The organism is Mycobacterium appelbergii (assembly GCF_032883035.1).
Classification (GTDB): Bacteria; Actinomycetota; Actinomycetes; order Mycobacteriales; family Mycobacteriaceae; genus Mycobacterium; species Mycobacterium appelbergii.
Genome location: NZ_JAMQTH010000001.1, coordinates 1 through 57,552, shown reverse-complemented (window position 1 = coordinate 57,552; position 57,552 = coordinate 1). Strand labels below are relative to the sequence as shown.

Here is a 57,552-nt window from a genome sequence, read left to right as displayed (position 1 = left end):
CACCCGTGGATAGCATGGGCGCCATGACCCTGGCATTGACCGCCGATGACGTTCGCAGTGCTGAATTTCCGAAGCCGCCGTTGGGGAAGCGCGGTTATGACAAGAAATCGGTCGACGATTTTCTGCAATTGGTGGCGCGCCGGCTCGAAGGCCGCGGCCATCTCAGTGCCGAGGACGTTCGCAACATCGTGTTCCCGAAGCCCGCGATGCTTCAGCGTGGCTACAACGAGGACGAGGTGGACAGCTTGCTCGACGCGGTCGTGGCCACGCTCGAGCAGTAGCGGGAAATTTGGGGGACGGTGCCGTCAGTGCGCCTCGCGGCGAGTGGTCGCTCGAAGCAACGGTTCTGAAGTGGGGCCCGGGGCATTGGCCGGCACCGTCGAAATGTTTCAACCGCACGCCCCGGGCTCCTATTCCCCCCGCATGGAACGCTGTCCCCGCGCCGCCGTCCCCTCGAATGCGGCGGCGAGAGGGCAGGCCAGCTAAGCGACGTCCGGAAAGACCCGGCGCGTCTCGCGAACGGGGTAACCGTTGCGTTCCGCCAGCGCACGGAGCTGCTTGAGCGCGAAGGCGCGACCACGCCCGCCTTCGGGCACCATGATGCCCGCCCACAGGCCCTCGGCCCGCGGCAGTTCGCACGCTTCCCGTGCGCACAGCCACCGACGGGGGCATTCCCGGCAGACCGTCTTGGCCTGAGCGTCCGGGGTGGAGGTCCACCGCTCCGGGTCGCTGGTGCACACGCCGAGCGGGATTCCGTTGGCCATGAGTGCGTTCATGCTGTTGCTCCTCTTAGGGATCTGTTGCGGTGTGAACCGCGCTGGCGAGAACGCTATAGCAAGAACCGTAGCAATGCAACGGTTTGGACTCTGCCATTGCGCAACGGCGCTACGGAAGTTTGCAAAAGTAACGACAGGTGATCACCAGCGGAAAGATCAGACGAATGGAAAACTGCACGTCACAAGGTGCTGGCGTGCGACGGGGATCCCGTAGCGCCGCCGCGGTTGGAGTCGGCTGAAAGCCGTAGCGCTGATTCGGTTTGCTGGCGTCCAACGGTCAATCAAGGCGTAGCGGTGCTGCGGTACCGGGTTAGGATTGCAGTGTCCGTGCGGCCAGATTGAGCACTCCAGCCCAGCAGCACCGTCAGCAAGGAACCGATCCGGGATGACCGACGCCGAGTACGATCTCGCGACCGGCGAGATCGATATTGGGTTGGTGCGTGCCGGCTCGGCGACCGCGGCGCGGCGCCGCGAACTCGACATCAGTCAGCGCAGCCTGGCCGCCGACGGAATCATCAATGCCGGGGCGTTGATCGCCTTCGAGAAGGGCCGCAGCTGGCCCCGTGAGCGCACGCGCCTGAAGCTCGAAGAGGTGCTGCGTTGGCCACCCGGGACCATCGCCCGGCTACGCCAGGGCGCGGCGGTCCCCGGCCTCGCAGCAAGCACGCTCCCACCGCCGGCCGCGCCGCCACGGGCCCCGGCAGCGCCGGGCGTCGCACCGCCGGCCAGTGACGAAGTGCCGCTGATCGCACAGGCCGTTCTCACCGCGGTGAACACCTTCGACTCGACCATTGCCATGCTCCCCGCGGTCAACGATCCGGGATTCACCTCGCGGGCGACGGCGATCCTCGGCGATCTGCGTCAGCTCGAGGCGGTCGCCACGCGGGCGGCGCGCATCAGCCAGGTGACCCCGCCGCTGATCAAGGCACTCGGCGCGGTGCGTCGCCAGATCGATGAGCTGACCATGCACGCCGCGTCCGCCCCGGGCGCCACGTTGGGCCAGCGGTTGTATGCCGCGCGGCGCCGCGCGAACCTCACGATCGGCGAAACCGCCCAGGCGGCGGGGGTTTCCGAGGACGCGATCGCCGGATCCGAAGCGGAGTATCCGGTGGACGCGTCCGCGGTCCACGCCATCGAAGCACTGATCAACGCACTGCGCTGATCACCGGCTCAGTTCCGGTCCCGGTTGCGGTCGTCGTGGGACGGGAAGTGATCGGCCAGAATCGCGGCGATCTCCAGGAAGCGCCGGCGGACCATCGGCGTCATCTGCGAAGTCCCGTCGATGACGCCACCCGGACGCAGGTGCCCGTCGAAGGGCACCTCGACCACCATCTGACCTTGTCCGGCGAACTGCCCGGCCAGGATCGACCTGGTGCGTTTGTCGGCGTGCCCGTCGGAGTCGTTGAGCACGACGACCGTGCGCTGCAGCAAGTTGTTCATGCCGCGGTTGGCGAGCCAGTCCAGGGTCTGACCGGCTGCGGCCGCGCCGTCCACCCAGGGTGAGGACACCACGATCAAGGCATCCAGATCCCGCAGCACCTCCTGGGTCACCGGGGAATCCATCGTCGAGCTGCAGTCGACCACCGAGATCGAGAAGTGCCGGTCCAGTCGCGTGGTCGCTTCCCGGTAGATCGCGGCGTCGAGGACCCGGCGGCGCGCCGGTGTGCCCTCGCCGGCCAGCACGAACAGGCCTGCGGCGTTGTTACCGACCCTGCTGCGGACATCGGCGAAGGACTCCAGGTGCTTGTCGGAGGCCAGCTCCCAGTACGAGCCCTGGGCCCGCGGATCGACCCGGCTGCCCAACTTGCCGAACGCGGTGTCGGCGTCGATGGCCACCACCCGGTCGTCCTGCCGCAGCTCGGCGAACACCGAGCCGATGCTGGCGGACACGGTGGTCTTGCCGACACCGCCCTTGCCCATCACCCCGACCTTGTAGTGGCCGCGCAGCACGCCCTTGATCTTGGCTTCCAGCTCGGCCTGACGAACGTCCTCGGCCGAGGGGCCGGGATTGATCAGGCCGAAGGTGGCCCGGTACACGAGGCGCCGCCAACCGCCGGCAGGTGGCTGTCGGCGCGGCGGGACCAGGTCGTTGACCCGGATCCGGTCCGCGTAGGACCCGTGCGGGACGGTCGGTCCGGGGTGCCCGGGATGGCCCGCTTCCGGCGCGAAACCCTCAGCGGGCCAAGGCTGCCCGGGCGGGGCGAACTGCTGCTGTTGCTGCTGCTGTGGGTGTTGCGGTGGAGGACCGTGTGGCGCCTGCGGCGCCTGCGGTCGATGCGGTCGGACCGGCCAGCCCGGCTGCTGTTCCCACTGGTTCTCCGGCCGGTTGGGGGCAGGTGGAACCTGGCGCGGATCGGGCTGCTGCGGCTGCTGTGGCGGTTGCTGTTGCTGAGGTTCGCGGAACGTGGCGCGGTCCCGGTCGGCCGGCTCCTGCGGACGTTCCTCGGTGTCCGGGTCGCCAATTGACTTCGGCGGCAGGTAGTCGACCGGCGGGCGGCCGGGCATGGACGGCGGCGCAGGCGGTTCGGGGACCTTGCGTCTGGTAGGCCCGGTGTCCGGCTCAAAATTGGTTTCCTCAGGACCCGTCCAGCCAAGATCTCGGCGCAAGGTGTCGTCGGGGTCGGTCACGACTAAATCTCCTCCGGAAGTCAGACGGCGAGGATCTCGACCGCACTCCAGTATCAACTACAACACCACACGATCGCAGTGCCCATGCGGGAGTCGGTGTTCAGCAAATGATTCTGCGGGGTGCTGCAGCGGCGCGCGGATTGTTCGAAACGATGCTTTCCACGAACCGGGAAAGCTCGCTGGACGGGTGGGCGGCCGGTGGGTCCGATCCTGCAGCGGGGACCCCTTCAGCCTCGGTTATATCCGTATAACACCTTTTTAAAAGCATGATGCCCGTTGTGGAAGAAGTGTTGTGGCGCCGCGAAATTGGTGCGCTGACGGTAGCCGCGACGCTGGTAATCTCTGATGCGGCGAAGGGGAATCCAAGCATGGGCTTACTGGGCGACATTGCCGATCTGGGCAAAGATGTGGTCGAGGATCGGGACAAGTGGGCGGACCGATTCAAGAAGGTCGGCGACCTGATCGAACGCAACGCCAAAGGGGACAAGCTCGCGCAGGTCGCCAAGGTCGGCAGAAAGCTCGCCGACTTCGGCAAGAAGTTCACCGATTTCTTCGAGTCCGGGCTGGGCAAGCGGCTGATCAAATCCGCGAAGTCGCCCATCTTGGCTGCCGGCCAACACGTCATCGACGGGATGAAACTGAGCACCGGCGTCGGTGACCCGGACAACGGCGAGCGGTTCGGCCAGGGCGCGGATCGGTTGGGGGAGGCCGGGACGACGCTGACTGCGGCGTTCCCGACGGGCGATTGGGACAGCAGCGGCGCAGGCGCGTACACCGGTCGTAACAACGAGCAGGTAGGCCGGACCCAGACGCTGGCCGATGCAGACCAGTTGGTGGCGTCGGTCCTGTCCCGCGAAGCGGGGCAGATTGCCACGACGCGGGAGAACCTCGACAGCCAGTCCGACTGGCTGGGCGACATGAGCCTTGTCACCATGGCGACCGGACTCATCCCCTATGTCGGCAAGGCGGCCCAGGTCGCGGCGGAGATCGCGATGGTGGCCAAGGCGGTCGGCGAATCCGGCGACCAGTTGATGACGATGCAGCAGAACGCCGGCGCCAACGCCGCCGAACTGCAGGGTGCGGTCAGCCGGTATGCGGCCGTCGCGCAGACCGCCGAACCCACCGGCTCCGACGGGGAGTTCGCCGCCCCGCCGGGCTCGGACGAGGAACCGGATGACGCACCCGGTGTGGCCGGCGCGCCCGGCGAGGACGAAGCGCCGGTGACCGGCGGGCCGAGTGCACCGTCATCGGGCGCACCATCCGGCGGCGGTGGATCCGGCCCCTCCGGCGGCGGCGCCCCATCCGGGGGCGCAATGCCGTCCGCACCCATGCCCGCGACGCCTGCCGCGGCGGCGGGCATGTCGACGCCCCCGCAACCGGCGGGGACAGGCTCCGGCGCGGAGATGGCCGGTGTTCTGGCGGGCGCGATGGGTTCTGTTCTCGGTTCCCTCGGCGGGCTCGTGGGTGGCGTCGTGCAGGCCGCCGCCCAGGCCGCACAGGTGGCCACCCAGACCGCCACGCAGGCCGCACAAGGCTCCGGGGGCTCGGCGGATCCGGCCGCTGCCGATCTGGCCGCCGACCGCACCGACAAGCCTGATGAACTGGACAAACAGTCGACCGAAGACCAGGACGACCCCACCGAGAGAGACGCTGCGGGCGCCGACCGGAAGGCGGGGGACGACGCCGCGGGCGACGAGAAACCGCCACCGGTGTCCGACGATGAAAGCGACGCAGGCCCGGCGAAGACGCTGCCGCCGGATCTGCAGGCCGCGGCGGCGGGCGGAGGCGGCGCCGGGAACGCGCCGGTGTTTGTCGGGGCAAATTTTGAACAGCGCCAGCTACACGCACCGGAGACCGTTAAGTTAGACGCTGGTATTCCCGGTTCAGCGGCCGTGGCCAGGGCGTGAGAATCTAGGAACTAGGGATCGAGGGGATTCATGTCTGGTGATTTGCGGGTAACGACCGCCCATTTACGCGAACTGTCGGCCAAACAGGGCCAGGCCGCTGCTGAGCTGACGACGGCGGTCGAGGCCGTGACGGGCGTAGACACCTCGGTGCGCTGGACCCACGGCCCGATTTCCTGGTCGACGGCAGCCGCGGTCGAAGCGGTGCAGCAGGCCCGCCGGGCGGCTGCTTCAGCGATGGCGAGCGTGTCGACGGACCTGGGACAGAAACTCACCACGGCGGCATCCCATTACGACCGGTCCGATTCGACGGCGGCCGGTGCCCTCGACGCAACAGTTCAGTCGAGGTAGAACATGACCACTCCATTTGGTGTGCACACCGAAGAAGCACACATCGACGACGTAGTCGGTGTCGAGGTGACCATCGACGGCATGCTCGTGATCGCCGACAAGCTGGGCCTGAGTGACTTCCCTCCGTCGATGGGCATCCGGCTGAACATTCCGCAGCCGGATCTGCGGGACCGCGTGTGGGAGCAGGTGCAGCGGGACCTCACCGCGCAGGGTGTGCTGGACGTCTTCGGAAATCCGCACCCCGAGGTGGCCGCGATGCTGGACACCCTCAGCCGCGCCGACCGCACCCTGGAGGGCCGCTGGTGGCGGCGCGATGCCGGTGGGAAGATGATCCGGTTCGTGGTGTGTCGGAAGGGGGGTCGGCATGTCGTTGCCGCTCGTGACAACGAGATGCTCGTGCTGCAGCGGGTGGCCTCGCAGGTCGGTACGGCGGGCATGGTGATGACGGTGCTCGGAAACGGCACGCCTGCCAACGTCGAACCCCTGACCGGTATCGCCGCCCGGTTGGCCGAATGCCGCACTGCCAACGAGCTTTCCGGATACGGCATCCCTCCGACATCAGCCCGGGTGTATGCCGGGATCATCTCCGAACCGGAGAGCTGGGTGGAGATCACCGCCAACGAGCGGCATCCGGGTGGCACCACCACCCAGGCGGACGTCGCGGCCGGCGTGCTGGACTCCAACCAGGGTCGTATCGTGTCGATTCCGCGGCGCGTCAACGGTGAGCTGTACGGCAGCTTCCTTTCCGGCACGCAGGAGAACCTGCAGCGTGCCCTCGACGGTCTGGTGGAGTTCCTGCCATCGAAGGCCTGGTTTGAGAAGACTGATTCGGACAGCTCCTATCTGGACTGAGAGAGGCCGCCACGGTGGGTGAGATTCCGCCACATGAGCCGGACGACGATGACTACGACGGCCTCGCAGCTCTGGACTTCTCCTACGTCGACTCCTACGACGGGGACCAATCGGCCGACTCCGGCCTGGACGCGTTCGTCGCCTACGACGCCGCGGGTGAATCGGGGGAGGACGAGCTTCCCGTTCCGCTGTTCACCGTCACCAATCCACCCGGGACCGTCACGGTGACCGCCTATCTGGACGGCCGGGTTCATCAGATCGAACTATCGCCGAAAGTGACCCGAATGACCGAAGCAGATCTCGCGGACGAGATTCTGGTGATCGCGGAGTTGGCCGGGCAAGAGGCCCGCTCCGCCCAGCACGCGTTCATGCTCGAAGGGATGCGCGAGTACGGGCACGACGACGTCGCGACCCGCGACTTCCTGACCCGCGACCTGAACCTGCCGACACCTGAACAGGCCGATCTGGCCCGCGCTCAGGTCTTCTCGACCCGCTACGGAGGCGACCATGGTTGATCACCTTGCCGGCATGTTCGGCAGCGCAGTCGGCATGCTGCCCAGCTCGCCCGCCCGCTCGCTCGAGCTGTTCACCGAAATCACCAATTACGACGAAACGGCCTGCGACGCCTGGGTAGGACGGATCCGGTGCGGTGACACCGACCGCGTGACGTTGTTCCGCGCCTGGTACTCGCGATCCAACTTCGGGCAGTTGGCCGGTTCGGCGGAGATCTCGATGAACGGTCTCAACGCCCGCATCCCGATCGGCGGCCTGTTCAGTCGCGACATCACCTATCCCATCAACTCACCGCTGGCGATCACGATGGGTTTCGCGGTTCAGGAAGCCGCCGAAGGCAATTACGCCGATGCGCTCGAGGCACTCGAGGATGCCCCGTCGGGCGGTTCGGACCATCTGGTGTCGTGGGTGAAGGCGGTGATCTACGCGGCGGCCGAGCGGTGGACCGACGTCATCGATGAGATCCGCGGCGCCGAACGGTGGCCGGACAAGTTCCTCTCCGCGGCTGCCGGCATGGCGCACGGGGTGGCGGCGGCCAACCTGGGATTGTTCACCGAGGCCGACCGGCGTCTGACCGAGGCCAACGGCACCCCCGCCGGTGAGGCGTGCGCGCCCGCCATCGCCTGGTACCTCGCGATGGCCCGCCGCAGCCAGGGCAACGAAGAGTCCGCGGTGGTCCTGCTGGAATGGTTGCAGGCGAACTTCCCGGAGCCGAAAGTGACTGCGGCGCTCAAGGATCCGGCTTACCGGTTGGAAACCACCACCGCGGAGAAGATCGCGGCCCGCAAGGATCCGTGGGACCCGAAGAGCGTGGTCGCCGATACCTCGGGCCGGGAGAAGCTGCTGGCCGAGGCGCAGGCAGAACTCGACCGGCAGATCGGCCTGAGCCGGGTCAAGGAACAGATCGAGGCGTACCGCGCGGCGACCCAGATGGCCAGGATCCGGGCCGCCCGCGGCATGAAGGTGGCGCAGGCCTCCAAGCACATGATCTTCGCCGGCCCACCGGGCACCGGTAAGACGACGATCGCCCGGGTGGTGGCCAACATTCTGGCCGGGCTCGGGGTGATCGCCGAGCCGAAGCTGATCGAGACCTCGCGTAAGGATTTCGTCGCGGAGTACGAGGGGCAGTCGGCGGTCAAGACGGCCAAGGCGATCGACCGCGCGCTGGGCGGGGTGCTGTTCATCGACGAGGCCTACACCCTGGTGCAGGAACGCGACGGCCGCGCCGACCCGTTCGGCACCGAGGCCCTCGACACCCTGCTGGCCCGGATGGAGAACGACCGCGACCGGCTGGTGGTGATCATCGCCGGCTACAGCAACGACATCGACCGGCTGCTGGAGGCCAACGACGGTCTGCGGTCCCGCTTCGCCACCCGGATCGAGTTCGATTCGTATACGCCCGACGATATCGTCGAGATCGCGAAAGTCATTGCCAAGGCGAATGATTCACAGCTCGACGACAGTGCAGGCAAGCGGGTGCACGAGGCCGCGATGCTGCTGAGCCAACGCCGGTTGAACGGCAAGCCCGCGCTGGACATCGCAGGCAACGGCCGCTACGCCCGCCAACTGGTGGAGGCCGGCGAGCAGAACCGCGATATGCGGCTGGCCCGCTCACTCGACTTCGAGAGCCTGGGCGTGGAGCAACTGAGCGAGATCAACGGTGACGACATGGCTGCGGCGATCGCGGCGGTCCACAGCCGCCTGAGTATCGGCGAATAGCCATGGCGGGATTCCGGCTCACCACCAAGGTCCAGGTCAGCGGTTGGCGATTCCTGCTCCGCCGCGTCGAACATGCGATCGTCCGTCGGGACACGCGGATGTTCGACGATCCACTGCAGTTCTACAGCCGCGCAGTGTTCGCCGGAATCCTCATCTCGGTGCTCGTCTGTCTGGGTGCGGCGCTGATGGCGTACTTCAAGCCGCTCGGGAAGCAGGGCAGCGACACCCTGCTGGTGGACCGAACCACCAACCAGCTCTATGTGATGTTGCCGGGCACCAATCAGCTTCGCCCCGTGTACAACCTGACCTCGGCGCGGTTGGCGCTGGGCAGCGCCGCCGAGCCCGTCGCGGTGAAGTCCGACGAGCTCAACCGGCTGGCCAAGGGGCAGGCCATCGGCATTCCCGGTGCGCCCTACGCCACTCCGACGGGCGCACCCGCCTCGCGCTGGTCGTTGTGCGACACGGTGGCCAAGCCAGACAGTGCCGCCCCCCAAGTCGAATCCTCCATCCTCATCAGGTCTCTGTCGACGGACATGTCGGTCGGGCCCATGCGTGCAGACCAGGGCATGCTGGTGTCCTTCAACGGCGCCAACTGGCTGATCACCGAGGACGGCAGGCACGTGATCGACCTGGCCGACCGCGCGGTGACCTCGGCGGTAGGGATTCCGGTCACGGCAAGGGCGACACCGGTTTCGGAGGGTATGTTCAACGCGCTGCCCAACCGGGGACCGTGGCAGCTGCCGCAGATCCCGGCGGCAGGTGCGCCGAATACTGTTGGCCTGCCGGCGAACCTGGTGATCGGCTCGGTGTTCCAGACCGCGACGGAATCCGAACCGCAGCACTATGTGGTGCTGCCGGACGGAGTGGCGCGCGTCAACGACACCACCGCCGCGGCGTTGCGGGCGACCAACTCCTACGGGCTGCTCCAGCCGCCGTCGGTGGAGGCCAGTGTGGTCGCCAAGATCACCGAGCAGGTGTACGTCTCGCCACTGCCGGAGAAGCCGCTGCAGATGATGCTGCGTCAGGATGCCCCGGTGTTGTGCTGGTCCTGGCAGCGTGAGCCCGGCGATCAATCACCGAAGACGACGGTCATCGCCGGTCGTCGACTGCCGCTGCCGCCGACCGCGATCGGCACCGGTGTCAAGCAGATCGACGGGGATGTAACGGTTTACATCGAGGGTGGCCAGTTCATCCGGCTGCAGTCACCTGACCCCCGGGTGGGGGAGAGCCTGTACTACGTCGACCCGCAGGGTGTGCGCTACGGCATCGCCAACGACGACACCGCCAAGAATCTCGGGCTCAGCGGTGCGGTGAACGCGCCGTGGCAGGTGGTGGGGCTGCTGGTCGAGGGCCCGGTGCTGTCGAAAGAGGCGGCGTTGTTGGAGCACGACACCCTGCCTGCCGATCCGAATCCGCGCAAAGTCGAAAGCGGGCAGGGCTGATGACGACCAAGAAGTTCACCCCCACCATCAAGCGTGGCCCGCGACTGACACCGGGTGAGATCAACGTCGCCCCACCGGATGACCTCGGGATCGAGATTCCGCCGTCGGGCATCCAGAAGGCGCTGCCCTGGGTGATGGGCGGCTGCATGCTCGGGATGATCTCGATCATGATCTTCACCGGTGTGCGCCAGCTGTCCCCGTACATGCTGATGATGCCGTTGATGATGATCATGGGGTCGGTCGGTTTCATGGCCGGTGGCGGTCCCGGCGGCAAGAAGGTTCCCGAAATCAACGCCGACCGTAAGGAATACCTGCGGTATCTGGCCGGCCTGCGGACCCGGGTGACCTCGTCGGCGTCGGCGCAGGTGGCGTTCTTCAGCTACAACGCACCCAATCCCGATGATCTGCTGTCCATCATCGGAACCCACCGGCAGTGGTCGCGGCAGGCCAACTCCGACTTCTTCGCCGCCGCCCGGATCGGGATCGGTGCCGAGGTCGCCGTGGACCGGCTGCTCAAGCCGAACACCAGCGGCGAGCTGTCGGGGCCGCAGGGCGCACCGCAGGCGCACCTGGAGCCGGTCAGCCACATGTGGGTGACAAAGTTCCTGCGCACCCATGGCCTGATCCACGACTGCCCGAAACTTGTTCAATTGCGGACCTTTCCGACGATCGCCGTCGGCGGTGACGAGGCGGGGGCAGCCGGGTTGCTGACCGCGATGATCTGCCACCTGGCGGTGTTCCATCCGCCGGATCTGGTGCAGATCCGGGTGCTCACCGACAATCCCGAGGACCCGAACTGGTCGTGGCTGAAGTGGCTGCCGCACGTGCAGCACCAGACCGATGCCGACGCCGCAGGCCCCACCCGGCTGGTGTTCACCCGCCCCGACGGGTTGAGCGATCTGACCGCACGCGGCCCGCACACCGCCGACGCCGCACCGGGCGGCCCGTACGTGATCGTGGTCGATCTGACCGGAGGCAAGGCCGGATTCCCGGTCGACGGCCGCGCCGGGGTCACCGTGCTGACCCTCGGCAACCACCGTGGCTCGGCCTACCGGTTGCGGGTCGACGCCGACGGTACGGCCGACGACAAGTTGCCCAACCAGAACTACCGCGAGGTCACCCGGGTCGCCGACCGCATGACGTCGGGGCAGGCCAACCGCGTCGCGCGCAAGCTCGCCGGCTGGTCGATCACCGGCACCATCATCGACAAGAACGTGCGGGTGCAGAAAAAGGTCTCCAACGAGTGGCACCACCTGGTCGGAGCCCAGACCCTCGAAGAGGTCACCCCGAACCGCTGGCGGATGTACACCGACACCGACCGGGACCGGCTGAAGATCCCGTTCGGCCACGAGCTGAAAACCGGCGAGATCATGTATCTCGACATCAAGGAAGGTGCCGAGTTCGGTGCAGGCCCGCACGGCATGCTCATCGGCACCACCGGCTCCGGCAAGTCGGAGTTTCTCCGCACCCTGATCCTGTCGCTGGTGGCCACCCACCATCCCGACCAGATCAACCTGCTGCTCACCGATTTCAAAGGCGGCTCGACATTCCTGGGCATGGAGAAACTGCCGCACACCGCGGCGGTCGTCACCAACATGGAAGAGGAAGCCGAACTCGTCAGTCGTATGGGTGAGGTGCTCACCGGCGAACTCGACCGGCGCCAGTCGATCCTGCGTCAGGCCGGCATCCAGGTCGGTGCGGCCGGTGCGCTCTCGGGTGTGGCCGAATACGAGAAGCACCGGGAACGCGGGGCGGATCTGCCACCGCTGCCGACACTGTTCGTCGTCGTCGACGAGTTCGCCGAACTGCTGCAGAACCACCCGGACTTCATCAACCTGTTCGACCGCATCTGCCGTGTCGGCCGGTCGCTGCGGGTGCACCTGCTCCTTGCGACGCAGTCGCTCAACACCGGCGGTGTGCGCATCGACAAGCTTGAGCCCAACCTGACGTACCGACTTGCCTTGCGCACCACCAGCTCTGCGGAATCCAAGGCGGTGATCGGCACGCCTGAGGCGCAATACATCACCAACAAGGAGAGCGGCGTCGGCTTCCTGCGGGTCGGTATGGAGGATCCGGTCAAGTTCCGCAGCGTCTACACCGGCACCAACTACGTGCCCACCGCGGACGAGATCGTCGACGGCGAGGTCAAACCCCGCGCACAGAAGCAGGCCCGGGTGCGGATCCATCAGTTCACCACGACCCCGATCTTCGATACGGCGGTGACGCAATGAGTACAGAGGCCGAACCGAGAGTGCTGCGCGAGGTGGTGCTGGGGCAGCTGGGCACGGGCGAGATCCGTGCCTACCGGATGTGGCTGCCCCCGCTGACCGACCCCACCCCCGTCAACGAACTCATCGAGCGCGACTACCAACGTCAGCCGCTGCGGTTCGGGCTCGGGGTCATGGACGAGCCGCGCAGGCACCGCCAGGAAGTGTGGGGCGTCGACGTGTCCGCGGCCGGTGGCAACATCGCGATCGGCGGGGCGCCGCAGACCGGCAAGTCCACCTTTCTGCAGACCCTGATGCTGTCCGCAGGCGCCACCCACTCGCCGCGCCAGGTGCAGTTCTACTGCGTGGATCTCGGCGGCGGCGGTCTCATGTACCTGGAGGACCTGCCGCACGTCGGTGGGGTGGCCACGCGTGCCGAGCCGGACCGGGTCAACCGGGTCGTGGCAGAGGTGAAAGCCGTGCTGCGCGCGCGTGAGCAGGTGTTCAAGCAGTACCGCGTCGGCTCGATCGCGGCGTACCGGGAGATGCGGGAGGATCCGAAACACCCCGCGTTCCAGGACCCGTTCGGTGACGTATTCCTCGTGATCGACGGCTGGCCCGCGTTCGTCGCGGAATTCCCGGATCTGGAACCGGTGGTGCAGGACCTCGCCGGTCAGGGGCTGGCCTACGGCGTGCACATCATCATCTCCACCCCGCGGTGGACCGAGCTGAAGTCCCGGGTGCGGGACTACCTGGGCACCAAGATCGAGTTCCGTCTCGGCGACGTCAACGAAACCCAGATCGACCGGATCACCCGCGAGATCCCGGCCAACCGCCCGGGCCGGGCGGTGTCACTGGAAAAACACCATCTGATGATGGGCGTGCCGCGCCTCGACGGCGTGCACAGTGCCGACAACATCGTCTCGGCGATCTCAACGGCGGTCGAGCAGGTGGCGGCCCGGTACACCGAACAGGCGCCGCAGGTGCGGGTGCTGCCGGACCGGATCTACCTGCATCAGCTGGAGCCGAATCCTCCTGGCGCCGATGCGGATTACCGCACCAGGTGGACGGTGCCGCTGGGCGTGCGTGAGTCGGACCTCACGGTCGCCTACAACCAGATGTATCTGACACCGCACCAGGTGATCTTCGGTGCGCCCAAGTCGGGTAAGACCCGCATCGCGCATGCGGTGGCGCAGGCGATCTGCCAGCGCAACAGTCCGCAGCAGGTGCGGTTCATGCTGGCCGACTACCGTTCCGGCCTGCTCGACGCGGTGCCGCAGAGTCATCTGCTGGAGGCCGGGGCGATCAACCGCAACAGCGCCACCTTGGAAGAAGCCATCAAGGCGCTGGCATTCAACCTGCAGAAGCGGTTGCCGCCACCGGACCTGACCACCGCTCAGCTACGGGCGCGGTCGTGGTGGACCGGTCCGGACATCGTCCTGCTGGTCGACGACTGGCACATGATCGTCGCGGCATCCGGAATGTTGTCGCCGATGGCACCGCTGGCACCGTTGCTGCCTGCCGCCGCGGACATCGGACTGCACGTCGTGGTGACGTGCCAGATGAGCCAGGCACACAAGGCCACCATGGACAAGTTCGTCGGCGCCGCCTATGGCGCGGGTTCGCCCACGATGTTCCTTTCCGGCGAGAAGAACGACTTCCCGTCCCGGGAGATCACCGTCAAGAAAAGGCCACCTGGCCAGGCGTTTTTTGTATCGCCGGACGGCAAAGAAGTTATCCAGGCGGCCTATGTCGATCCCCCTGAAGAAGAAGTGTTAGCACCACCACTACAGGGCGGTTAGTATTTATCCAACGCACTCAGCAACGCTGGCGGCAGCCCGCCAGCAAAGGGATCGGGGGACAGATTCCTTAACGATGTGGCAAACTGCTGCCGCGTCGCTGGCGAGTGCTTGTCCTGGGGAATTTGGAAAACAACAAGGAGAGCACGCAAATGCAACCAATGACGCACAATCCCGGTGCCGAAGCTGTTGCCGCACAGGTGATCGCAAACGCGACCCGTGGTCTGGCAGGCGGCACGACCGCGTCGGCCGCGGTGACCGCACTGGTCCCCGCAGGTGCCGACGAGGTCTCGCTCCTGGCAGCCCTCGCCTTCGCGAGCGAGGGCCTCGAGGCCCTCACGACCAATGCGTTCGCGCAGGAGGAACTCACCCGGGCCGGTGCGGCATTCTCGGAGATCGCCGGCATCTACAACGCCGTCGACTCGGCCAACGCAGCCACTCTCTAGCACGTCACGCATAGTTTCTAGCGATAGGGTCATCGAACAATGGTCGCGGCGCCGCCCATCCCACCGATCTGGGTCGCCATGCCTCCGGAGGTCAACACCGCACGGTTGATGTTGGGTGCGGGTCCGGCACCGATGCTCCAGGCCGCAGGCGGCTGGGAGGGGTTGGCGATCCTGCTGGAAACGCAGGCCGACGAGTTGGCCGGCGCGCTCAGTAACCTGACGTCGCTGTGGAACGGAACGGCAAGCGAACGCGCGGTTGCTGCGACCATGCCGATGATCATGTGGTTACGGACAACGGCGATGCAGGCGCAGAAACGTGCATTGCAGGCAACCGCTCAGGCAAGCTCCTACACCCTTGCTCTGGCTACCACGCCGCCGCTGCCGGAGATTGAGCAGAACCACATCACGCACGGCGTTCTGGAAGCCACCAACTTCCTGGGCATCAATACGATGCCGATCGGCATGAACGAGATGGATTACTTCGTCCGGATGTGGCATCAGGCAGCCGGTGCGATGGACGGCTATCACGCCGAAACCACGATGAATCTGTTGTTCGAGCCGATCATGCCGATGAAGCCGATGGTGTTGCCCGGTGTCGGGGAGTCCACGGCGGCTTCGGCGCTCGCCCAGACCGCACCCCGGGTGGCAACGGGTCTGGCCCGCAACATGGTTGTCGAGTCGGTGAGTGCACAGGCCACCATCGAGTCGATGGGGTTGATGGCCGGTAACGCCGCGGCACAGGTCAACCATGGCGAGCAGCGGGCCATGGGGGCGGCGCAGAAGGGCGAGCAGGCCGGCCAGCAGCAACAACAACAGCAACCGGCGCAGCAAGGACTTCAGCAGGGCATGCAGATGGCCATGCAGATGGGATCGCAGGCCGCGCAGATTCCGCAGCAGCTTTCGCAGATGGTGCAGACGCCGATGCAGACGCTGACCCAGCCGCTGCAGCAGGTGACGTCGATGTTCAGCCAGATGGGCGGCAGCGACAAAGGCATGCAGATGGGGCTGATGGGTGCAGGCCCGTTCTCGAACCATCCGCTGATCGGGGGGTCCGGGCCGAGTTCCGGTGCCGGGCTGGTGCGGGCGGCCTCGCTGCCCGGCGCGGGCGGAACCGCGCCGCGTACGCCGTTGCTGTCGGGGATGCTCGGCATCGCCGGTGAGGCGAAGGCGCCGGTTTCCGGTGCGGCGTCGGGCGCGACGGGTGGCCTGGCTCCGGTTGGTGCGGGCGGCGGTGGCGCCGGTCCGATGACCGGTGCGGGAAAGAACGGCAAGAGCGGGGGATCGAAGGAGGGCCTGACGGCCCCGACCGCGCTCAGTTATGACCTGTCAGAAGATGAAGATGACGACTGGTAAGTCGTCTCACGACAAGACTTTCCGGCCACCCGGCCGGAGGACTCGCCATGAGTTTGGTGAGGACAAAGGAAAATAAGGGGAATCCAAACATGGCTGGAATGAATACAGATGCCGCCGTCCTCGCCAAGGAGGCTGCGAATTTCGACCGTATCTCGGGTGAGCTCAAGAGCGTGATGGCTCAGGTCGAGTCCACCGGTGGCACCTTGGCCGCCCAGATGGTGGGCCAGGCCGGTACCGCTGCCCAGGCCGCGCTGCTCCGCTTCCATGAGGCTGCTGCCAAGCAGATGCAGGAGCTCAACGACATCTCGAACAACATCCACACCTCGGGGACGCAGTACACCTCCACCGACGACGATCAGGCCTCGACGCTGTCGTCGGCCATGAACATCTGACCACCACCCCACCAGAACACTGAGAAACGGAGATAAGACATGACAGAACAGGTATGGAATTTCGCCGGTATCGAAGGTGGCGCCAGCGAGATCCACGGTGCCGTCGGTACGACTGCCGGGCTGCTCGACGAGGGCAAGGGCTCGCTCGCCTCGCTCGCCGCAGCGTGGGGTGGCTCCGGTTCGGAGGCTTACCAGGCCGTGCAGACGCGCTGGGACAGCACCGCCAACGAGCTGAACACCGCGCTGCAGAATTTGGCGCAGACCATCAGCGAGGCTGGTTCGACCATGGCTCAGACCGAGGCCGGCGTTACCGGGATGTTCGCCTAAGAACACGGGAACGTACGACGGTGGGCGGAGTAGGTTGACCAATCATGCGTCAACCGATCCCGCCCACCACGTGCGCTCGGGGTGTGAAAATCTAACTATCTGAACGTGACTATTTGAGGGGTACCCATGTCGGCCGACTATGACCGGCTCTTCCACTCGTCTGAACCGGGACAACCGGTCGACGACGCCACAATCATGGTGGACAGAGATGCCATTCTGAAGGCCGCTGCGGTACCACCGCCGCCGATGCCGACCGGGGAAGCCGCGCCGGCTGAGCCCTCGTCGAGTTCGATACCGGTCGCGCCGACACAGACGCAGGCCGAAGCCGCTCCGGCGCGTCACGCCGAGCCGGCACCACAGATGCCACCGCCGCCGCAGATGCCGGCCCCGGCGGCCCCGCAGTGGCCGCAGAACTCCATGCTGCGTGCGCCTCAGCAGAATTTCGGCTCGGGCGCCCGCCACGAGCAGCCCCGCACCATGCCCGGACCTCCGGCACGGGTGGCACCCGGGCCCGCCCCGTCGCAGTTCGCCGAGTTCGACCCGGAGATCAGTGGCCAGTGGCGCGCGGGCCAGGCGATCGCGACGCCCAGCCAGCCCGGGCCGACGTCAGCGGCTTCGATGGGCAATCACCGCGCCATCGACGCGCTGTCCCATGTCGGGGTGAAGACTGCGGTCAAGATGCCGTCGCAGCGTGGTTGGCGGCACTGGCTGTACATGATGACGCGGATCAACATGGGGCTCTCGCCCGATGAGGTCTATGAGCTGGATCTGCACAACCGCATCCGCCGCAACGCGCGGGATTCCTACCAGATCGGCGTTTTCGGCCTCAAGGGCGGTGTCGGCAAGACCGCGGTCACCGTTGCGCTCGGGTCGTCCATGGCCAAGATCCGCGGTGACCGGATCCTCGCGATCGACGCTGATCCTGACGGCGGCAACCTCGCCGACCGTGCCGGGCGTCAGTCCGCGGCCACGGTCTCGGATCTGCTCGCCGACCAGGAACTGTCCCGCTACAACGACATTCGCGCCTACACGAGCATGAACTCGTCCAACCTCGAGGTGTTGTCCTCGGAGGATTACAGCGGGGCGCAGCGCGAGTTCAACGACGACGACTGGAAAGGCGCGACCGGTGTGGTGTCGCGCTACTACAACCTGGTGCTGGCCGACTGCGGTGCGGGCCTGTTCCAGAAGGCGTCCCGCGGCGTGCTGTCCACGGTGTCAGGCATGGTCATCGTCGCCAGCGCGTCGATCGACGGGGCACGGCAGGCCGCGATCACGATGGACTGGTTGCGCCAGAACGGATATCAGGACCTGCTCGGCCGGTCCTGCGTGGTGATCAACCACGTGACACCCGGGAAGCCGAACGTCGATGTCGACGATCTGGTGCAGCAGTTCGAGCGCCATGTGCCGCCGGGCCGGGTCATCGTGTTGCCGTGGGACAAGCACATCGCCTCGGGCACTGAGATTCAGCTTGATCTGCTCAGCGACACCTTCGAGCGCCGCATCACCGAACTGGCCGCAGCCCTTTCCGACGACTTCGACAGACTCGAACGCCGTTGACCTCGACAGCTGCGGCCACAGAAGCGTCGAGTGTGACGCCTGGGCGACCATCGACCACCCGGGTTACCATTCTCACCGGTAAGCGGATGACCGATCTGGTGCTGCCGTCGGCGGCCGCGATCGAGACTTACATCGACGAAACGGTCAGTGTCCTGGGCGATCTGCTCGAAGACAGCCCCAAGGATGTGCTGGCCGGGTTCGACTTTGCGGCGCAGGGGGTGTGGGCGTTCGCGCGACCGGGTGCGCCACCGCTGAAGGCCGACGAATCCTTGGACGACGCCGGGATCGTCGACGGTTCGCTGCTGACGTTGGTGTCGGTGAGCCGCACCGAGCGTTACCGGCCGTTGGTCGAGGACGTGATCGATGCGATCGCGGTGCTCGACGAATCTCCGGTGTTCGACCGCACGGCGTTGAACCGCTTTGTGGGTCTGGCGATTCCCGTGGTGGCGTTCATCATCACGGTGATGTCGCTGGTGTCGTGGAGTCGGACCGGGCACGGCTGGTGGTGGCCGCTGGCGCTGGCGGTCCTCGGGGTAGCGCTGTTGGTCGGCAGCATGCTGGCCAAGACCCGTTACGACAACATCTCGATGTCGGAGAGCCTGCTGCTCGGGGCGGTACCGGTATTGGCCGGCGCTGCGGCACTGGCGGTTCCGCTGCCGCGCGGTGTCGAGTCGTTGGGCGCTCCGCAGATCGCCGGGGCCGGCGCGGTTGTGTTGCTGCTGACGCTGGCGACCCGAGGTGGGCCACGCCAACGCGCCGAGGCCGCCTCCTTCCTGTCGGTGCTCTCCATTGCGATCACCGGTGCCGCCATCGCGTACGGGTACGGCTCACACAGCTGGGTGCCCGCCGGTGCGATCGCATTCGGTCTCATCGTGGTGACCAACGCGGCGAAACTGACTGTGGCCGTGGCCCGTATCGCCCTGCCGCCGATCCCCGCGCCGGGTGAGGTGGTCTCCAACGACGAACTGCTCGACCCCGTGGCCACACCCGACGCCGTCGACGTGGAATCCCCGACCTGGCAGGCGATCATCGCCTCGGTCCCGGAGTCCGCGGTCCGACTGCAGGAACGCAGCCAACTCACCAGCAGGCTGCTCATCGGATTCCTGTCCGCCGGCGCGTTGATCCTGGCCGTCGGTGCGATCGCCGTTGTGGTGCAAGGACATTTCTTCACCCACAGCATGATCGTGGCGGGGCTCGTCGCGGTCATCTGCGGGTTCCGCTCACGGCTGTACGCCGAACGGTGGTGTGCCTGGGCGCTGCTCGCGGCAGCCATTGCCGTGCCGACCGGGGTGATGGTGCGGCTGTGCCTGTGGAACCCCGACGACGCCTGGCTGGTGCTCGCCAGCTACACCGTGCTGGCCATCGTCGCGCTGATCGTGGTCGGCGCCACCGACGGTGTCCGCCGGGTGTCCCCGGTGACCAAACGCATCCTGGAGCTGGTCGACGGCGCCACCATCGCCGCGGTGATCCCACTGCTGCTGTGGATCGCCGGCGTGTACGACCTGCTCAGGAATCTTCGGTTGCACTGAGGCGGGGATGCGGCCATGAATGGGGAACCGCCTGTCAACGTGTTGGCACTGAATTCGGCGCGGTTCAGCCCAGCTGACGGGTTGATAGGCCGCCAAATTCGTGCGTTCGGGGCATTGTCGGCTCGGGTAGCATTTTGCTGAACTACTGGTAGAGGGGACTGCCGATGCGTGCCATGAGACCGCCACGTTGGCGGGTTGGCGCTGGCATGTTTCTGAGGGTGGCCAAGTGACTTCCCGCCTGAGACCTGGTGCGTACGTTGTGCCAAGGCTGTGTGAGCCGTTAGCGATCCTCCGCTGGCCGGTTATCTCGGCAGATGCAACTGGTATGTGCGGCGATGGGAGTAGTCGATGACGGGTGAGCTACGGGTGAATCCGCCCGAACTGCGGGCCGGAGGCTTGGGCATGAGCGACGCCGCAGCCAGCCTTCCAGATCCGCCGGCGATGTTCACAACTTCGGGGACAGACCCGCTTTCGGTCGCGCTGCAGCGGGTGACTCAAGAGAAGGAAGCGGCCTTCATTGAGGGCTTGCCAGGCACCAGGGCGGATGCAAAGGGTACGGCAACGAACATCGGGGTCGCGGCCGACCAGTACGAGAAAACGGATCAGGAGATCCACGACAACGTGAAGAAGTCGCTGGCCGAATTCGACTCAATGTACGGTCCGCCCGCGGGTGGTGGAGCCCAAGATGCGATGGGCCAATTCGGACAGCTGATGCAGATGCCCATGCAGATGCTTCAACAGATGGGCCAGGTCCCGACGCAGATGCTTCAGCGGCTCGGACAGCTTCCGCAGACCGCGATGCAAGGCGTGCAGCAGGGAATTCAGCAGATCAGCCAGGTCGCCGGCGAGGCGGCACAGAAGGAAGACGCGCAGAAGCCGGATGATGGGCGGGAGGAGGACGCGCAGAAAGCTAAACACGATGAGCAAGCGCGTCCGAACGAGGTCGAGGGTGCGACCGCCGAGCCGAGCGCTCCTGAGCGTGCACCGGTAGCGGCTCCGCACGGAAATCTTGGGACGGAAAGTTCGCCGCTAGCTCCACCCGTGGAGCCAGTGCCACGTCGAGCGCCTTCTGATCCATCAATTCTGTTGTGACCGTGAAGTTTCTGACCTAAAAGGTGTGTTGATGAGTTTGCCTCCCCCGCCAGATTCGTTTGGTTCCCAGCCGCCGAATGGTGGTGGAGGACCTCAGTGGGGTGGGCCTCCTCAACAGGGACACGGCGGTCAGCCGCCATACATGGGTGGTCCACCATCGGGACAACACCAAGGAACACCGCCGCAGTGGGGACCTCAGCAGCAATGGGCTGGCGGTCCGCCGCTTCCGCCGCCGAACAAGGGCGGTAAAGGGAAGTGGATCCTCATTGGCCTCGCTCTGGTAGCGGTGATTGCACTGAGCATTGCCGGCACAGTAATCGTGCTTCGGTCCGATTCAAACGGTGGTGATGGGCCGACGCAATCTGCACAAGGCAGCGATTCCGAATTCGCGAGCGCGAATGACACGGGACCAGCAACAGTGATCACTGACGACGTCACTTGCGATGCTTGGACGAGGATTGGGCGAGAATACGCCGACACGGTCAAATCCGTTAATTGGGACGACAGAGATAGAACCGTCTCTGTTGGAGCGTGGACGCCAGAACAGCGAACCATGTACGAAACCGTTGGCAAGGCAATGACCCGTGCAGCCGAGCAGACGGTAGGGCTCATGAAGCGAACCCCGCATCGGGTGATGCGTGAGCTGTACGAACAGTTCATTGCCTACGCCCACGCGTTCACTAATGTAATTCCAAAGTACGTCGCTGACGATGATAACTTCGTAGTAGTCACGGAGGCAGCAGGGAACAGTGTTTCCAACATATGCTCGGCGATAAACTATAAAAGCGCACAAACGATATCGGGTACAATTGCTGACCCCGCGCCGCCATCCAAGATTGCGACGCTTGGTGATGCACCCAATCCAGAGGTCTTCTTGCCTGAAGTCAACCCAATATGTTCGGAGTGGGCATCAATGGTATCGCGATATAGCGACGATACTGCTGCATGGGTCGCACTCGATCCGAATATCGAAGCTAAGGCGTGGACGCCCGAGCAGAGGGGAATCATCGACGCCGTCACTACGGTTATGACCACAAACGCGGATGATATTGAGAAGTTGGGGCGCAACAGCGGTAATCCCACGTTGGAAGATTTCGCAGTTTTGGGTGCTCAGTATCGACGTGCGTATGCGGCTGCGCTTCCGACGTACACGCCTCGGGATAGCTTCCTCGCGGAATCGGCAACCTACTTGGTCAAGATAGTCGATTGGGCCTGCAAGGCCGGGTCATGAATGCGGCAGTAGGAGGCAGCTTTGGGGGTGGTGCAACCGGCGGCGCAATCGGCAATGCAGTTGGGACGGCTTTAAGCAGGAGTAAGCCTACCGGCCAGTACGCCGACGAAATGACCGCTACCGGTGCTTGGCCGGAAACGGATGAGTCAGTATTTGAGAGCCGGAAGGAAATGCTGTCGGGCATCAGATCTGGTGTTACCGAAGCTCGGTTGGCCTGGGATAAAGTCAAGGCTCTTGTGTTCAATGGCCTCTATATATGGATGGGTGGTAGTGCAACCGCCGCGGCGGCAAAGGTAGAAGAACATAGTAAAGCAATGGCTGAGCGCGAAAAGCAACTCGATGACGCAATTCGATGGTGCCAAAATGCGATAGATCACATCGGCGCTGCGAAGGATACGATTGTCGGCAACGTCGGAGAAGCGCTCAAGTCGATTAGCGCTGCGTTAGAAGAAGCGGCTGAGAAGGATCTCGACGCTACAGAGGCTGTCCAAGGCATTGTTGACCAGACGTACACCGCTAACAAGAACGCGATTCAATCATTAGCCAGCCGCCTAACCGGCAAAGATATACCTGAAACGCCGCCACCCGTCGACGGGCCAAATGAGACTGGCAGCGATCAGCCAGGAGCGCAGTCAGACGGCGAAGAATTGCCAAGTGAAAACTCCCCGTTGTTCTTGACTGGCAAGACGCCTCAAGAGGGGCGAAAGCCACCGGGGCCTGGATTCGTTCCTGCGGTTAGTGCCGAGTCTGAAGTCGAACCTGTACTTGACAAGCAACCGGCAGAGCAAGAAGGCGTTGGATCCGGTTTTAGGCCAGCGGTCACTCCTGAGTCAACGCCCCAACCCGTTCTGGAGCATCAGCAGACCGAACAGGCAGGCGCAGGTTCTCCCATGAAGCCTGCAGCGGCACCTCCTTTCGGCAGCCAGCAATCCCCGTCGGGGCCTAAGTCGCCCGGTGTTGCTGGCGGGTCCGGCGCGCCCGGTGCTCCAAGCCTCGGTGGCGGCGCCCCAAGCGCGAGCGCACCCAGCGCACCAAGCAGTCCCCTCAGCGCCAGTTCGCCGGCAGCAAGTGCCACTCCGACCGGCCTGGACCCGTCTCAGGCTGCAGCCGCCGCGAATGCACAACCGTTCGGTCCGCAGTCGCCGGCTCAGCAGTTCGCGCAGGGGCTGTCGCAGGGGCTGAACAATGCGCCGCCGCCGACGATGCAGCCGGCCGGGACCTCGGTCGCCCCGCCGGTGACCGACGCTCCCGCTCCGCCGCCGAGCGCAACTGCCGGTGCATCCGGTGGTGGGACTGGCCATGCGCCGGTTGCACCGCCAACGTCGACCGGCGCTGGTGGTTCGTCCATGGGCGGCGGTATGGGAGGGATGCCTCTGGGCCCACCGCCGACAGCTCCGCCGGCCGGTCCGTCGGCGCCTGCCCCGCCGCCTTCCGCGGCACCGATTGCGAATACCAGCACTCCGGCCACTGCTGCGGCAGCGGCGATTCCGGTGTCGACGGCGCGCGCGGAGCGCGACGCAGCCCTGGCCGCAGCCAGGGCAGGGGCGTTGCGCCGTAAAGCCGGCGACCACGATCCGTTGAGCTTGGCTCGGCGCCTCGCAGCGGCGCTCAACGCGCCGGGCATGGTCAATGACGCTGATTACAAGTTCTTCTGGATCACCGGGCTCACCGTGGACGGCAAGATCGTGGTGGCCAACAACTATGGGCTGGCCTATATCCCTGAGCAGGTGCACCTGCCCGAGCAGGTGCACATGGCTTCTGCGGATGAGTCGATCTCGCCCGCTGAGCGTGCGAGTTGGGTGAACGAACCGGTCGTGGCGGTGCAGCGTTGGGCCGAGCACCATGACACCGAGTTGCGCGCGGTGATCGCGACTGCGGAGCAGTTCAAGAACTCGGATGCCGGTGTGCACCAAGAAGTTTTGACACCCGAAGACATCCCTGCCAGCGGGAAGATGGCCGGTCGTGACCGGCTGCAGGTGATCGCCCCGCAGGCGAGCTCTCAACTCGCGCAAATCAGCGACACCGATCTGGTGAATGTGTTGCCGCCCGCGCTGGCTGATGTCAATCCGCCCGAGGATCGGCGGACCGCATTGTGGGATAAGGTGTGGCAGCCCTTGGCCAGTCGTTCCTCTAAGCGAGGTGCGCGGCATCTACGGGCCTTTGTGGAGTACGCGGCGCACACCCAGGAACAAGCGATATACGCGGCACACACCGCCGCCGATCCAGAAGATCAACGACGAGCTGTCAACGAATTTGTTTACTGGCAGCACGTAGGGCAGCTGACCGCTGACGCCATCGCGACGTAAGCAACGGCGATGGGCGGAACACAATGTCCGGCGGGTGGCCGGTGAGAAATAACGCGGCTAGCGCGTTCGGTACGCCCTTATGATTGCCTGCGTGACGTCGATAGCCGGCTTGCCCAAGCAAGCAGGCCGCTCAAGCAACAATTCGGGGTTCGCTACAGAGAACTTCTGTGGCCATCAGCGGGCGTCATGGGTGTAGAGAGGATGGTCTGCAATGGGTGATGAGTTGCGGTACGCGACCGAGGGGCTGGAGGCAAAAGCCCATATCTGCGAGACACCTCGCCCCGAAGGACCGCCGGAAGAGGCAAACCCGCCGGACATGCTCCTGACTACGTTCTCACTTTGGAACAAAGTTTTGGCGTCGGCCTCGAAAATGACGGCGACGCTTAAAGCGGGAGACCGTGAGGGAGAGCGTATCGCGGCGGCCCTGCGAGCTGCGGCCGGTGCCTACAAGAAGGTTCAAGACGCGAAAACCGCAGCGCTGAATAGTCAGATGAATGGTAGTGATGGACCGCCGCCAGCTGAGACGGCTGCTCCAGACATGGCAAGTATTCCTGGCTCGCTGCCCATTCCGTCCCCGGCCTATCCCTCTTCTAGTGGGGAAGGTGACGACAAGGATTGGGATGAGGCCGCGCGAGAAATATATGGCGGCGATATACAGGCCCTATCAATCAAGTTTTTGCGGGACAAGTGGAGGGATTACCAGTCAGTCCTGGAGGGCCACGGGGCGAACTTCTCGCAGCCTGCAGAGGGGTGGCACGGCCCTGCTGCCGAAACGTGTGCGGAGGCTCAGCGACGACTATCGAGCTGGTGGAGGGACATGGGTGCAGAGTGCGGCAGGCTGGCTCAAGAGGCGACCACGTTTGCCGACGCGCATGACAAGCTGGTCGCCAGCCATCCCACGTTAAAGGATGTGGAGGAGTATTACAGCGCAGACTGGGAAGCTCTCGGCGCGGCGCAGAACATGACTGCCCAGGACGCCAAATCGATGATGTGGGAGGCCTTCCAGCGGCAGTCAGAGGATGCACTCGAGGCCTATGGTCGCACCACGCTCCAGGAGATAAGGCCGGGCAAGCCACCGGCGATTGGTGGGCTGCCGACGGTCCATGACGGTGAGGCGACACATCCCGGCCCTCAAACCCCCGGAGGCCCCGGCGGCGGACCAGGTGGCGGCACGGGTGGAGGTAGCGGCGGCGCCGGTGGCGGCACCCCGGAGATGCCCAAGATGCCGTCGCTCGATCCGCCGATGTCACCGGCGGGCCTTGATCCCTCAGCGGGGGAGAAACCGTCGGGTTCGCCCAGCGGCGGTGGCTCGCCCTCCGGCGGCGGCTCCCCGTCGGGCGGTGGTGCGCCACCTGGCGGCGGCGCGCCGGGTGGTCTTCCCGAGGGCATGCCTGAGGGTGGCCCTGAGATTCCCGGTCTCGAGGAACCCAGCCTCAAGCCGGCCAGCGCTGGCGGTGGCGGTGGCGGAATGGGCGGTGGCGGCGGCGGTATGCCCGCCGGGCCCCTCGGCCCTGCCGTCGGAGCGGACTCGGTGGCGGCATCCCCAGCGGGCGCCCGCGGCGGCGGCGTCGGACCCTCAGGCGCCTCGGGTGGCGGCGGGGTTGGCGGCATGGGCGGCGGCATGGGTGGCATGGGCGGTGGCCATGGCCAGGGCGGCCAGGGCAAGGAGAAGCGCCGCAATCCGAGTCTCTCGGAAGACGAGTCGCTCTACGAGGAAGACCGCGAGTGGACCGAGGCCGTCATCGGTCACCGTCCGCGCAAGGATGTCAAGGACACCAAGCAGTAATCTGACGCCCACGCCGGATGGCCCCCAGGACCTTGATCCTCAAAGCAGTTCGGTTGCACGCCGATTAATGGTGTGTCGGCGAGCAGTCCATTTCCGTGGGAGGTCTGAGTTCAGGACGGCCATCCCGGATGCGGGGCTTCAGTAGGAAAATCAGCCCGCGGATGTTCGCCTGTGACGAGAACTGTCCGACGGTCTACAGGGTCGGGCGCTTTGGCGACGCATTGGGCTACGTCTTGCTGAGAAGTTGGCCACTCATCGTCGCGAAGCTCTCCACGAGGGTTGAGCTTGCCGGTAATTCTCCATTGGCCGAAAACATCGGTGGACGGAGATGGAGACGGTCCGGATTGAGGCGGGAGATCATTGTTGCCGATGCCGGGCGGTGTCATGGTGATACGCAGCGCTGAAATCCCTGCGGTTTCCGGGGACGCTGCGCCCGAGGGGTGGAATGAGTACTTGTCGTCGTCAGTGGCGCGCGCGGTTGTGTAATCCCAAGTGCACGTCACAACAACCACCTCATGTTCGTCCCTCGTGACGGACAAGATGTGTTGGCGGCTTGTGCCGACCCTAGGGGAGCGTAAGGCGTATTCCGTTTCTGGCCACAAGCCAAGGGCATGTCGAGGCCCATCGTCTGAACCGTTGGGGGCGACCGCCTTATCGAATCCTGGATAGAGCTTGTCGATATCGCCGGTTTGTTGGACCAACGCGAACGACTCCACATACGCCCGTATCGGAACGGCCGGGCCCGTGACGAGTTCGATCCCGGGCTCTGCACTCCAGACATAGCGCAGATCCGCGACAACTCCGTCCCAACGCAATGTCGGGGTTGGTTGCGGTGTTTTCGCAACTTCGTTGCCGGAACTACACCCGGCGAGCGCCGACGACGCTAGGCAAAACACCATAGCTAACGATTTGGCCGTGTTGGCAGGGATCACTATTACGAATCTCCGGTCGCCGGGTCACTATCTTCGGTAACGCTATTGTATCGAGACGGTACATGAGACTCGATAGTGATACCGAGATCATCGCCCACTACATTACGGAATACGCCGCCTACGACGTCCTTATACTCGCGACTGGCTATCGTTGCAGGGTCCATTTCCTCGTACGATAGAATCCTGAAGCCCTTAGCGGGATCGTCGGGATCGACCAATTCGTAGTAACCCATCGGTAAACCGGCGATGTCTATACCTTTTGACTGTAACGCATTCAACACCTGCTGTTGAGCCACCGCAATATCCATATCTGGCAGGTCCTGAGGCTGCCAATCAATACGCGGCTCAGGCCCGATGAATGAATCTTGCATAGCAGTGCCCATTAGATCGATCGCCGGCCCGGATAACGCCCAGGGGCCAGGCGCCATGCTGGCGGTTGCGCTCGCCACCTTAAATCCGGTATCCCAGGCCGACTTCTTCTGCTGCCATTCCGAGTGAACCTTTTCTTGCTCGTTCAAATCGCCCTGTTCCACCGCGTTATGGATTCCGGAGTCGGATAATCCCCGCAATGTCACCGCGTCTTCCAAATACCGGTTGAATGACTTCGTATCCTGTCCATCAGAGGCAAACGCACTCGCCCATTTGTCCTGGCTGGCTGCGGCGTCGAAGAGTGCCGCGCCGTTGAACGAATTTGACGCGATCTCGTCCGTGCTGAGCACTGAGAAGATGCCCTTGGCGATAGGGAATGAACCGTTCTGCCTGTTCTCGGCTGTGTCCAAGAAGTCAAAACCATTGTTTGGCGCACCCGTCAATTCCGCGATATTTGCGATGTAGGGCTTAAGGCCTTCGGCCATTCCTTGAACAAGTCTTGGGTTGAGCTCCCCCAGGGTGGTGTCCCGATTGGGCCCGAGATTGAGCAAGTCATCGTACTTCTCGCCGATATAGCGGCCATAAGCTTCCGCCGTGTCGGCGGCGATTTCTGAGTGTTCGTGTCCAGTCCAGCTCAGGGCCGATGCAATTGCATCACCATCGTCAGACCAGGCGCGGTGGGTCAAATTGTGAAGAAACTTGTCGGAGTCGATTCCTTCGATATGATTTCCGCCGGTGGTTATTGCATCATGGATGGCATGATGGTCGGGCGACACCGCTGACAATAGGTCTGAGACGACAGGATCGGCCCAACGTTGACTCAGGTTTGGGTCGTGAAGCTCGGGCCAGTACAATCGGTCCGACATGCTCGAAGCCTTCGCCAGGATTGCACGGTCAAGATCAGTATTAGATTGAAAGTCTGGGCTACCGTCTTTCACGATCGCCGCGATTGCGCTCAACTCGTGAGCGTCGAGCGCATTGCTTATGGCATAGTCGCGGGTTTCGAGACCAAGTCCCGGGATGGGCAGGTTCTGCTTAGCCAGCGCCTCCTGCAAGCTCTGTGGCAGTTTGTCAAAACCTCCCTGAACCATATCCCCGGGGTTGTCGATTGCGTCGACCTTGGTTTCGGTGTTGGGAAAGTAGATATCGTCGTTGCTCATCAATTGCCACGAGTTGCCGATTATGTCTTTATGGCTGCCAAGTCGTTGCTCCGACGCGAGTAGTTCCTCAGTGCTCATACCGTTCATCTGTGCATTCAGTTGACTGACGTACGAACCTTGTTCGGCAGACAGAGCTTCGGTTCCGATGCGTTGTCCGGGACGCATTGCGTCTAGGACATCGTGAACACGTGTAGCTGCCTCCTGGTCTCCGGCCAATGCGTCCTGCACGTCCTGCTCTGCACGTGCGCGGGCATCGTCTGTGGTCTCTTCTGCCGAGCCCTTCCCTTCTTTGGGCAAATCCTTGCCCGTTCCAGGGGCGAACTTTTGGTGGGTAAGTTCCTCATATGCCTTGTTGAGGTCCCGGATGCGCCCGCCGATGTCGGCCATCTCGTTGGTGGATTTCTGGATGATGTCGCTGACGTCCCCGAGGCCCTTGTTCACGATCGGCACGAGCATGCGTCTGCCGGCGTCATTGTTGGGCACCGATGCGGCGGCGCTGACGACCCAATCGCGGGTTGTGTCGAGCTTTTGGCGCCCGGATATCACGACATTTGCCGCCTTCCCGACTTCAGCAGCCATCTGTTTATCGAGTTCGGCGAGCTTGCCGTAGACCTCAGCGTGTTCCTTGTTGGCGGTTGCATAGGCGCCGGCTGCCGCACCTTGCCAGCGGTGATCGGGTGCGGCAGCCTCGACGCCAGCTTTCATCTGCATCAGTCGTGAACTGCCGTCGTACTGTGATCCGTCGTCGGGTGTGCCCTGACCGAATGTCTCCCTGGCCTTTATCCACGTCGAATTGAACGCATCAAGCGGGCCCACATAACCCCCTCGTCAGGATTTCAGCAGTCAACTCTCAGTATCTCAGCGGTCCTGCTACCTCGGCTTCACTAATCTGACGGTCGTCGACGGATAAACCGACTGGTGGTGAAACTGTGCTGGCATGGCCGCCGTGTGCCAGGCTTAGCCCACCATTTGATCTTTTGGTTTGCGATCAGCAATACCTCGGTGAATGTGGTCTCAATCTGACGATCACGGCTGTAACACCTATTGACCATCGGAAGTCAGCTGCGCAACGATCCCGTCGAGCCGCTCCCGGTCGGCCTCGATGGAGGCCGTCGCAGCGGCAGTCGCCTTCTGCAGCGCCTCGTTCAGCCGCTGCTCGACGGTGTGGGCGCCCAACCGCAGCAGACCGTCCTTGATGTAGACGTCGGTCAGGTGATGATGGCCGTTGAGAGTGACTTCCACGCTCTGGGCTTCGTCTGTCGCCGTGAAGGTTTCGGTGTTCATCTTGTGCAGCTGGTCATCCATGAGCGATTGCAGCTGCTGCGCCTGGCGCAGGACCGCAGCGACCTGCGGATGCATCTCTTCTGTCACGATTCCTCCCGACTACTGTTCCAGCGCCATCTGGTAACGACTTTCCTCGCGCGGGTTGATCAGACTGATCGGCAGTTGCCGATGCCGCGGAGTGTCGATGAAGTTCGGCCGCAAGATCACCCGGCCGACGCCTTCGTGTGGCCCGAGGTAGGTCGTCGAGTTCGGCCAGGCAACCCGGGCGACCCTGCCGACCCGGCCGTTGATCAGTGACGCGAATTCGCGGAACTGTGGCCCGAGGGTGACGACGGCACCGGCGGCCGCGGAGCGGATGACGAATTGGGTGAACAGCCGCGCATCGCCGAGGTTGATGCTGACGTCGATGTTGTCGAACGGCATGTACACCGGATAGCGGTCCGAGGTCTCGCCGACCAGCACACCGGCCGAGCCGATCGGCAGGTCGTAATGCTTGTCGGTGACCGGGCTGATGCCTTGCAACGCCGCCCGTTGACCGCCGAACAGGCACGAGAACCCGCGTGGGGTCGTGGGATTGGCCAAGGTGGTCAGCAGCACCGTCGCGGTCGGTGCGACACCGGGGCACAACCGGAGCCGGGTGGTGGTGTGGTCGGCTCGCGCCGACCACCACACGTCGGGCCCGCCGGGGGCGTTGTAGGCCGCGGTGAACGTGCTGCGGCCCTTGATCGCCGACCAGGTCTCCCGCTCGAAGCTGATCTCGGTGGCTTTGTCGTAGTCGTCGAAACTGCGGCTGCAGCGTGCGTCGACACCGTTGCTGGCCAATTGGTCGGCAATGCGCGTCGCCGACGCCACCAGGTACCGGGCCAGCCCCGACACACCGGCGTCGCGGCGTTGTGCCGAACGCTGTGTCTTCTCGGGGTTGGCGCGCAACACAATCCAGGTCCGCCGGTTGGCGGGCGCCGGGTAGGGCCCGACCACCTGCTCGTAAAGCGCGACCAGGCTGGCCGGCGCGGTCTTGCCCACCCGGTACCCGGCCGACACCACGTCGGCCTCCAGGTCGGGGCAGTGCGCCTCCAGGAGTTCCTCGATGAGTTTGGTGTTGATCGTGTCGTCGCTGGCGGCATTGCCGTTGACGATCACGGTCGGCGTGAAAGCCCTTGGCACCAGCTCGATCACCGAGATGAGGTAGTCGCCCTGCCAGCGTACGGCGACGTGGTCGCCGGGCATGACGGTCGCCCCGACCGCGGGCTCGGACGCCACGTCGGGAGTGCTGCGGTGTCGCCGCCGCCAGGAGAAGATCGCCACGATCCAGCCGGTGATCCGCCTGCCACGGATGGTCAGCACCGAGAAGATCGCGATCAGCACCGCCAGCGTGATGCCCAACCACATCAGCTTGAAATACAGGCACAGGGCGATGCAGCCCGGAATCAGCGCGGCCGCCCAGATGGCGTGCCCGGTGGTGAACCGAAAACCGAACTGGCGCAGGAAGTTCATCGGCGCCTCAGCGCACGGCGGGCCAGGGCGCCCACGCCGAGAATCAGCGCGAGACCGACCCCGATGACGACGACGGCGGTGATGGGGCCACGGTCCGGCGGCGGAATGTACGGCGGCGGTGGCACTTCCTTAACCCGGTACGGCACCTTCTCCGGGCCGTCGGGAACTTCCCACGTCAGTGCGGCGACGGGATCGACTACGCCAGCGCCGACGTAGTTGTCCACACCGCCACCCGGATGACGCGCGGTGGAGGTGATCCGGTTGATGATCTGCGCCGCGGTGAGGTCGGGAAACCGCTGCTTGAGCAACGCGGCCAGGCCTGAAACATAGGCGGCGGCAAAGGAAGTGCCGTTGAGCGGCACCGGGCCGTCTTCCCCGGGCGTGGCGTTGACGGGCTGACCGTCGTAACCGAGCGCCACCAGGTTTTCACCGGGTGCCGCCGCACCGACCCACGGGCCGGACATGGAGAAGTTGCTCGGCTGGCCGTTCTGGCCGATGCTGCCGACCGTCAGCACCAGCGGGTCGTACCAGGCCGGGCTGACGATGGTCTGGACCTGCTTCCAGCCACGCGGGTCGGCGGGGATGGACGGGTCCGGCGGTGGGTTCTGCGTGCAGTCCTGGCCGGTGTTGCCCGCGGCCACCACGATCACCGCACCTTTGACGTTGACGGCGTAGTTGATGGCCGCACCCAGGCTGGTCTCGTCGATACGGCGGGTCACCTTGTAGCAGGCGGCCTCACTGATGTTGATCACCTGCGCACCCAGGTTCGCCGCGTGCACCACCGACCGGGCCAGGCTCCGGATCGAGCCCGCGGTCTGGGTGGTGTTGGGATCGTTGGGATCTTGGCGTGAGCCCTTCGGCTGGAACGCCACGGACGTCTGGCGTAGCGAGATGAGCCGGGCGTCGGGTGCGACGCCGACGAAGCCGTCGGTGGGTGCCGGCCGGCCGGCGATGATCGACGCGGTGAGCGTCCCGTGGGCGTCGCAGTCGGACATACCGTCGCCCGCAGCGTCGACGAAGTCACCTCCGGGTTCGGCCGGGACGCGTGGCGAACCGTTGACGCCGGTGTCGATCACGGCCACAGTTACCCCGGCACCCGTTGCAAATTTCTGTGCCTCGGGGATCCGCAGATAGTCGTTCGCCCATGGTTTGTCGGCGAAGTTGGAGTTCGGCATGACCGTGGGGGCGGCGCAGATCTTGCGCTGTTCGGTAGGCTGATCCGGGCCTGTTTCATCAGGTGGGAGGGCTGCTGCGTCGATCGAAGGTGGTTCGATGGCCAACGCCGGAGGCGCACTGAACAAAGCCAGCAATACTGCCAGCAGCATCACGATCAAGCGCTGCACGCTCTACCCACCCCCCGTGGCATCAGACTTGCCTGCAGTGTGCTGATGCACATACAGCAAACAAATCTGTGCCTGTCCAGAATCGCGCCTACTCACGCCAAGCCAACCGGCTAATTGCACGCAGGCAATCATAAAGGTGCGCTGAGGAGGGTGATGACGCTTTCTTGCCGCGGCCGTAAAGGAACTACGCGTCGAGGTCCGCGGTCACCAGATCGGCGACCGTTGCCAGCGCCGCCTCGTCGTCAGAGGTGACGGTCACCTGGGCGTCCTTGCCGGCGCCCAGCGTCATGATCATCAGCGCGGAACCGGCGTCGACCGGATCCCCGCCGTCCATGGCCAGGGTGACCGGTACTCCGGCGTTGACGACGGCTTCGGCGATGATCGCGGCGGGGCGGGCGTGCAATCCGATGGCTGAGCCGACGGTCACGGTTTTACTGGGCATCTCTTCTCCTCAGGTGGTGGCCAGCGCCGGGGCATCCGGCGCGGTGACGGTAGGTGTGCGCAACTGCTTGGCGGCGACGACGGCCAGCGCACCGGCCACGGTCCCGGCGACCAGCGCCACCACGAACCACAGCAGATTGCCGATCGCGAAGAACACGAAGATGCCGCCGTGGGGCGCCTTGAGTGTGACGTCGAAAGCCATGGTGAGCGCCCCGGTGATGGCCCCGCCGAACATCATCGACGGGATCACCCGCAGCGGGTCGGCCGCCGCGAACGGGATCGCGCCTTCGGAGATGAACGAGGCGCCCAGCAGCCAGGCGGCGCGCCCGTTCTCCCGTTCGGGCTGGCTGAACAGCTTGGGCCGCAGCAACGTCGCCAACGCCATCGCCAGCGGCGGCACCATCCCGGCGGCCATCACCGCGGCCATGATCCGCAGCGAGGCGGGGTCGGAGACGTTGAGGCCGGCGACGGCGAAGGCATAGGCGGCCTTGTTGACCGGCCCGCCCAGGTCGAAGCACATCATCAGGCCCAGGATGATCCCCAGCAGGATCACCGACGCCCCGCTCATGCCGCTGAGCCAGTTGGTGAGGCCGTCGGTGATGGCCGCCAGCGGCCGGCCGAGCAGGAAGAACATCAGAATGCCGACGATCAGCGACGCGCACAGCGGGATGATGACCACCGGCATCAGCCCGCGGGCCCACTGCGCGACGGGAATCCGGCTGATCCACAGTGCCGCGAACCCGGCGATCAGGCCGCCGACGATGCCGCCGATGAACCCGCCGCCGACGAACACGGCGACGGCGCCGGCGGTGAAGCCGGGTGCGATGCCGGGACGGTCGGCGATGGCGAACGCGATGTAGCCGGCCAGCGCGGGGACCAGGAACCCGAACGCCAAACCGCCGAGGGTGTACAACACCGCCCCGAGGTATTGGACGAAACCGCCGCTGGGCAGGTTCGCCAGAGAGTTGGTGCTGGCGATGATGTTGCCGAGAGATTGAGTGGCGCCGGCCGGCTTGTTGGCGATGTCGTAGCCGGCGAACAGGAACCCCAGTGCGATCAGCAGGCCGCCGGCGGCGACGAACGGAATCATGTAGCTCACACCGGTCAACAGGATCTGCCGCAGCCGGGTGCCCCAGCCGACATCACCGGCCGCCGTGGGGGTCCCGGCATCCGCAGTTCCCGAGACCCGCGCGGCACCGGGATCGGTTGCGGCGGTGACGGCTTCGGCGACCATCTGGTCGGGTTCGTTGATGGCGCGTTTCACCCCGGAGGCGATGACGGGTTTACCGGCGAAGCGCTGCCTGTCCTTGACGCCGACGTCGGTGGCGAAGATGACGGCGTCGGCCGCGGCGATCGTCTCCGCCGATAGCGGGGTGCTGCCCGAGGATCCCTGGGTTTCGACGTTGAAGCTCACCCCGGCCCGATCGGCGGCCAGTTTGAGGGCATCGGCCGCCATATACGTGTGGGCAATGCCGGTGGGGCAGGAGGTGATTGCCACAACCGACACCGTTTTCGGGGGCTCCGGCGCGGGCTCCGGAGACGTAGGTGCAGACGCAGGTGCGGCAGCGGCAGGCGCCGGGTTGACGACGCCGTCGACCAGCGTCACCACCTCGTCGGCACTGGTCGCGCCGCGCAGCGATTCGACGAAATCCTTGCGCACCAGGGCCCGGGCCAGGCTGGACAGCAACTTCATGTGTTCGGCCCCACCGGATTCCGGTGCGGCGATCAGGAACGCCAGATCGGCCGGGCCGTCGGGCGCGCCGAAATCCACCCCGGGCGACAGCCGGGCGAAGCCGATCGTCGGGGTGTCGACGAAGGGGGAGCGGCAGTGCGGGATCGCGATACCGCCGGGCAACCCGGTGGCAGACTGTGCTTCACGGGCCATCGCGGCGCCGATCAACCCCTCGGTGTCGGTGGCGCGCCCGCCCGCGGCGAGCGCCCCGGCCAACCGCGTGATCACGGCTTCTTTGTCTCCGCCGGCATCGACATCGAGCAGGACCAGGCCGGGCGTGATGATCGGTTGAGTCATTGCAGTACTTCCGGGTTGGTGGGGATAAGCGGGATGACGGGCACGGCGTCGAGGTCGAGTTGTTCCGGGGACGGTAGTGCCGAGCCCGGTAGCGCCGCGGCGGCACTGCCGTAGCCGACGGCCATCCGCAGGCAGCGTGGCGGTTCGGCACCGCCTACGGCCGCACGAAGATAACCGGCCAGCGACGCGTCGCCGGCGCCCACAGTACTGCGCGGCGCGATCGGCGGCGGGGTGGCCAGCCAGGCGCCGGTGCTGTTCACCAGCACCGCCCCTGCCGCGCCGAGGGTGGCCAGCACCGTGCCGACCCCGCGGTCGACGAGGTGCCCGGCCGCCGCTACCACGGGCGACGGATCACCCTGGGCGACAGCATCTTCCAGCTCGGCCGCGGAGCCGTCGACCAGGCCGGCGAGTTCCTCGGCGTTGGGCTTGATCAGGTCAGGAGCGGCCACGTCGAACGCCGCCGCCAACGCCGCCAACGGTGCTTCGGAGGTGTCGACGGCTACCCGGCACGTCATCGGGGCCAGCAGCGCGACCAGTTCGGCGTACCAGTCGTCGGGAACGCCGGGCGGCAGCGAACCGGACAGCACCACCCAGGCTGCGTGCTGCGCGGTGGCCAGCACACAGCGGGTGAGCGCGTCGAGCGCCGCGGCGTCGAGCCTTGCCCCGCGTTCGTTGAGTTTGGTTGTGGTGCCGTCGGATTCGGTGATCGCCAGATTGGTGCGGACGGGCTCGGCGATGGGCACTCCCCGGAACGGTACGGCGCGGGCGCTGAGTGCGCTCAGCAGCGGATCGTCGTCGGCGCACGGCAGGACGGCCAGCGCGTCCACGTGGGCGAGTGTCAGTGCGCGGGCCACGTTGATGCCCTTGCCACCCGGCTCGACGGTGACCGAATCGACCCGCTGCACCGCGCCGCGCGTCAGCGGCGAGGAGAGCGTGACGGTGCGGTCGAGGCTCGGGTTGGGGGTGACGGTGACGATCATGCGATCACGACCTCGACACCGAGGTCGGTGAGTTCCCGGCGGTCGGCGGTACTGATCTCGGCGTCGGTGATCAGTGCGTCGACACTGCCGATCGGGGCGAAGCTGACGAGGTCCTCCCGGCCCACCTTCGACGAATCGGCCGCGACCACAACGAAATTAGCAGCCCGCACCATGGCGCGTTTGACCGCTGCCTCGTCTGCGTCCGGAGTGGACAGGCCGTGGCGTGCGCTGATGCCGTTGGTGCCGATGAAGGCGATATCCACCCGCAGGTCGTCCAGTACCCGCAGCGCCTGCTCGCCGACGGTCGCCTGCGTCAAGCCGCGAACCCGCCCGCCCAACAGCTGCAGGGTGACCGTCGGCATGCAGGCAAGACGGCCGGCGACCGGCACAGAGTTCGTCACCACGGTCAGGTCGCGGTCGGTCGGTAGCTGGGCGGCGATGCGGGCCGTCGTCGTGCCCGCATCCAGGAGCACGCTGGCCCCGCTGAGCGGGAAGAAGTCGACGGCGGCGGTGGCGATGGCGTCTTTCTGTTCGGCGCGGGTGGTCTCCCGTTCGCCGACGCCGGGCTCCACCAGGTGCAGCGTTCGCGCAGGCACGGCGCCGCCGTGGACGCGGCGTAGCACCCCGGCCCTGTCGAGCGTCGCCAGGTCACGTCGGACGGTCTCGGTGGTGACGTCGTAGGTTTGCGCCAGCTCCGCGACCGAGGCACGGCCCTTGCTCATCACCAGCGCGGCGATGGCGTTCTGACGCTCCTCGGCGTACATGGCCCTCCGTTTATGTGGGATATACCGCATATCAAATGTTGATATGTGTTGTTTTACGCTTGAGTGTGTTGACTTGTCAATAGTTTCTAGTAATCTAGCTCACATGAGCAGCTCAACTCCGGTTACTTCACTGACCGTCCTGCGCGGCGTCCCGGTCGTCTCGGGCGTGCAGTACGCCCCGGTGATCCGGCCCGGCCGGCTTCCTGCGCTCGACGCACCGGCCCACGAGGTCGCGGAGGCGGATCGGCCCGCCGAGTCCGCCCGCTTCACCGCCGCCGCGGCGGCCGTCGCCACCCGGCTGCGGGACCGCGCCGCGCACGCCACCGGGGCCGCCTCGGAAGTACTGGCCGCCACCGCGACCCTCGCCCAAGACCGCGCCTGGCTCGGCGCGGCGGAGAAGCGCATCACCGCGGGAGCGCCCGCGGTGCGTGCGGTGACCGAGGCGGTCGAGCAGTTCGTCGACCTGTTCACTCAGCTCGGCGGGTTGATGGCCGAACGGGTCACCGACCTGCGGGATATCCGCGACCGCGTGGTGGCAGAGCTGTCCGGGCTGCCCGAGCCGGGCGTGCCGCTACCGGACGTGCCCTCGGTGCTGTGCGCCGAGGATCTGGCCCCGGCCGACACCGCGGGCCTGGACCCGACGCTGGTGGTGGGGCTGGCCACCACGCTGGGTGGGCCGACCAGTCACACCGCGATCATTGCCCGGCAGCTCGGCATACCGTGTGTGGTCGCCGTCGGCGGACTTGACGCCGTCGACGCGGACACCCTGGTGCTGCTCGACGGCACCAGGGGAACCGTCACCGTCGACCCCGACCCGGCACAGGCCGCCGCGGCGGTCGCGGCCGCAGCGCAGAGCGCGGCGCTGGCCCGGCAGTGGACCGGGCCGGGTGCCACCGCCGACGGGCATGCCGTCGCGATCCTGGTCAACGTGCAGGACGGTGCGGCCGCCCGGGCCGCGCGCCAGACCCCGGCCGAAGGCGTCGGACTCTTCCGCACCGAACTGTGCTTCCTCAACCGCGATACCGAACCCACGGTCGACGAGCAGGCGCAGATCTACCGTGAGGTGCTCGACGCCTTCGACGGAGCCAAGGTAGTGATCCGCACACTCGACGCGGGGTCGGACAAGCCGCTCAAGTTCGTCGGGCACCCCGAGGAGGCCAACCCGGCCCTCGGCGTGCGCGGCATCCGAATTGCAGCAGGCAATCCCGGCATTCTGGAGCGGCAGCTGGAGGCCATCGCCGCCGCCGGTGGTGACTGGGTGATGGCCCCGATGATCGCCACGGCGGCCGAGGCGGAGTCCTTCGCGACGCGGGCCAGAGCGTACGGACTGACCCCCGGCGTGATGATCGAGGTGCCCGCCGCGGCGCTGCTCGCGGACAAGATCCTCGAGCACGTCGAATTCCTGTCGATCGGCACCAACGACCTGGCGCAGTACACGATGGCCGCCGACCGCATGTCGGCCGAGCTGGCCGGTCTGACCGATCCGTGGCAACCCGCGGTGCTGGCGCTGGTCGCGACGGCGACGCGAGCAGGCGCGGCGGCAGGCAAGCCCGTGGGGGTGTGTGGTGAGGCCGCGGCGGATCCGCTGCTGGCGTGCGTGCTGGTGGGGCTCGGGGTGACGTCACTGTCGGCGGCAGGCGCCGCGGTCCCCGGCGTGGGTGCCCAACTGGCACAGGTGAGGCTGCAGCAGTGCCGCGACGCGGCAGACGCGGTCTTGGCGACCGCCACCGCCGAAGAGGCCCGGGCGGCTGCTGCGGCGCTCCTGTCCTAACGGCGAGCAGACGCTGCGGTACTCGAAAACACGCAAATTGGGGTACCGAACTGTCTGCTCGCGGGGAAAGGGGAACCCTCAGGAATAATCGGACCGCGGTCCGGTTATATGGGTATCAGTTCAGATACCCGAGGAGGTACCGATGCCAGCCATCACTGCAGACACGTTGACCTTGCCCCGCATCGAGGCGGCGCACGCCCAGGACACCGAACGGCCCGTCCGTTCGATCACCACCGGGCCGCGCGGTTACGAGGGGGAGGGGTTTCCCGTCGTCCGCGCATTCGCTGGGGTCAGTGCCGCCGACCTCGACCCGTTCGTGCACATGGATCAGATGGGTGAGATCGAATACCAGCCCGGTGAACCCCGGGGTACCGACTGGCACCCGCACCGCGGCTTCGAAACCGTGACCTACATGATCGACGGCCGGTTCGCCCACCAGGACTCTCACGGTGGCGGCGGGCTGATCACCGACGGCGCCACCCAGTGGATGACCGCCGGATCCGGCATCCTGCACATCGAAACCCCGCCTGCCGAACTCGTCGAGAGTGGCGGCACGTTCCACGGCATCCAGCTGTGGGTGAACCTGCCAAAGAAGGACAAGTTCGCGACGCCGCGCTACCAGTCGATCGAGGGCAACGAGGTCAAGCTGCTGTCCTCCGAGGATGGCGGCGCCCTGGTCCGCATCATCGCCGGCGACGTCGGCGGGCAGCACGGGCCGGGGGACACCTACACGCCGATCACCTTGGCGCACGCCACAATTGAACCGGGTGCTCGGCTGAACCTGCCGTGGAAGCGTGACTTCAACGCGCTGGTGTACGTGCTGTCCGGGCGCGGCAGCGTCGGGCCGGTGGCGCATCCGATCCAGCAGGGGCAGCTTGCGGTGTTCGGCCCGGGCGACCGCATCACCGTGGCCGCCGAGGGCACGCAGGATTCGAACCGGCCGGCACTGGAGGTTCTCATCCTGGGCGGCAAGCCGATTCGTGAGCCCGTGTTCCACTACGGACCGTTCGTGATGAACTCGAAGGCCGAGTTGGTCCAGGCGCTCGACGATTACACCGCGGGCAAGTTCGGCGCCATCCCGCCGGGCGCGTTGATGCCGCACCGGCCGCTGGACTGACGGGCTGACGGGCTAACGCACCGCCTCGGCGGGCTGGGGATAGAGCAACTCCAGCTCGCCGAGATTGGCGGCCACGGTCACCAGCGGCAGGGCCGCCGACACCGCCAGCCCCGCACCGTCGGTCTCGGCACGTAAGGCCTGCACGAACGTCTCCCCGATCGGCGACAGTGTCGAGGTGGTGTCCGCACCGCGTAGCCGTGCGCAGATCGCGGCCGCGTGCGTTTCGATCACCTCGCGGGTCATCTCGTACACCCCCAGCGGTGGCGGCACCACGTCGGTGATCAACTCTGCGGCGGCCCGCACCCGGATCGCCCGGTTCGCGGCGCGCACGACGGGCGCGCGCAGATCCGTCGGCCCACCGTTCTCCGAAAGGTATTGACGCACCGCATCATCCAGCAGGCGAGTGGCCCGTAGGCCGGTGTGACTCAACGCGATCACACGGTCTGTTGCGGACTCGGATGCGCCGCGCGTCACCCGGAGCACCGACGCCTGCAGGAATTCGGCACCGGCCAGCCGGGCCCGGTCGATCGCCTTGGACACCGACGCCGTGGCACCCCGCGGCCACAACAGCACCGAGACCACGATGCCCACAATGGCGCCGACCACGACGTCCTCGATGCGGATCAGCCCGACGCGCCACCCCGTGGGCACGATCAGGTTGAAGTTGATCAGCACCATCATCGTGAACGCGGCCTGCCCGGCGATGAACGAACCCACCTCCGGCACGTATGCCGAACCGAACGCCACCACCGGCAGCAGGATCCAGAGCACCACCGGATCCACACCCACCAGCTCAATCAGCAAGGCGCCCAACACAAATCCCAGCGCGGTGCCGGCGACGGCACGCACCACCCGTGTCCCGGTGGTCAGCGCGCTGCTGCGCAGCACCGACATCGCGCCGAGCACCACCCAGAACCCATGTTCCACGGGAAACATATGGGTGACCATCACGGCCAGCGCCAGACCCAGCCCGGTTCGCAGGCTGTTGCGCAGCACCACGGCCCTGGTGGCAAGGAACCCGCCGGCGATCGCCGCGACCGCCACCGTCTCGGGCATCACCCAGTCGGCGGCACCGGTCTTGGGCAGCCGGCGCCCGAGCACCCGGGCCCAGACCGGGCGCGCGTCGGCCAGTGCGGCATTGCCGATGACCCGTCCCGTCACGGCGATGGTGGCGGAGATCGTGCGACGTTCCAACAACGTGCGGCCGATCGTCACAGCGGCCTCGTCGTCGGTTTCGCCGAGGATCTCGACGATGTCCTCGCGGTAGGAGCCTTGGGCCACCGACCGTTGCTCGCGGAGAGCTTCCTGCAGGTCGACGCCCCGAACCGTGCGCGCGGCGACGTCGCGGATCCGCAGTACCGCCGCACAGTCGCGCAGCACCCGCACCGCCGGGTCGCGCATCGCGCCGAGCCGCTCGCCGGTGTCGTCGTCGATCCGGTCCGACAGCCAGCCAAGGTCGTCGACCACCCGCACCAGCGCGCGGCTGCCCGCGGTCAGCGCGACAGGCCGGTAGTCGACGCCGAGGAAGCTCTCGTACAGCGCGTTCATCGCGCGGTTCACGTCACGCCCCGATGCTGTGCCCTCCAGTCGGTCGGCCAGCATCCTGCAGACATGCGCGGCGTTGCGGCGCAGTTCGCTGTGGTGGCGGGGTGGAAAGAGGAACAACGCTGCCGGGACGCAGACCACCAGCGCGATCGCCCAGCCCAGGAGCCGCTCGGAGATCGGGCCGACGGGCGTGCACAGCGGCAGCACGAACAGCAGCAGCGTGGCCCGTTGACCCGCGGCCACGATCTCGCTGAGCACACCCGAGAACGAGACCACCACGCCGATGACGAACATCGACAGCACGCTCAACCACACGTGCGGGGCGATCAAGGTGCCCAGGACGATCAGCACGGCACCGTTGAAGGCCAGTCCGCCGTAGGCCAGAGCGCGGGCAGGCCGGTTGCCCGGGAAGTCGGCGGTGATCAGCAGCGAGACCGCGCCGAAGATGCTGAACAGTGGTGTCTGCGAACCTGCCCCGACGGCGAAACCGATTGCCGCGGCGATCGGTAGCACGATGGCCGCCCGCGCGGCGCGGCGCAGGGCGTCGTGTTCGGGGTCGCGATCACGCAGCCGATCTGCTGCCCGGTGCCACAGCTCAACCGGGGTCAGCATGACTGCCGATGCTAGCCGGGTCAGTGGTCCCCGGGCGTCGGACTGAACCGCCCGGACTCCAGCGCGTCGCGCATCTGGATGGAAATCCATTGGAGTGCATCGGCGTCACGGGGCAACGTGCTCTGCTCATAGCCGACGATTAGGTACACCGCCCACGCCGCGAAGTAGCGGGCGTTGCGGTCATCGCCGATGATTTCGCGGGCCGACTCGTACATGACATCGAACCGCAGCTGGTCCACCACGGCCTGGACGGTGAAAACGTCGGGATTCAGCGAACTCCACACCCGGATCGCGGCCTCGGCGCCGTGCGGCAGTGCCAGGGCTTCGGCGATGAGGGTGTCGATGCGCCGGTGCGGGTCCGGGTCGTCGCGTACCGCCTCGACCACTCGAAGGGTGCGTGCCTGACGCCAGTGCTCCACCAGTTCCCTGGTGTAGGAGGACCAGTTGGGAAAGTAGTGGTAGAAGGAGCCAGTCGTGACTCCCAGCCGGTTGCACACCTCGGCGAGTTTGAGACCGCCGTAACCCGAATCGGAGAGCACATCCAGACCGGTGTCGAAGTACAACTCCCTGGAAACGACGCCTGCCATCAACGTCACCCTAGTTCGTTGGTCAACCCTGCCTTTGCTGACAATTGCGCGCGCACACCGCCCTCACGAAGCGTCGTCAGGCGTGTGAGGTGATGTGTGGCACAATTTGACTGTGGCGTACATTGCGAGCCGAGGGCCGGGTCGTCCACCTGCAGCTAAGGCAGCAGAGACGCGCGAGCGCATCCTACATGCCGCCCGAGAGGTGTTCAGCGAACTCGGCTATGACGCTGCCACCTTCCAGGCCATTGCAGTCCGCGCCGACCTGACCCGTCCGGCAATCAACCACTACTTCGGCAGTAAGCGGCTGTTGTACCGCGAAGTGGTCGAACTGACGAATACCACCGTGATTGCGGGCGGGATCGCCAGGGCTCGGGAAGTTTCGACATTGCCGGGCCGGCTGTCGGCGTTTTTTGCCGCGGCGATGGATGCAGAGTCGACGGACCGATCGGCATCGGCGTTCCTGGTCACCTCCGTGCTGGAATCCCAACGGCATCCCGATTTGATCTCCGAAGAGCACGACGCGCTGCGGAACTCCCGCGAGTTCGTCCAATGGGCCGTCAACGAAGCCGTGACCTGTGGCGAGCTGAGCACCGATACCGACATCCCCGCGATCGTCGAGATGTTGGTCGCGGTGATGTGGGGGATGGGCTTCTACGCCGGCTATGTCGGCGACCGCGACGAACTCGGCGTCATCGTGGACAAGTTTGAGCTGCTGATGGCCAATAAGCTCTGGCAATTGCGCGACTGAGCGTGAGGTAGCGCACAAAATCATAGCTTGGCTAAGCTATTCGGTAGCATTGGCTGGCAAATGACTGATCTGAGCGAAGCGCAGTCGGCTCGGGCTGCCGGGGATAGTTGGGACATCACCGAGAGTGTGGGTGCGACGGCCCTCGGGGTGGCCGCGTCCCGCGCCGCCGAGACCGCACAACCCGATCCGCTGATCCGCGACGAATACGCCTACCTGTTGGTGTCCGCGGCCGGCCCGGCCTGGACACAGCTGGCCAGTAATGATCCGGTGTGGCTCGGCGACGACACCGAAGCCCGTCGCATCCACGAAATGGCGCGCAGCTACCAGGCGGTGCGCACCCACTACTTCGACGACTATTTCGCCGCCGCGGCCCGTGACGGCATTCGGCAGGTGGTGATCCTGGCCGCGGGCCTGGATTCGCGCGCCTTCCGGCTCGACTGGCCCGCCGACACCGTGGTCTTCGAGATCGACCAGCCCAAGGTGCTGCACTACAAGACCGCGACGCTGGACGCCCACGGCGCGCTCGCCAAGGCCCGCCACGTTCCGGTGGGGATCGACCTGCGCGAGGACTGGCCGGCCGCGCTGATCGACGCGGGTTTCGATCCGGGGCAGCCGACGGCCTGGTTGGCCGAGGGTCTGCTGCCCTACCTGCCCGGCGACGCCCAGGACCGGCTCTTCGAGCTGGTCGGCACACACAGCGCCCCCGGCAGTCACATCGCCGTCGAGGCATTCAACATGGATCCGCAGCGCTACACGCCCGAGCGGCGGGCGGCCCGACGGTCCCGCGGCGCCCACCTGCGTGATCAACTGGATCTCGATATCGACGTGGATTCCCTCATGTACACCTCCGACGACCGCGCCGACGCAGGCGAATGGCTGGCCGCGCATGGTTGGCAGGTGGAGGCCGTGCCCAGCATCGACGAGATGGCCCGGTTGGGCCGCCCGGCGGATGAGGCGGAATTGGCCGAACTCGGCATGGACAGCGTGCTGCTGCGCGCCCGATTGGATGGAGAATCCCGATGAGCTCACTGCGCAGTCACGACGACACCTGGGACATCGCCACGAGCGTCGGCTCAACAGCCGTCATGGTGGCCGCCGCCCGCGCCGGTGAAACCGAGCGCGAGGATCCGCTGATCCGTGATCCGTACGCCAGGTTGCTGGTTTCGGGCGCGGGCACCGGCGTGTGGGAGGCGTTGCTGGACAACAAGTTCAGTGAGAAAGTCGAAGCCGTCGATGCCGAGGCTGCGGCGATCATGGAGCACATGGGCAGCTACCAGGCGGTGCGCACCCACTTCTTCGACGCCTACTTCACCAAGGCGGCGGAGGCCGGTATCCGTCAGATCGTGATTCTCGCCTCGGGGCTGGATTCCCGTGCCTACCGGCTGGATTGGCCGGCAGGCACCACGGTGTTCGAGATCGATCAGCCCAAGGTGCTGGAGTACAAGGCGCAGACGCTGGCCGAGCACGGCGTGCAGCCCGCGGCGCAACGCCGCGAGGTGCCGATGGACCTGCGTTTCGATTGGCCGAAGGCATTGCGGGAAGCTGGTTTCGACCCGAGCCTGCCGACTGCATGGCTGGCCGAGGGGCTGCTGATGTATCTGCCCGCCGACGCCCAGGACCGGCTGTTCGAACTCGTCACCGAGTTGTCCGCGCCGGGTAGCCGAGTGGCGGCCGAGACGGCCGGGGTGACTGCGACCGAACGCCGTGAAGAGATGCGGGAACGCTTCGCCCGCTTCGCCGCCCAGTTCAACATGGAGCAGGCACTCGACATCCAGGAACTGATCTATGACGATCCCGACCGGGCCGACGTCGCCGAGTGGTTGAACGCACACGGCTGGCAGGCGCACGGCGTGCACTCCCTCGACGAGATGCGACGGCTCGACCGTCACGTCGAGCTGGAGCACAACGACGACGACGCTTTCTCCACTTTCGTCACCGCCGAACGGCGCTGAGCGCGGACACAAAAAAAGGGGCGCCCCGGTTGGGGCGCCCCTTTTTTGTACGGGTCAGCGGCTCTGATGAACCGTGGTGTCGACCTGCGGAGCGGTGGCGTGCTGGCCGACCTGATCCAGCCAGGTGTGGTGATCGACGCCTGCCGACGCCGGTGCGGCCAAGCCGACGACTGCGGCGGCCAGTCCACTGGCGATGACGGCGGTGAATCCGAGCTTCTTCATTATCAGTTCCCTCTTCTTACTTGTTTTCTTGATTTGTTCAACTAACGTCCCCAGGTGTTAATTCCGTGTTTCCGCCCTGGTCAGACGTGACAGTCCTCACTCGGCCCGCCTGCGGCTCAGCGGCTTTGGTGCACCGTGGTGTCGACCTGCGGAGCGGTGGCGCGCTGGGTGACCTGGTTCAGCCAGCTGTGGTGGTCGACGCCGGCCGATGCGGGCGCGGCCAGCCCGACGACTGCCGCGGCCAGTGCGCTGCCGATGATCCCGGCCAACCCGGTGGCGATTCCGAACTTCTTCATCTCTGTGACCCCTTGGTGTGCGTGCGTCCTTTTCTTGAATCGTTCAACTAACGAGCAGGGGCACCCATTCCGGCGTTGTCCCGGTTGGCGGCAATTGATCGCGGGTTGGCAGAAACCCCTCGCCGGACCCGGCAGTGCGGCGAATGCCAGACCCCGATGACGCCTCGCCGCGGCCGCCGCCGTATACAAAGAAGGACACTGACAGCAATGTCGGCGTGAGCTGAGGCCCTTTGAGAGAGGAACACCCATGGCAGGAGTGCAGGACCGCGTCATCGTCGTCACCGGAGCCGGCGGAGGTCTGGGCCGCGAATACGCCCTGACGCTCGCCCGCGAAGGCGCCAGCGTCGTCGTCAACGATCTCGGAGGCGCGCGCGACGGCACCGGGGCCGGCCACAACATGGCCGACGAGGTGGTCAACGAGATCAAGGCAGCAGGCGGCCGCGCCGTCGCCAACTACGACAGCGTGGCCGAGTCCGAGGGTGCCGCGAACATCATCAAGACCGCGGTCGACGAGTTCGGCAAAGTCGACGGAGTGGTAAGCAACGCAGGCATCCTGCGCGACGGCACCTTCCACAAGATGACGTACGAGAATTGGGACGCCGTGCTCAAGGTGCACCTGTACGGCGGTTACAACGTGATCCGCGCCGCCTGGCCGCATTTCCGCGAGCAGAGCTTCGGCCGCGTCGTCGTCGCGACCTCCACCAGCGGCCTGTTCGGCAACTTCGGTCAGGCCAACTACGGCGCCGCCAAGCTGGGACTCGTCGGCCTGATCAACACGCTGGCCCAGGAAGGCGCCAAGTACAACATCAAGACCAACGCCGTCGCACCGATCGCGGCGACCCGCATGACGCAGGACATCCTGCCGTCCGAGGTGTTCGAGAAGCTGACCCCGGAGTACGTCGCCCCCGTGGTGGCCTACCTGTGCACCGAGGAACTGCCCGACACCGACTCGATCTTCATCGTCGGCGGCGGCAAAGTGCAGCGCACCGCGTTGTTCCAGAACGAAGGCATCACGTTCTCCGAAGGTGTCCCCTCGGTGGACGACGTCGCTGCCAAGTGGGGCGAGATCACCGATCTGTCCGCGGCCCAGCAGGCAAGCTTCAAGCTGGGATGAAAGCTCTTCAGGCGCAATCCCTCACCGGCACCGCGGGGCTGAGATATGTGGATGCGCAGGACCCGGTGTCCTCCGACGCAGTGGTCGTGGACGTCGGCGCCGCCGGCGTCTGCTTTCCCGACCTGCTCCTCCTGCGCGGTGAATACCAGCTGCGGCTGGAACCACCGTTCATCCCGGGCATGGAGGTCGCCGGGACGGTGCGCTCGGCTCCGGCCGGCTCCGGCTTCACACCGGGCCAGCGGGTGTCGGCGTTCACCATGCTGGGCGGTTACGCCGAACAGGTCGCGGTCGCTCCCGCGAGCGTGATCCCCACGCCGGACGGCCTCGACGACGGCGCAGCGGCCTCGCTGCTGGGCAACTACTACACGATGTACTTCGCCCTGAGCCGGCGCGGCGGGCTCGTGCCAGGGGAAACCGTGCTGGTGCTCGGCTCGGCAGGCGGCATCGGCACGGCCTCCATCCAACTCGCCAAGGCCATGGGGGCACGGGTGGTGGCGCTGGTGCACCGGCCCGACGCGGCGGATTTCGTGGCGGGTCTGGGCGCCGATGTGGTGCTGCCACTGACCGACGGTTGGCGTCAGGCGGTGCTCGACGCGACCGATGGCCGTGGTGTCGACATGGTGGTCGACCCGATCGGTGGCGAGGCGTTCGACGATGCCGTGCGGGTGCTTGCCACCGAAGGGCGGCTGTTGGTCATCGGGTTCGCCGCAGGTGGCATCCCCACCGTGAAGGTCAACCGGTTGCTGCTGCGCAACGTCAGCGTGGTCGGTGTCGGCTGGGGTGAGTTCGTCAACCGCACGCCCGGTGCCCAGGCCGAGGTCGGTGCCGGGCTGGGCACATTGGTGGCCGATGGGTTGAGACCTCCAGCGCCGGTGCGCTATCCGCTCTCCGACGGGGTGGCCGCGTTGGATGCGCTGGCCGGCGGCGCGGTCCGGGGCAAGTTGGTGCTGGAGCCGTGATGAGCGCTCGCGTGAAGAACATCCAGCCGTGAAGGCGCTCGCGTTCGACGTGTTCGGGACCGTCGTGGACTGGCGGTCCTCGATCATCGCCGAGCTGAAAGCCTTTGGGGAAAGTCGTGGGCTGCAGCAGGACTGGCCGGTATTCGCCGACAACTGGCGGGCCGGCTACGCACCCGCGATGGACCGGGTCCGGCGCGGAGAGCTGCCGTGGACCAGGATCGACGACCTGCACCGCGAGATCCTGGTCTCGCTGCTGGACGACGCAGGCATCCAAGTCGGTGACGACGACATCGACGTGCTCAACCGGGCCTGGCACCGGCTCGAGCCGTGGCCGGATTCGGTGGCCGGGCTGACCCGGCTCAAGCAACGCTTCGTCATCACGACGCTGTCCAACGGCAACCTGTCACTGCTGACCAACATGGCCAAACACGCCGGGCTGCCGTGGGATTGCGTGATCTCGGCAGAGCTGTTCCGGCACTACAAGCCCGACCGTGAGGCCTATCTGGGCTGCGCCGAGCTACTCGACCTCTCGCCCGGCGAACTGACGCTCGTGGCGGCCCATCCCTCCGATCTGCGGGCGGCCCGCGACGCCGGGCTCGGCACCGCATACGTGGCCCGACCACTGGAGTACGGGCCGGATCGAGCACCGCACGATGTCGACCGCGATCATTTCGACGTCATCGCGACCGATTTTCTCGACCTCGCAGACCAACTCGGTGCGTAGCGTGGAGGGGTGGACACCGCATCGAGTCGGGCATTGCGCAAGGCACAGGATCTCCTGATCGATCCGCCTGCGGATCCCGATGTCAGCAAGGGATATCTCGATCTGTTGGGGGCGGGCAGCGACACCCCGAAGAACTCGGGGTTCATCCAGAAGGTCTGGGCGTCCCCGGTGGGTTCGATGCTCTACGACAAAGCCCAGTCCCTGGGGCGCAAGCTGATGACGGCGTGGCAGGAACCCACCGAGTGGCTGAACATCCCGCCCGGCGGCGTCGCGCTCGACGTCGGCAGTGGCCCGGGCAATGTGACGGCCGCGCTGGCCCGCGCCGCGGGGCTGGACGGGATTGCATTGGGCGTGGATATCTCGGAGCCGATGCTGGCCCGCGCGGTCGAGGCGGAAGCGGGACGGCAGGTCGGGTTCCTGCGCGCCGACGCCCAGCGGTTGCCGTTCCGCGACGACAGCTTCGACGCCGTGACGTCCATCGCGGTGCTGCAGTTGATTCCCGACGCCGAGGCGGCGCTGTCGGAGATGGTGCGGGTGCTGCGTCCGGGCGGTCGCATGGCGATCATGGTGCCGACGGCCAGCGACCGGGGCCCGGCGAAGCTGTTGTCGAAAGGCGGCGCACGCTTCTTCAACCAGGATGAACTCGCCGATCGTTTCGAAGAGCTGGGTCTGACGCGCGTGCGGTCCAAGAGCATGGGCACCATGCAGTGGGTGCGCGGTCAGAAGCCGTGAGCACACTCGGGGTTGTCCTCGTCGCGTTGGCGATTGCGATCGGCCTCATCGGCATCGTGGTGCCCATCCTGCCGGGCGGGCTGCTGGTTTTCGCGGCGATCGCGGTGTGGGCGATCGTCGAGCACACCGCGGTGTCATGGGTGACGCTCGGCGTGGCTGCGGCACTGTTCATCGCCACTGAGGTGATCAAGTACCTGTGGCCGGTGCGGCGCATGCGCGCGGCCGAAGTCGGGACCTGGAGTCTTGTGGCCGGTGGCGTGCTCGGGGTGATCGGGTTCTTCGTGATCCCCGTGATCGGGTTGGTGATCGGATTCGTTGCGGGGGTCTACCTGGCCGAGTTGTCCGCCCGGCACGATCACGTGCGGGCCTGGGCGTCGACAGTGCACGCACTCAAAGGTGTGGTGCTGTCCATGGGCGTCGAACTGTCCGGAGCCCTGTTGGCGACGGTGGCCTGGGTCATCGGACTTGTGATTTCGGCGTGATTGGTTGCGCTCAGCGGAACCAATCACGCCGAAATCACAGAGAATGGAACCGGTGACGGGGTTGCCGCGTCAAACCGGATGTGCTCAACGAACTGCTCCGACGCCATGACGGCGTAGTCACGCTTGCTCAGGCCAGACGGGCCGGGCTGAGCCGCGCAGCCGTTCACCGCCGGGTGGAATCCGGGCAGTGGCGACGCTGCTCACCGGGGGTGTATTTCGCCGACGATCGGCCCTTCGGTGACGGCGCACGGATTCGGACCGCGGTCTGGAGCTACGGCACCTCAGCCGCGGCCAGCGGACTGGCTGCGGCGTGGTGGCACGGCCTGACCAAGTTCGCGCCCGAGCTTGTCGAGGTGACGGTGCCGCGCAACAGCAACGGCCGTACCCACGCGGGATCGCGCGTGCGTCGTCGCGATCTGGCCGCCGCCGATGTGGTCGAACGCCGCGGGCTACAGGTGACGGGGCTTGCCCTGACTGTGGTCGAAGCCGCCGCACGCCGCGGCGGTGGCTCTGCAGTGATGGATTCGGCGTTGCAACAGCAGGCCGAGTTGCGGGATCTCTGGCGTGCCCATCTGCGCAACACGGGCAGGTACGGATCGCCTGCGGCGCGCCGGCTACTGCAGATCGCCGCCGACGGCGCCCGGTCCGAAGCGGAGCGACTGTTCGTCAAGCTCATGCGCCAGGCAGGTATCACCGGTTGGAAAGCCAACTGTCGCATCGGCGGATATCGAGCGGATTTTGCGTTCCCGGATGCTCGCGTGGCCATCGAGATCGACGGTCTGGCCTTTCACAGCAAGCAGTCGGACTTCCAGGCTGATCGGGTACGACAGAACGATATCGCGTTGATGGGCTGGCAGGTGCTCAGGTTCACCTGGCTGGATCTGACTGAGTATCCCGACCGGGTCATCGCCATTGTGCGCCGCGCGATTTCGGCGTGATCGGTTCCGCTGGGCGCAACCGATCACGCCGAAATCACCCGAGCAGGGCCCTGTTCAGCGCGGCAAGATCGTCGGTGGTCACGCCGGCGGCTTCGATGAAGCCGGTAACCGAGCCGTAGGCCTCGTCCAGCTTGGCCCGTGCCGCCGCCAGGTATTCCTCGCGGACCCCGAGCACCTCGTCGGTCAGCCGGGCCTCGGCGAACAGGACGACCTCGGGTGCCTCGTCGGAGCGGGACCGCACCGACTCCATGATGCGTTCCCGCAAGGGCGCGATGGCCTCGTTGCTACGCAGGAAATCCGCGAGGACGCGATCTCGGTCGATGCCGACGGCCTCAAGCACGGTCGCGACGGTGAAGCCGGTCCGGTCCTTGCCCGCGAAACAGTGCGCGATGACGGGACGTTGCGCGGCCAGCAGTGAAATCACCTCGCGGACAGCGGTATGGGCACCCGGCAGCGTCGGAAACTCCTCGTACACCTCGGTCATGTACCGCCTGGCCGATTCGGTGACGTCACTGTCTGCGCCGGAGGAGGCCATGACCCGCTGAAAGGTGCTCTCGTGCGGGGCCTCCTGGGTGGAGGCATCATCAGGGTGGAACGGCAGCAGATGCACCGCGACGCCGTCGGGAACATCTCCAGGGCCTTGGCGCTGAACTTCCTGATGTGACCGGAGGTCAGCGACATCGGTGATACCGAGGCCGCGGAAGATGGCGCGGCCGTCCTCGGAGAGCCGGCTCAGCTGACTGGAGCGGTACAGCAAACCGGGGCGAATCCCGGTCTCCTGCGACACATCCCGGAAATTCCAGGCGCCCGGCAGTTGCACCGAGGTTCCGTTGGTTTCGGTCATCGGCTCGTGACCGCCGCTGACAAGACCGACTTCTCCCGGCCCAGCTCTGCGCGGGCGATGGTGCGCATGTGCACCTCGTCGGGTCCGTCGAACAGTCGCATCGCGCGATGCCACGAGTACAGCCGGGCCAGCGGGACGTCGTCACTGACCCCGGCCGCACCGTGCACCTGGATGGCGCGGTCGATGACGTTGCAGGCGATCTGTGGGGCAACCGACTTGATCTGGGAGACCAGCACGTGGGCGGCCTTGTTGCCCTGCTGGTCGATGGTCCAGGCGGCTTTTTCGCATAAAAGCCTGGCTTGGTCGATCTCGTTGCGGGACTTGGCAATCGACTCCCGCACCACACCCTGCTCGGCCAGCGGCTTGCCGAACGCGATGCGGGTCTGCACCCGGTCGACCATCAGCGCCAGGGCCCGCTCGGCGGCACCGAGCGCCCGCATGCAGTGGTGGATGCGGCCCGGCCCCAACCGGGCCTGGGCGATCGCGAACCCGCTGCCTTCCTCGTGGAGCAGGTTCTCGGCGGGCACCCGGACGTTGTCGAACACGATCTCGCAGTGCCCGTGCTGGTCCTGCCAGCCGAACACCGGCAGCGACCGCTGGATGTCGACCCCCGGGGTGTCGACCGGAACCAGGATCATCGACTGCTGCTGATGCGAAGCCGCATCGGGATTGGTGCGGCCCATCACGATCAGGAGCTTGCAGCGCGGATCGGCGGCCCCGGTGATCCACCACTTGCGACCGTTGATGACGTAGTCGGCGCCGTCACGCAGCATCGTGGTTTCGATGTTGCGCGCATCCGAGGACGCCACGGCCGGCTCGGTCATCGCGAACGCGCTGCGGATCTCACCGGCCAGCAGCGGCTCCAGCCACTGCTTACGCTGGGCCTCGTCAGCGAACAGGTGCAGGGTCTCCATATTGCCGGTATCCGGCGCCGCGCAGTTCAGCGCCTCGGGGGCGATCTCCAGGCTCCACCCCGACAGTTCGGCCAGCGGCGCGTACTCCAGGTTGGTCAGCCCCGACTCAGAAGGCAGGAACAGGTTCCACAGTCCCTGTTCACGTGCTTTGGTCTTGAGTTGCTCGACCACCGGCGGCACGGTGTGGTCCCGGGGGCCCTTCTCCTCGCGATACTCGTGGTAGGCGGCCTCGGCCGGGAAAACATGTTCGGCCATGAAGTCGGTGAGCCGCTTGTGGTATTCAGCCGCTTTGGCCGACATCGCGAAGTCCATGCCCGCCACGATATGACACGCGAAAAAATTCGAGTACAAACAGGACATGACCGAACCTCGCCCCCCGTTTCCGCCGTTCACGCTTGAGACCGCGATCGAGAAGGTGCAGGCGGCCGAGGACGCCTGGAACACCCGCGATCCGCAGCGGGTCAGCTTGGCCTACACGCCGGACTCGGTCTGGCGTAACCGAGACCTGCACATCGTCGGGCGCGAGGAGATCGTGACGTTCCTGACCGGCAAGTGGGAGCGGGAACTGGACTACGTGTTGCGCAAGAGCCTGTGGGGTTTTCGGGAGAACCGGATGGCGGTGCGGTTCCAGTACGAATGGCACGACGCCGCAGGCCAGTGGTACCGCAGCTACGGCAACGAACTGTGGGAGTTCACCGGCGAAGGGTTGATGGCCCGCCGCGAGGCCAGCATCAACGACGTCACGATCGACGCGTCGCAGCGCCGCTATTTCGGTCCGCGTCCCGAGTCGGAGTACGGCCACGATATCGAGTTGTGGTGAGCGTGCAGGCCAGCAGCCCGGCCACCACGGCGAGGCCGATGACCACGGCCGCCACCGCGGGCCAGCCGGCGGCGTCGAACGCGACCCCGCCGAACCAGCCGATCGCGCTGGATCCGCCGTAGTAGAAGAGGTTGTACAGCGCTGAGGCCTGCGCCCTGCCGTCGGGCGCAAGGCTGCCGACCCAGCCGGATGCGATGGCGTGGGCCCCGAAGAACCCTGCGGTGGCGATCACCAGACCGACCAGGACGGCCACGATGTTGGTGCTCACCGTGAGGGCGACGCCGACGATCATGGTCACGATGGACGCCAGCAGGACCGGCCTGCGGCCGAACCGGGTGGCCTCGGCACCGGCGCGCGCCGAGGCCCAGGTCCCGGCCAGATACGCCAGGAACACCAGGCTGACCACCGTCTGTGGCAGGTGAAACGGTGCCGCCATCAGCCGGAAGCCCAGGAAGTTGTAGAGGGCCACGAACCCACCCATGAGCAGGAACGCCTGGCTGTAGAGCACGAGTTGGCGCGGCGAGCGCAGGTTGACCAGCAGCCGTCGCGCCAGGTCACGTTGGCTGCGGGCGGGGGTGAAGCCGCGGGCCGGTGGAGCTAGTTTGATGAAGGCCGCCGCAGCGAGCGCGCAGAGCACCGCGACCACCAGCACGCCGATCCGCCATCCGGCGAACTCGGCGACCGGGCCGGTGACCAACCGGCCGGCCAGACCCCCGATCGTCGTGCCCGCGACGTAGGTCCCCGCGGCACGGGCCGCGTGCCCGGCGTTGATCTCCTCGTTCAGATATGCGACCGCGACGGCGGGCACCCCGGCCACCACCAGCCCTTCCAGGAAACGCCCACCCAACAACAGGTGATAGGTCGGCGCGAAAGGTACGAGCAGGCCGAGAACTGTTGCGGCGGTGACCGATATCGTCATCGCCTGGACGCGGCCGATGCGGTCGGCCAGTGCCGCCCATGGGATGACGCCGACGGCGAGGCCGATGGTTGCGGTGGACACCGCCAGCGCGGCGTCGGCCGCACCGATGCCGAGGTCGTGAGCGATCAACGGCAGCACCGACTGCGGTGAATACAGCTGGGCGAACGTCGCCACGCCGGCGCAGAACAGCGCAGCCAGCAGTCGTCGATACTCGGCGGAGCCACGGGGATGCCCCTGCCACACATGCATCGGGGCAGTCACTGTTACGACGGTAAGCAGCTACCTGCAATGTGTCCAATGCATGAATTTACGCAGCTTCATGCGGATTCTGTATGACGAATTCGGCGAACCGTCCCGCCGCGGGAGGCAACGCCCGGTCGCCGCTCCAGGCCAGGCCGAGTTGACGTTTGGCGGAGGCCTGGGCCAGCGGGATGTAGACGGCGTCTGGTTCGGCTCGCTCGCGTCGGGGGACCGGCACGACGGCGACGCCGAAACCGGCCGCGACCAGTCCTTCCATGGTGGGGATCTCCATGGCCTCGAACACGATCTGCGGGGTGACCCCGGCTTCGGCGCACAGCTCGTCGGTGAGCTGACGCAGCCCGAAGCCGGGGGCCAGCGCGACGAACGGCTCACCGTCGGCCTCGGCCAGGCGGATGCGCGCCCGGCCGGCGAATCGATGGTCGCGCGGCACTGCCAGGCACAACCGCTCCATGTAGAGCCCACGCCAGCGACACCCCTCCGGTCGCGGCGAGGTGATCGCGAGATCGACCTGACCGCCGGCCAGTCGGTCGACGATCTCGTGTGCGGCACCCTGGACCAGGTCGAACTGCACCCGCGGCGCCTCGACGCGGAACCGGCGCAGCAGATCGGGAACGAACCAGCTGGCCTGCGAATGCAGGAACGCCAGCCGGACCGTCCCGGTGTCAGGGTCGCGTAGCGCGGCTATTCTCTCTGTGGCCGAACGCATTTCGGCGATGCTCCGACGAGCGTGCTCAAGCAGGATCTCCCCGTAGGCGTTGAGCCGCAGCCGGCGGTTGACCCGGTCGAACAGCGGTGTGCCCAACTGATCTTCGAGCCGGGCGAGCGCGCGGGACAAAGTGGGCTGGCTGATGCGGAGTTCGGCGGCAGCTTCGGTGACGTGCTCGGTCTCGGCGAGTACGACGAACCAGTGCAGCTCGTCGGTATGCATATCGCTGACTCTACGACCGTGTCCGCCCAGCTGTGGGATGCTGTGCCGCATGGTCGACAAGGTGCGGGTGGTGGTGGGCGACGACCACCCGATGTTCCGCGAGGGCGTGGTGCGGGCCCTGATCTCCAGCGGCGAGATCGATGTCGTGGCCGAGGCCGACAACGGTGCGGACGCACTGGAACTCATCCGGACCCATCGACCTCAGGTGGCACTGCTGGACTATCGGATGCCGCAATTGGACGGTGCCGAGGTGGCTGCCGCCGTCAGTCGTGACGAACTCCCCACCCGGGTGTTGCTGGTGTCCGCGCACGACGAATCGGCGATCGTCTACACCGCATTGCAGCAGGGGGCGGCCGGGTTCCTGTCCAAGGAGTCCACGCGAAGTGAATTGGTCAATGCGGTCATCTCCTGCGCGAAGGGCCGGGACATCATCGACCCGAACCTGGCCGCCGGTCTGGCCGGTGAAATCCGCCGGCGCAATGAACCGGACGTTCCCACGCTGAGCCCGCGCGAACGTGAGGTGCTCGATCTGATCTCGAAGGGCCGGAGCATTCCCGCGATGGCCAAGGAGCTCTACCTGGCGCCGTCCACGGTGAAGACGCATGTGCAACGGCTCTACGAGAAGCTGGGTGTATCAGATCGTGGTTCCGCGGTGGCCGAGGCGATGCGCCGTCGGCTACTGGACTGACATGGTGTCTGGGCGGTTCGTCGAATTCTTTGCAGCGCAACCTGTTCGGGTATCTGCGGTCTTGAGGCTGCCGCTGATCGGGCTGATCGTGGTACTGGTGTCGGTCTGGGAGGTGGACCACTGGCTGCCCGCTGTCTATGCGGTGATCCTCGGCATCTACGCCGTCGCAGCGGCGGTGTGGCTGGTGGTGGTGCTACGCGGGCCGATGCCGCCGTGGGTGGAGTGGGCGTCCACGGGCGTCGATGTGCTGGTGTTGGTGGCGCTGTGCGCGGTTTCGGGTGGTGCGACGGCCGCGCTGTTGCCGGTGTTCTTCCTACTGCCCATCTCCGTGGCGTTCCAGGACCGGCCGACGCTGACGGCCATCATCGCGACCAGTACCGCGCTGGGATACCTCGCGGTGTGGATCTTGTACTCCAAACGCGACGACACGGTCGGGTTACCCAATGTTGTCTACATGCAAGTCGGATTTCTGGGCTGGCTTGCGGTGGCCACCACTGCCCTGTCGCTGGTGCTGGTGCTCCGTTCTGCGCGGGTACGGGCGCTGCTGGAGGTTCGCCGGCGGCTGGTCATGGAGTCCACCAGGGCCGACGACGTTCGTAACGCCGAGTTGGCCGAACATCTGCACGACGGGCCCTTGCAGACCCTGCTGGCCGCCCGACTGGATCTCGACGAGATCAGGGAACGCAACCCGGACCCGGCGCTGGATCGGGTGAACGCGGCCCTACAGGAGACGGCGGCCGGTCTGCGCTCCACCGTCACCGCACTGCATCCGCAGGTGCTGGCACAGCTCGGCCTCACCCCGGCGGTCCGGGAGTTGTTGCGTCAGTTCGAGAACCGCGGAGAGCTCACCGTGACTGCCGACCTCGAAGACGTCGGGCACCCGGAATCTCAGGCACTGCTGTACCGCGCGGCCCGCGAACTGCTGGCCAACGTGAACAAGCACGCCCGGGCCGAAACGGTCTCGGTCGGTCTGCATCGCAAAGGTGACCGGACCGTACTGACCGTGAGTGATGACGGCACGGGATTCGATCCGGCCACCGTCGCCCGGTCGGTGGCTGAGGGACACATCGGGCTGGCGTCGCTGCAGGTCCGCGTGGAGGCGACCGGCGGTGTGATGCACATCAGTTCACATCCCGGTGCCGGCACACAGGTGACCGTCACGCTGTAGAGACAAGCCGAACCCTCCCCGCGATCCGGGGAGGGTTCGGACGGGCTGGCCATGATGTCTAGTGTCCTGAGTCATTAATTACGGCTCAGTTGTTAAACTAGGCCGTGCCCAGTCCTCAGGCTGCCGTGGATCGTGTTGACCGACGCTGAACGTGCCGAGTTGGAGGGGTGGGCTCGGCGTCGGACCAGCGCGGCAGGCTTGGCGT

General features: G+C 66.1%; 52 protein-coding genes. 34 read left to right on the top strand and 18 right to left on the bottom strand.

Going from position 1 to position 57,552, the window contains the following annotated elements:
• Positions 1-23: 23 nt before the first annotated feature.
• Positions 24-281 (top strand): DivIVA domain-containing protein, encoded by a 258-nt coding sequence (locus M1247_RS00265; RefSeq protein ID WP_410506786.1) that lies wholly within the window; start codon positions 24-26, stop codon positions 279-281.
• Between the two features lie 201 nt (positions 282-482).
• Here the strand turns inward: M1247_RS00265 and M1247_RS00260 are convergent, their stop codons facing one another.
• Positions 483-776, bottom strand: a complete 294-nt coding sequence (locus M1247_RS00260; protein ID WP_317154255.1) for a WhiB family transcriptional regulator — start codon at positions 774-776, stop codon at positions 483-485.
• A 385-nt stretch (positions 777-1,161) separates the two neighbouring features.
• On the opposite strand from M1247_RS00260, the gene M1247_RS00255 reads away from it, so the two are divergent.
• The gene (locus M1247_RS00255) at positions 1,162-1,938 is read left to right on the top strand and encodes a helix-turn-helix transcriptional regulator (RefSeq protein WP_317154254.1); all 777 of its coding nucleotides are present in this window, start codon (positions 1,162-1,164) and stop codon (positions 1,936-1,938) included.
• A gap of 8 nt (positions 1,939-1,946) precedes the next feature.
• Here the strand turns inward: M1247_RS00255 and M1247_RS00250 are convergent, their stop codons facing one another.
• Positions 1,947-3,404, bottom strand: coding sequence for a MinD/ParA family ATP-binding protein (locus tag M1247_RS00250; protein WP_317154253.1), 1,458 nt, complete (start codon positions 3,402-3,404; stop codon positions 1,947-1,949).
• A gap of 368 nt (positions 3,405-3,772) precedes the next feature.
• On the opposite strand from M1247_RS00250, the gene M1247_RS00245 reads away from it, so the two are divergent.
• The 18 genes from M1247_RS00245 (at position 3,773) to M1247_RS36365 (ending at position 26,210) form a co-directional block, all read left to right on the top strand.
• Complete coding sequence (locus tag M1247_RS00245; protein ID WP_317154252.1) at positions 3,773-5,311, top strand: EspA/EspE family type VII secretion system effector; 1,539 nt, start codon at positions 3,773-3,775, stop codon at positions 5,309-5,311.
• 30 nt (positions 5,312-5,341) lie between these two features.
• Complete coding sequence (locus M1247_RS00240) at positions 5,342-5,659, top strand: ESX-1 secretion-associated protein (protein WP_317154251.1); 318 nt, start codon at positions 5,342-5,344, stop codon at positions 5,657-5,659.
• A 3-nt stretch (positions 5,660-5,662) separates the two neighbouring features.
• Positions 5,663-6,511: an ESX secretion-associated protein EspG gene (locus M1247_RS00235; RefSeq protein ID WP_317154250.1), complete on the top strand. Its 849-nt coding sequence runs from the start codon at positions 5,663-5,665 to the stop codon at positions 6,509-6,511.
• 14 nt (positions 6,512-6,525) lie between these two features.
• Positions 6,526-7,026, top strand: a complete 501-nt coding sequence (locus M1247_RS00230) for a YbaB/EbfC family DNA-binding protein (protein WP_317154249.1) — start codon at positions 6,526-6,528, stop codon at positions 7,024-7,026.
• A complete protein-coding gene (gene eccA / locus M1247_RS00225; protein ID WP_317154248.1) occupies positions 7,019-8,743 on the top strand; it encodes a type VII secretion AAA-ATPase EccA in 1,725 nt (574 codons plus the stop codon). Before M1247_RS00230 ends, eccA begins: the two co-directional genes overlap by 8 nt.
• A 2-nt stretch (positions 8,744-8,745) precedes the next feature.
• A complete protein-coding gene (gene eccB / locus M1247_RS00220) occupies positions 8,746-10,185 on the top strand; it encodes a type VII secretion protein EccB (protein WP_317154247.1) in 1,440 nt (479 codons plus the stop codon).
• A complete protein-coding gene (eccCa, locus tag M1247_RS00215; RefSeq protein ID WP_317154246.1) occupies positions 10,185-12,416 on the top strand; it encodes a type VII secretion protein EccCa in 2,232 nt (743 codons plus the stop codon). Before eccB ends, eccCa begins: the two co-directional genes overlap by 1 nt.
• Positions 12,413-14,194 carry a type VII secretion protein EccCb gene (gene eccCb / locus M1247_RS00210; RefSeq protein WP_317154245.1) on the top strand — a complete coding sequence of 594 codons (1,782 nt, stop codon included), beginning with the start codon at positions 12,413-12,415 and terminating at the stop codon, positions 14,192-14,194. Before eccCa ends, eccCb begins: the two co-directional genes overlap by 4 nt.
• 149 nt (positions 14,195-14,343) lie before the next feature.
• Positions 14,344-14,637 carry a PE family protein gene (locus tag M1247_RS00205; protein WP_317154244.1) on the top strand — a complete coding sequence of 98 codons (294 nt, stop codon included), beginning with the start codon at positions 14,344-14,346 and terminating at the stop codon, positions 14,635-14,637.
• 39 nt (positions 14,638-14,676) lie between these two features.
• Positions 14,677-15,990: a PPE family protein gene (locus M1247_RS00200; protein WP_317154243.1), complete on the top strand. Its 1,314-nt coding sequence runs from the start codon at positions 14,677-14,679 to the stop codon at positions 15,988-15,990.
• 89 nt (positions 15,991-16,079) lie between these two features.
• Positions 16,080-16,382, top strand: a complete 303-nt coding sequence (locus M1247_RS00195; RefSeq protein WP_317154242.1) for a WXG100 family type VII secretion target — start codon at positions 16,080-16,082, stop codon at positions 16,380-16,382.
• Between the two features lie 39 nt (positions 16,383-16,421).
• Complete coding sequence (locus tag M1247_RS00190) at positions 16,422-16,709, top strand: WXG100 family type VII secretion target (protein ID WP_317154241.1); 288 nt, start codon at positions 16,422-16,424, stop codon at positions 16,707-16,709.
• Positions 16,710-16,835: 126 nt separating this feature from the next.
• Complete coding sequence (locus tag M1247_RS00185; protein WP_317154240.1) at positions 16,836-18,266, top strand: ESX-1 associated ATP-binding protein EpsI N-terminal domain-containing protein; 1,431 nt, start codon at positions 16,836-16,838, stop codon at positions 18,264-18,266.
• The gene (eccD, locus tag M1247_RS00180) at positions 18,263-19,795 is read left to right on the top strand and encodes a type VII secretion integral membrane protein EccD (protein WP_317154239.1); all 1,533 of its coding nucleotides are present in this window, start codon (positions 18,263-18,265) and stop codon (positions 19,793-19,795) included. Before M1247_RS00185 ends, eccD begins: the two co-directional genes overlap by 4 nt.
• A gap of 348 nt (positions 19,796-20,143) precedes the next feature.
• Positions 20,144-20,887, top strand: a complete 744-nt coding sequence (locus tag M1247_RS00175; protein ID WP_317154238.1) for a hypothetical protein — start codon at positions 20,144-20,146, stop codon at positions 20,885-20,887.
• Between the two features lie 286 nt (positions 20,888-21,173).
• Positions 21,174-22,118 carry an ESX-1 system-associated protein gene (locus M1247_RS00170; RefSeq protein ID WP_317154237.1) on the top strand — a complete coding sequence of 315 codons (945 nt, stop codon included), beginning with the start codon at positions 21,174-21,176 and terminating at the stop codon, positions 22,116-22,118.
• A gap of 110 nt (positions 22,119-22,228) precedes the next feature.
• Positions 22,229-24,424: an EspK C-terminal domain-containing protein gene (locus M1247_RS00165; RefSeq protein ID WP_317154236.1), complete on the top strand. Its 2,196-nt coding sequence runs from the start codon at positions 22,229-22,231 to the stop codon at positions 24,422-24,424.
• 211 nt (positions 24,425-24,635) lie between these two features.
• On the top strand, positions 24,636-26,210 hold the full coding sequence (locus M1247_RS36365; RefSeq protein ID WP_410506785.1) for a PPE domain-containing protein: 1,575 nt from the start codon (positions 24,636-24,638) through the stop codon (positions 26,208-26,210).
• Between the two features lie 934 nt (positions 26,211-27,144).
• On the opposite strand, the gene M1247_RS00150 is transcribed toward M1247_RS36365, so the two are convergent.
• From M1247_RS00150 to M1247_RS00115, 8 genes are all read right to left on the bottom strand, one after another.
• Entirely contained in the window at positions 27,145-29,487 is a 2,343-nt protein-coding gene (locus tag M1247_RS00150; protein ID WP_317154235.1) for a TPR repeat domain-containing protein, read from the bottom strand.
• Positions 29,488-29,712: 225 nt separating this feature from the next.
• Positions 29,713-30,042 (bottom strand): YbaB/EbfC family nucleoid-associated protein, encoded by a 330-nt coding sequence (locus M1247_RS00145; RefSeq protein ID WP_317154234.1) that lies wholly within the window; start codon positions 30,040-30,042, stop codon positions 29,713-29,715.
• Positions 30,043-30,054: 12 nt separating this feature from the next.
• The gene (gene eccE / locus M1247_RS00140; RefSeq protein ID WP_317154233.1) at positions 30,055-31,449 is read right to left on the bottom strand and encodes a type VII secretion protein EccE; all 1,395 of its coding nucleotides are present in this window, start codon (positions 31,447-31,449) and stop codon (positions 30,055-30,057) included.
• Positions 31,446-32,792, bottom strand: coding sequence for a type VII secretion-associated serine protease mycosin (mycP, locus tag M1247_RS00135; protein WP_317154232.1), 1,347 nt, complete (start codon positions 32,790-32,792; stop codon positions 31,446-31,448). The genes eccE and mycP overlap by 4 nt, the downstream gene beginning before the upstream one ends.
• A gap of 184 nt (positions 32,793-32,976) precedes the next feature.
• Positions 32,977-33,234: an HPr family phosphocarrier protein gene (locus M1247_RS00130; protein ID WP_317154231.1), complete on the bottom strand. Its 258-nt coding sequence runs from the start codon at positions 33,232-33,234 to the stop codon at positions 32,977-32,979.
• Between the two features lie 9 nt (positions 33,235-33,243).
• Positions 33,244-35,262, bottom strand: coding sequence for a PTS fructose transporter subunit IIABC (locus M1247_RS00125; protein ID WP_317154230.1), 2,019 nt, complete (start codon positions 35,260-35,262; stop codon positions 33,244-33,246).
• Positions 35,259-36,242 carry a 1-phosphofructokinase family hexose kinase gene (locus M1247_RS00120; protein ID WP_317154229.1) on the bottom strand — a complete coding sequence of 328 codons (984 nt, stop codon included), beginning with the start codon at positions 36,240-36,242 and terminating at the stop codon, positions 35,259-35,261. Before M1247_RS00120 ends, M1247_RS00125 begins: the two co-directional genes overlap by 4 nt.
• Positions 36,239-37,006, bottom strand: a complete 768-nt coding sequence (locus tag M1247_RS00115; protein WP_317154228.1) for a DeoR/GlpR family DNA-binding transcription regulator — start codon at positions 37,004-37,006, stop codon at positions 36,239-36,241. Before M1247_RS00115 ends, M1247_RS00120 begins: the two co-directional genes overlap by 4 nt.
• A gap of 103 nt (positions 37,007-37,109) precedes the next feature.
• On the opposite strand from M1247_RS00115, the gene M1247_RS00110 reads away from it, so the two are divergent.
• The gene (locus M1247_RS00110) at positions 37,110-38,777 is read left to right on the top strand and encodes a phosphoenolpyruvate--protein phosphotransferase (protein WP_317154227.1); all 1,668 of its coding nucleotides are present in this window, start codon (positions 37,110-37,112) and stop codon (positions 38,775-38,777) included.
• 142 nt (positions 38,778-38,919) lie between these two features.
• The gene (locus tag M1247_RS00105) at positions 38,920-39,894 is read left to right on the top strand and encodes a pirin family protein (RefSeq protein WP_317154226.1); all 975 of its coding nucleotides are present in this window, start codon (positions 38,920-38,922) and stop codon (positions 39,892-39,894) included.
• A gap of 12 nt (positions 39,895-39,906) precedes the next feature.
• Here M1247_RS00105 and M1247_RS00100 read toward each other — a convergent pair whose 3' ends face one another.
• Entirely contained in the window at positions 39,907-42,051 is a 2,145-nt protein-coding gene (locus tag M1247_RS00100) for an FUSC family protein (RefSeq protein ID WP_317154225.1), read from the bottom strand.
• 20 nt (positions 42,052-42,071) lie between these two features.
• A complete protein-coding gene (locus M1247_RS00095; RefSeq protein ID WP_317154224.1) occupies positions 42,072-42,638 on the bottom strand; it encodes a TetR/AcrR family transcriptional regulator in 567 nt (188 codons plus the stop codon).
• Positions 42,639-42,750: 112 nt separating this feature from the next.
• On the opposite strand from M1247_RS00095, the gene M1247_RS00090 reads away from it, so the two are divergent.
• From M1247_RS00090 to M1247_RS00080, 3 genes are read left to right on the top strand one after another with little or no spacing between them, the layout of a single operon-like run.
• Positions 42,751-43,386, top strand: coding sequence for a TetR/AcrR family transcriptional regulator (locus M1247_RS00090; RefSeq protein WP_317154223.1), 636 nt, complete (start codon positions 42,751-42,753; stop codon positions 43,384-43,386).
• A gap of 60 nt (positions 43,387-43,446) precedes the next feature.
• Positions 43,447-44,409, top strand: coding sequence for a class I SAM-dependent methyltransferase (locus M1247_RS00085; RefSeq protein ID WP_317154222.1), 963 nt, complete (start codon positions 43,447-43,449; stop codon positions 44,407-44,409).
• On the top strand, positions 44,406-45,338 hold the full coding sequence (locus M1247_RS00080) for a class I SAM-dependent methyltransferase (protein ID WP_317154221.1): 933 nt from the start codon (positions 44,406-44,408) through the stop codon (positions 45,336-45,338). The genes M1247_RS00085 and M1247_RS00080 overlap by 4 nt, the downstream gene beginning before the upstream one ends.
• Before the next feature lie 54 nt (positions 45,339-45,392).
• On the opposite strand, the gene M1247_RS00075 is transcribed toward M1247_RS00080, so the two are convergent.
• Together M1247_RS00075 and M1247_RS00070 are read right to left on the bottom strand one after the other, a co-directional pair.
• Entirely contained in the window at positions 45,393-45,560 is a 168-nt protein-coding gene (locus M1247_RS00075) for a hypothetical protein (protein WP_317154220.1), read from the bottom strand.
• A gap of 116 nt (positions 45,561-45,676) precedes the next feature.
• A complete protein-coding gene (locus tag M1247_RS00070) occupies positions 45,677-45,856 on the bottom strand; it encodes a hypothetical protein (protein ID WP_317154219.1) in 180 nt (59 codons plus the stop codon).
• Positions 45,857-46,103: 247 nt separating this feature from the next.
• On the opposite strand from M1247_RS00070, the gene M1247_RS00065 reads away from it, so the two are divergent.
• The 6 genes from M1247_RS00065 (at position 46,104) to M1247_RS00040 (ending at position 50,805) form a co-directional block, all read left to right on the top strand.
• On the top strand, positions 46,104-46,970 hold the full coding sequence (locus M1247_RS00065; protein ID WP_317154218.1) for an SDR family oxidoreductase: 867 nt from the start codon (positions 46,104-46,106) through the stop codon (positions 46,968-46,970).
• Positions 46,967-47,929, top strand: coding sequence for an NADPH:quinone oxidoreductase family protein (locus M1247_RS00060; protein ID WP_317154217.1), 963 nt, complete (start codon positions 46,967-46,969; stop codon positions 47,927-47,929). Before M1247_RS00065 ends, M1247_RS00060 begins: the two co-directional genes overlap by 4 nt.
• A gap of 28 nt (positions 47,930-47,957) precedes the next feature.
• On the top strand, positions 47,958-48,653 hold the full coding sequence (locus M1247_RS00055; protein ID WP_317154216.1) for a haloacid dehalogenase type II: 696 nt from the start codon (positions 47,958-47,960) through the stop codon (positions 48,651-48,653).
• Between the two features lie 9 nt (positions 48,654-48,662).
• Positions 48,663-49,385: a class I SAM-dependent methyltransferase gene (locus tag M1247_RS00050; RefSeq protein WP_317154215.1), complete on the top strand. Its 723-nt coding sequence runs from the start codon at positions 48,663-48,665 to the stop codon at positions 49,383-49,385.
• Positions 49,382-49,867 (top strand): DUF456 domain-containing protein, encoded by a 486-nt coding sequence (locus tag M1247_RS00045; RefSeq protein ID WP_317154214.1) that lies wholly within the window; start codon positions 49,382-49,384, stop codon positions 49,865-49,867. Before M1247_RS00050 ends, M1247_RS00045 begins: the two co-directional genes overlap by 4 nt.
• A gap of 80 nt (positions 49,868-49,947) precedes the next feature.
• Entirely contained in the window at positions 49,948-50,805 is an 858-nt protein-coding gene (locus M1247_RS00040) for a PDDEXK-like endonuclease domain-containing protein (protein ID WP_317154213.1), read from the top strand.
• 34 nt (positions 50,806-50,839) lie between these two features.
• Here M1247_RS00040 and M1247_RS00035 read toward each other — a convergent pair whose 3' ends face one another.
• Entirely contained in the window at positions 50,840-51,649 is an 810-nt protein-coding gene (locus tag M1247_RS00035) for a tyrosine-protein phosphatase (protein WP_317154212.1), read from the bottom strand.
• Positions 51,646-52,875 carry an acyl-CoA dehydrogenase family protein gene (locus tag M1247_RS00030; RefSeq protein ID WP_458695179.1) on the bottom strand — a complete coding sequence of 410 codons (1,230 nt, stop codon included), beginning with the start codon at positions 52,873-52,875 and terminating at the stop codon, positions 51,646-51,648. The genes M1247_RS00035 and M1247_RS00030 overlap by 4 nt, the downstream gene beginning before the upstream one ends.
• A gap of 46 nt (positions 52,876-52,921) precedes the next feature.
• Here M1247_RS00030 and M1247_RS00025 point away from each other — a divergent pair, with 46 nt between their 5' ends.
• A complete protein-coding gene (locus tag M1247_RS00025; RefSeq protein ID WP_317154211.1) occupies positions 52,922-53,383 on the top strand; it encodes a nuclear transport factor 2 family protein in 462 nt (153 codons plus the stop codon).
• Here M1247_RS00025 and M1247_RS00020 read toward each other — a convergent pair.
• Positions 53,304-54,551: an MFS transporter gene (locus tag M1247_RS00020; RefSeq protein WP_317154984.1), complete on the bottom strand. Its 1,248-nt coding sequence runs from the start codon at positions 54,549-54,551 to the stop codon at positions 53,304-53,306. The two genes, M1247_RS00025 and M1247_RS00020, sit on opposite strands and share 80 nt — an antisense overlap.
• Positions 54,552-54,609: 58 nt before the next feature.
• Positions 54,610-55,491: a LysR family transcriptional regulator gene (locus M1247_RS00015; RefSeq protein ID WP_317154210.1), complete on the bottom strand. Its 882-nt coding sequence runs from the start codon at positions 55,489-55,491 to the stop codon at positions 54,610-54,612.
• 49 nt (positions 55,492-55,540) lie between these two features.
• Here M1247_RS00015 and M1247_RS00010 point away from each other — a divergent pair, with 49 nt between their 5' ends.
• A complete protein-coding gene (locus M1247_RS00010) occupies positions 55,541-56,179 on the top strand; it encodes a response regulator (RefSeq protein WP_317154209.1) in 639 nt (212 codons plus the stop codon).
• 1 nt (position 56,180) lies between these two features.
• Positions 56,181-57,347, top strand: a complete 1,167-nt coding sequence (locus M1247_RS00005) for a sensor histidine kinase (RefSeq protein ID WP_317154208.1) — start codon at positions 56,181-56,183, stop codon at positions 57,345-57,347.
• Positions 57,348-57,552 lie beyond the last annotated feature (205 nt).

What these genes read in the sequence shown, in the direction of transcription:
- M1247_RS00265 (WP_410506786.1), top strand. Translation starts at nt 24, where the DNA reads ATGACCCTGGCATTGACCGCCGATGACGTTCGCAGTGCTGAATTTCCG.
- M1247_RS00260 (WP_317154255.1), bottom strand. Translation starts at nt 776, where the DNA reads ATGAACGCACTCATGGCCAACGGAATCCCGCTCGGCGTGTGCACCAGC.
- M1247_RS00255 (WP_317154254.1), top strand. Translation starts at nt 1,162, where the DNA reads ATGACCGACGCCGAGTACGATCTCGCGACCGGCGAGATCGATATTGGG.
- M1247_RS00245 (WP_317154252.1), top strand. Translation starts at nt 3,773, where the DNA reads ATGGGCTTACTGGGCGACATTGCCGATCTGGGCAAAGATGTGGTCGAG.
- M1247_RS00240 (WP_317154251.1), top strand. Translation starts at nt 5,342, where the DNA reads ATGTCTGGTGATTTGCGGGTAACGACCGCCCATTTACGCGAACTGTCG.
- M1247_RS00235 (WP_317154250.1), top strand. Translation starts at nt 5,663, where the DNA reads ATGACCACTCCATTTGGTGTGCACACCGAAGAAGCACACATCGACGAC.
- eccA (WP_317154248.1), top strand. Translation starts at nt 7,019, where the DNA reads ATGGTTGATCACCTTGCCGGCATGTTCGGCAGCGCAGTCGGCATGCTG.
- eccB (WP_317154247.1), top strand. Translation starts at nt 8,746, where the DNA reads ATGGCGGGATTCCGGCTCACCACCAAGGTCCAGGTCAGCGGTTGGCGA.
- eccCa (WP_317154246.1), top strand. Translation starts at nt 10,185, where the DNA reads ATGACGACCAAGAAGTTCACCCCCACCATCAAGCGTGGCCCGCGACTG.
- eccCb (WP_317154245.1), top strand. Translation starts at nt 12,413, where the DNA reads ATGAGTACAGAGGCCGAACCGAGAGTGCTGCGCGAGGTGGTGCTGGGG.
- M1247_RS00205 (WP_317154244.1), top strand. Translation starts at nt 14,344, where the DNA reads ATGCAACCAATGACGCACAATCCCGGTGCCGAAGCTGTTGCCGCACAG.
- M1247_RS00200 (WP_317154243.1), top strand. Translation starts at nt 14,677, where the DNA reads ATGGTCGCGGCGCCGCCCATCCCACCGATCTGGGTCGCCATGCCTCCG.
- M1247_RS00195 (WP_317154242.1), top strand. Translation starts at nt 16,080, where the DNA reads ATGGCTGGAATGAATACAGATGCCGCCGTCCTCGCCAAGGAGGCTGCG.
- M1247_RS00190 (WP_317154241.1), top strand. Translation starts at nt 16,422, where the DNA reads ATGACAGAACAGGTATGGAATTTCGCCGGTATCGAAGGTGGCGCCAGC.
- M1247_RS00185 (WP_317154240.1), top strand. Translation starts at nt 16,836, where the DNA reads ATGTCGGCCGACTATGACCGGCTCTTCCACTCGTCTGAACCGGGACAA.
- M1247_RS00175 (WP_317154238.1), top strand. Translation starts at nt 20,144, where the DNA reads ATGACGGGTGAGCTACGGGTGAATCCGCCCGAACTGCGGGCCGGAGGC.
- M1247_RS00165 (WP_317154236.1), top strand. Translation starts at nt 22,229, where the DNA reads ATGACCGCTACCGGTGCTTGGCCGGAAACGGATGAGTCAGTATTTGAG.
- M1247_RS36365 (WP_410506785.1), top strand. Translation starts at nt 24,636, where the DNA reads ATGGGTGATGAGTTGCGGTACGCGACCGAGGGGCTGGAGGCAAAAGCC.
- eccE (WP_317154233.1), bottom strand. Translation starts at nt 31,449, where the DNA reads ATGAACTTCCTGCGCCAGTTCGGTTTTCGGTTCACCACCGGGCACGCC.
- M1247_RS00130 (WP_317154231.1), bottom strand. Translation starts at nt 33,234, where the DNA reads ATGCCCAGTAAAACCGTGACCGTCGGCTCAGCCATCGGATTGCACGCC.
- M1247_RS00125 (WP_317154230.1), bottom strand. Translation starts at nt 35,262, where the DNA reads ATGACTCAACCGATCATCACGCCCGGCCTGGTCCTGCTCGATGTCGAT.
- M1247_RS00120 (WP_317154229.1), bottom strand. Translation starts at nt 36,242, where the DNA reads ATGATCGTCACCGTCACCCCCAACCCGAGCCTCGACCGCACCGTCACG.
- M1247_RS00115 (WP_317154228.1), bottom strand. Translation starts at nt 37,006, where the DNA reads ATGTACGCCGAGGAGCGTCAGAACGCCATCGCCGCGCTGGTGATGAGC.
- M1247_RS00110 (WP_317154227.1), top strand. Translation starts at nt 37,110, where the DNA reads ATGAGCAGCTCAACTCCGGTTACTTCACTGACCGTCCTGCGCGGCGTC.
- M1247_RS00105 (WP_317154226.1), top strand. Translation starts at nt 38,920, where the DNA reads ATGCCAGCCATCACTGCAGACACGTTGACCTTGCCCCGCATCGAGGCG.
- M1247_RS00100 (WP_317154225.1), bottom strand. Translation starts at nt 42,051, where the DNA reads ATGCTGACCCCGGTTGAGCTGTGGCACCGGGCAGCAGATCGGCTGCGT.
- M1247_RS00095 (WP_317154224.1), bottom strand. Translation starts at nt 42,638, where the DNA reads ATGGCAGGCGTCGTTTCCAGGGAGTTGTACTTCGACACCGGTCTGGAT.
- M1247_RS00085 (WP_317154222.1), top strand. Translation starts at nt 43,447, where the DNA reads ATGACTGATCTGAGCGAAGCGCAGTCGGCTCGGGCTGCCGGGGATAGT.
- M1247_RS00080 (WP_317154221.1), top strand. Translation starts at nt 44,406, where the DNA reads ATGAGCTCACTGCGCAGTCACGACGACACCTGGGACATCGCCACGAGC.
- M1247_RS00075 (WP_317154220.1), bottom strand. Translation starts at nt 45,560, where the DNA reads ATGAAGAAGCTCGGATTCACCGCCGTCATCGCCAGTGGACTGGCCGCC.
- M1247_RS00070 (WP_317154219.1), bottom strand. Translation starts at nt 45,856, where the DNA reads ATGAAGAAGTTCGGAATCGCCACCGGGTTGGCCGGGATCATCGGCAGC.
- M1247_RS00065 (WP_317154218.1), top strand. Translation starts at nt 46,104, where the DNA reads ATGGCAGGAGTGCAGGACCGCGTCATCGTCGTCACCGGAGCCGGCGGA.
- M1247_RS00060 (WP_317154217.1), top strand. Translation starts at nt 46,967, where the DNA reads ATGAAAGCTCTTCAGGCGCAATCCCTCACCGGCACCGCGGGGCTGAGA.
- M1247_RS00035 (WP_317154212.1), bottom strand. Translation starts at nt 51,649, where the DNA reads ATGACCGAAACCAACGGAACCTCGGTGCAACTGCCGGGCGCCTGGAAT.
- M1247_RS00030 (WP_458695179.1), bottom strand. Translation starts at nt 52,875, where the DNA reads ATGGACTTCGCGATGTCGGCCAAAGCGGCTGAATACCACAAGCGGCTC.
- M1247_RS00025 (WP_317154211.1), top strand. Translation starts at nt 52,922, where the DNA reads ATGACCGAACCTCGCCCCCCGTTTCCGCCGTTCACGCTTGAGACCGCG.
- M1247_RS00020 (WP_317154984.1), bottom strand. Translation starts at nt 54,551, where the DNA reads ATGCATGTGTGGCAGGGGCATCCCCGTGGCTCCGCCGAGTATCGACGA.
- M1247_RS00015 (WP_317154210.1), bottom strand. Translation starts at nt 55,491, where the DNA reads ATGCATACCGACGAGCTGCACTGGTTCGTCGTACTCGCCGAGACCGAG.
- M1247_RS00010 (WP_317154209.1), top strand. Translation starts at nt 55,541, where the DNA reads ATGGTCGACAAGGTGCGGGTGGTGGTGGGCGACGACCACCCGATGTTC.
- M1247_RS00005 (WP_317154208.1), top strand. Translation starts at nt 56,181, where the DNA reads ATGGTGTCTGGGCGGTTCGTCGAATTCTTTGCAGCGCAACCTGTTCGG.